Origin of the sequence: Vitiosangium sp. GDMCC 1.1324 (assembly GCF_003044305.1) — a bacterium.
In the GTDB taxonomy this organism is placed as follows: Bacteria; Myxococcota; Myxococcia; order Myxococcales; family Myxococcaceae; genus Archangium.
This window is the reverse complement of record NZ_PZOX01000018.1, coordinates 230,368-288,038: the sequence shown is the minus strand read 5'-3', so window position 1 is coordinate 288,038 and position 57,671 is coordinate 230,368. Positions and strand designations below refer to the sequence as shown.

Here is a 57,671-nt window from a genome sequence, read left to right as displayed (position 1 = left end):
CCTCGCCCGTGTAGCCCGCGTGCGCCGACAGCGTCACCGCGCAGTCCGCCACCGGCACCTGCCACGGACCCACCATCTGGTCCCTCGCCGTCAGGCCCGACACCGTCCGGTCTCCAATGGTGATGAGGAACCCCTTGTCCGCCACCGTCGGGTGCCCGAGCACCCGCCCCAGCATCTCCTTCACTGGTGCGTCCAGCTTCAGCTCACCGTGCGCCAGCCGGCGCGACTTCACGTCCCGGTGCATCCGCGGCGGCTTGCCGAACAGCACGTCCATCGGAATGTCGATAGGGGCGTTGCCGAACTGCCGATCCGTCAGCTTCAGCGCCTGCTCCTGAGTGGCCTCGCCCAGCACCGAGAACGGCGCCCGCTCGCGCTCGCACAGCGCCGTGAAGCGCGGCAGGTCCTCCGGCGCGATCGCCAGCACGTAGCGCTCCTGCGCCTCGTTGCACCAGATCTCCACCGGCGCCATGCCGGGCTCGGCGTTCGGCACCTCGCGCAGCTCGAAGCGGCCACCCAGCTCGTTGTCGTGGATGAGCTCCGGCACCGCGTTGGACAGGCCTCCCGCCCCCACGTCGTGGATGGAGCGAATGGGGTTGGCCTCTCCCAGCGCCCAGCAGCTGTCGATGACCTCCTGGCAGCGCCGCTCCATCTCCGCGTTGTCTCGCTGCACCGAGGCGAAATCGAGGTCCGCCGCGCTCGAGCCCTGCGTCATCGACGACGCCGCGCCACCGCCCAGGCCGATCAGCATCGCCGGGCCACCCAGCACGACGATCTTGTCCCCCGGCTTCAGCGTCCCCTTCTGCACGTGCTGCGCCCGGATGTTGCCGAGGCCTCCCGCGATCATGATGGGCTTGTGGTAGCCACGCACCTCGACGCCCTCGGACGTGGGCACCTGCATCTCGAAGCTGCGGAAGTAGCCGCACAGGTTGGGCCGGCCGAACTCGTTGTTGAAGGCGGCGCCACCCAGCGGGCCTTCGATCATGATGTCGAGCGCGGACACGATGCGCTCCGGCTTGCCGTAGGGCAGCTCCCAGGGCTGCTCGTAGCCAGGAATGCGCAGGTTCGACACGGAGAACCCGGTCAGGCCCGCCTTGGGCTTCGCGCCCCGGCCCGTGGCTCCCTCGTCACGAATCTCTCCGCCCGCGCCAGTGGAGGCTCCCGGGTGCGGCGAGATCGCGGTGGGATGGTTGTGCGTCTCCACCTTCATCAGGATGTGCGTGGGCTCGCGGTGGAAGCGGTACTCGCCGCTGGCCACGTCCGGGAAGAGACGCTCGGCCTCGAAGCCCTCCATCACCGCCGCGTTGTCCTTGTACGCCGACAGCACGCCTTCCTTGTTCGCCGCGTAGGTGTTCTTGATGGACTGGAAGAGCGACCGCTCCTGCTTCTCCCCATCGATGCTCCACGAGGCGTTGAAGATCTTGTGCCGGCAGTGCTCGCTGTTCGCCTGCGCGAACATCATCAGCTCGACATCGGTGGGGTTGCGCTTCAGCTCGGTGAAGCGCGCCACCAGGTAGTCGATCTCATCCTCGGCCAGGGCCAGGCCCAGCTCCCGGTTCGCGGTGACGAGCGCCGCCCGGCCTCCGCCCATCACATCCACCGTGGTGAGCGGCCTGGGCGTGTGACCCGCGAAGAGGATGGCGGCGTCTTCCTCTCTCCCCACGACCGCCTGGGTCATCCGGTCATGCAGCACCGGCTGCACGCGGGCGAGCTGCGCGGGGCTCAGGGCCTTGCCGGTCCCGTCGGCGACCCAATAGGCAGTACCGCGCTCGATGCGCCGCACGCCGCGCAGGCCACAGTTCTGGAAGATGTCCGTGGCCTTCGACGACCAGGGCGAGATGGTGCCGGGGCGCGGGATGACGAGCTGCAGGCTTCCCCGCGGCTCCGTCCGGTTCAGCCGCGGGCCATACCGCAGCAGGTCGTCCATCAGGGCCCGCTCGGACTCCGAGAGGGCGGTCGCGACGTCGACGAAGTGCACGAACTCCGCGTAGACGGAGGCCACGGTCGGCTCCAGCTCGCGGCAGCGAGCGAGCAACTTGGCCAGACGGAACTCGGAGAGGGCGGGGGCGCCACGCAGCGTGAGCATGGGATCTCTGGGAGAGGGGTCCGGAAATGCGCGGCCGTCTTATAACCACCGCCTCCTCCCTGCATCCGATAAGAGATCGTGACAGGCCGCCCCCTCGGACGGCGGGGCCTGTCTCCCGGGAAAACGAGGGAGGCCCTCCCCCGCCCCCTGGAGAGCCGGGTGGGCGGGAAAAGGCCTCCTGGGTGACGAAGCAAGGTGCGCTTCTGGCTCAGTGGCGCCGGATGTTCCCGCTGCCGGTGAGTCGCACATCGTTCACCTGGGCCGAACCCCACAGGTCCACGTTGCCGGAGCCGTCGATGCTCACCGACACGCGCTCGTTGACCGTGGCCTCCACCCCGCCAGAGCCCGTCACGTCCAGAGCCGCCTGGGCGCTGGTGAGTCCCCGGGCCTCGACACTGCCACTGGAGCTCGTCCGGACCACCAGCTTCGGCGTCGAGCCCGAGAGGTTCACGTCACCGGAGCCACTGCTGGACACCAGCACCTGCTTCGCGGAGCCGTCGTAGGTGATCGAACCGGAGCCCGAGAGGTCCAGGCCCACCTCCTCCAGCGCCTGCTCCTGCGAGGTGCAGAGCGTCATGCTGCCAGAGCCCGAGAGCATCGCGAGGAGGCGGCTCGCCGGCCCGCAGTAGCGCAGGTCTCCCGAGCCATCGAGCTCGAGGAGGAGCGAATTCGCCTGGGAGATGCCCTCGACGAGGAAGTCGCCGGAGCCGCTGTTCTTCGCGCCGAGGAAGCGCGGCAGCGTCGCCACCACCCGGCCCTCGCCCGAGTACGACAGGTTCTCGGTGTCGTCGATGATGAGCGCATCCCCGTCCACGCGGGTGGTGACGTAGCGGTGCAGGTTCTCGTCGAGCGTCAGGCTGAAGGAAGGGGCGTCGGCCTCGCGCACCACCACATCCAGGGAGGAGTGATTCTCCACCCGGCTGAAACCGGAGACCTCACGCGACTGGGTGACCTTGTGGCCGTCACCCCGCACCATGAACAAACCGCAAGCGGGCAGGAACAACAGCACAGCAACACCCACACCCAGGCTCTTCCACATGCTCTGACTCCCGGAAAGGACGCCTGCCCTCCCAGGCGGCGTCGTGCATCACGCCACCTGGAACACCGCCTCCGCGCGAAACCGTCACCCCCGGAGTGCATTTTTCCGCCGCGCTCCCGGCGGGCCCGGATGTGGTTGAATGCCGTCGCATGGCCGGACGCGGAACCAGGTCCGGCGGGGGAGTCTCGAGGAACAGCATGGTAAGAGTGAACACGACCCTGGCGTCCTTGTGCGTCCTGGTGATGGGCGCGGCCTGCACGGCCCCCACTCGGGAGGAGCCAGTACGTGAGGCGCCGAAGGCCACCCGCCGGGCGCTGGGCGAGGGCCCCGCCTCCCTGATGGCGGACGTGGGTGCGACGTCCGAGGGCGCGCTGGTGCGCTACCCCGAGTTCCCCACGGCGGCGGGGGCGGCGCTCCTGTTCTCGGCCAACGAGGACAGCACCGGACCCGAGTTGTGGAGACTCACGCCCTCCGGCCCCGCCCTGGTGGCCGACATCGCCCCGGGCACCATCGGCTCCTCGCCTTCCAACCTCTTCCACATGCGGGGGCTCACCTACTTCAGCGCCACGGATGGCCAGCATGGCGTGGAGCTATGGCGGACGGACGGCACCACCGCCGGCACCTTCCAGCTCGCGGACATCAACCCGGGCGCGGCCAGTTCCCAGCCCACGGCGTTCGCCGAGCTCAACGGGTGGGTCTACTTCAGCGCCAACGACGGCGAGCACGGGGCCGAGTTGTGGCGCACCGACGGCACCACGGAGGGCACGGTGCTCGTCCGGGACATCGCGTTGGGCAAGAGCAACAGCGATCCCGGCTCGTTCACCGAGCTCGGCGGCAAGCTCTACTTCATCGCCACCGCCGGGGGCACGCAGCAGCTCTGGCGCACCGATGGCACCCCCGTGGGCACTGTCCGTGTCGGCGCGAGCCTGATCATCAAGGCCTCTCCCGCCACGCGAGGGCTCGTGCGCGCGGGCCGTACGCTCTTCTTCGCCGCTGATGACGGTTCCACGGGAAGCGAGCTGTGGAAGACCGACGGCACCGAGGCCGGTACAGTCCGCGTCAAGGACATCCTCCCGGGAGCCTCGGGCTCCGCACCCGCGCAGCTCACCGCCTTCGGAGGCGCGGTGTACTTCGTCGCCACCGATGGTGTGACGGGGCGCGAGCTGTGGAAGACCGACGGCACCGATGCGGGCACCGGGCTCGTCCTGGACCTCCTCCCCGGAAACAACACCGTGGAGACGCCCGACTCCCTCGTCGCCGCGAGCACCCGCCTCTTTTTCATGACGCGGGATGCCAGCAACACCGAGAGCGCCCTCTACGCGACGGATGGCTCGGCGGCGGGCACGCTGCTCCTCAAGGACTTCAAGGCCGCGGGAGGCAAGGGCCCCCTGCAGATGAAGGCCAACGGCGGCACGCTCTACTTCACCGCGTACGAGCCGGGCTTCGGCAACGAGCTGTGGACGAGCGACGGCGGCGCGGCGGGCACCCGGCGCATCGGCAACAACATCTTCTCGGGCGATCGCCCCACGGATCCGGCGCCCCGCTCGCTCACGGTGCTGGGCGACACGGTCTACTTCGTGGCGAACGCGCCGGGGACTGGCCTCTCCGACGAGAACCCGCCGCTCCCCACGCTGTGGAAGACCCAGGGTGACGCGGCCAGCACGGTCCCCGTCGGAGCCGATCTGAACGCGACCCGGGGCTCGAACCCCGTGCCCTTCGCCTCCTGGAATGGCGCGCTGTACTTCACCACCTTCGAGCAGGACGAGGCGGCGAAGCTGTGGCGCAGCGATGGAACGGCGGCGGGCACGAAGCCCCTCGTGGACATCATTCCCAAGGATGACACCCTCTTCATCCTGGAGTCGGGACTGAGCGCCCTGACGCCCCTGAATGGAGCCCTCTACTTCGCGGCCCTGCCCTCTTTCGCGGAGGGCTTCCAGCTCTGGAAGACGGATGGCACGCCCGCCCCCACGGGCACCACCGCGGTGACCACCAAGGTCAAGCTGACCACCGCTGCCGGCACCCCCATCGAGCTCGCCGCCTACGGAGGATTCCTCTACTTCGCCGGCCAGGACACCGCCAACGGCACCGAGCTGTGGAAGACCGATGGCACCGACGCGGGCACCACCCTCGTGAAGGACATCGTCGCGGGCAGTGGAGCGTCTTCGACTCCCTCCCGATTCACGCCCATGGGAGGCGCCCTCTACTTCATGGCCCGGGACGCCTCCGGCGGCCGCGAGCTGTGGAAGACCGACGGCACCGGCGCGGGCACGGTTCGCGTCGCGGACATCCGCGACACTGGGAACAGGGGCGCTGTCCTGAACATCGCCGGCGTCATGGACGGGTTCCTCTACTTCGTGGCCAACGAGGCCAGCACCGGCATCGAGCTGTGGAAGACAGACGGCACGAGCACCACCCTCGTGAAGGACATCACCGCGGGTGCCCTGGACTCCGGGCCCTCCGTCTTCGCGGTGCTCGGCAGTACCCTCTACTTCAGCGCCGATGACGGCGTCTCCGGCCGGGAGCTGTGGAAGACCGATGGCACCGGCGCGGGCACCGTCCGCGTCAAGGACCTCCTCCCCGGCAACGGAAGCTCCAGGCCCCTCGCCCTCACGGCGCTCGGCGGCACGCTCTACTTCACCGCCGATGATGGCACCTCCGGCCGGGAGCTGTGGAAGTCCGATGGCACCGAGTCGGGCACCGTGCGCGTCAAGGACCTCCTCCCGGGCAACGGAAGCGGAGTCCTCGCCGAATCGCTCTTCGTGCTCACCCCCGAGAACCTGCTCCTCTTCGCCGCCAATGACGGCGTGAGCGGCACCGAGCTGTGGCGCTCGGACGGCACCGAGGCGGGCACCTTCGTGCTGCACGACATCGCCCCCTGGCAGCAGGGCTCGGACCCCGCGGGCTTCACTCTCGCCGGGGACTCCATCGCCTTCAGCGCGAGCGATGGGCGGCACGGGCGCGAGCCGTGGTGGATGCCGCGAGCCCTGCTCACCAATGGCACGGCCCCGAGCATCACCTGCCCGGCCAACCAGCTCGTCGAGGCCCAGCAGACGCTGGGCGCCCATGTCGACTTCCCGGAGGCCGAGGCCACCGATGACACCACGCTCCCGCCCGCCCTCTCCTATAGCCGGGTGCCGGGAAGCTTCTTCCCGTTCGGGCCCACCGAGGTCACCGCCACCGCTCGCGACGCGGCGGGCCTGGTGGCCACGTGCACCTTCACCGTGACGGTGCGGGACACCACGCCTCCGGAGCCAGTCTGCCCCGCGAGCGCCACGGTGGAGGCCACCAGCGAGGGCGGCGCGATCGTCACCTACTCTGCGCTGGCCACCGACGCGGTCACCCGCTCCCCCGTGATCACCGCGAGCCACGAGTCCGGCAGCCTCTTCCCCCAGGGCAACACCCAGGTGACGGTGACGGCCACCGACGAGCGGGGCAACAGCAACCAGTGCACCTTCACCGTGCGCGTGCAGGACACGACGGCCGCGGTGCTGACGTGCCCCGCGGACCCGATTGTCGAGGCCGAGAACGCTGGCGGCGCGACCGCCACGTGGCCGCCCGCCGAGGTCTCGGATGCGGTCTCCGCCCACCCGACCCTCACCTACGATCAGACGAGCGGGAGCCGCTTCCCGCTCGGGAGCACCCCCGTCACGGCCACGGCGAAGGATGCAGCCGGGAACGTCTCGAGCTGCACCTTCCACGTCATCGTCCGTGACACGAAGGCTCCCACGCTCAGGTGCCCGGCCCCCATCCAGGTCGAGGCCGTGGGGCCCTCGGGCGCCCCGGCGGAGTTCAAGGTGATCAACTACGTGGACACCGTCTCCGCCGTCACCGTGAGCACCAGCCACGCCTCCGGGGACACCTTCCCCGTTGGAGAGACGTCCGTGAAGGTGAAGGCCGCGGATGCCTCGGGCAACGAGGCCGAGTGCAGCTTCCCCATCACGGTGCGCGACACCCTGCCGCCGCTGCTCACGTGCCCGCCCGACGTGAACGTCGCGGAGGGACCCGTGGCGGTGACGCTGCCCCAGGCCTCCGTCACGGACCGGGTGACGACCTCGCCGAGCATCAGCATGTCCCCGGCGAGCGGCAGCATCTTCCAGGTCGGTGACACCTCCGTGGAGGTGACGGCGACGGACGCCGCCGGCAACACGGCCCGGTGCAACTTCAACGTGCACATCGCCAAGCAGGCCAGTGGCTGCGGCTGCTCCGCCCAATCGGCGAGCGCTGGTGCGGCCGCATGGATGGGCCTGCTGTCGCTCCTGGCGCTCGCCACCCGCCGCCGGCCCCGTTCTTCCCCTCGCTGTCCCTGAGAGGCATCTCGATGACCAAGCCCTCGTCGCCGTCCGAGCTGCACTTCCGAACCTGCAATCTCTGCGAGGCCATGTGCGGCCTGCGCATCGAGACCTCCGGTGGCCGCGTCACCTCCATCCGCGGCGACGAGGAGGATCCCTTCAGCAAGGGCCACATCTGCCCCAAGGCCGTCGCGCTCCAAGATCTCCATGAGGATCCGGATCGGCTCCGCCAACCCGTCCGGCGCACCGCCAACGGCTGGCAGCCCATCTCCTGGGAGGAAGCACTCGACGAGACCGCACGGCGGCTGCACGCCATCCAGAAGGAGCACGGCAAGGAATCGGTGGGCGCGTACGTGGGCAACCCCACCGTCCACGACCACGGCGCGCTGATCTTCCTGCCCATGCTCCTGCGGGCCCTGCGCACGAAGAACAAGTTCTCGGCGTCGTCGGTGGATCAGCTCCCCCACCAGCTCGTCGCGTACCTGATGTTCGGGCACCAGTTCCTCATCCCCATCCCGGACATCGACCACACGCGCTACATGCTCATCCTCGGGGCCAACCCGCTCGCCTCCAACGGCAGCCTGATGAGCGCGCCGGGCGTCCGGGGCCGGCTCAAGGCCATCCAGCAGCGCGGCGGCAGGGTGGTGGTGGTGGACCCCCGGAAGACGGAGACCGCCCGCGCCGCGGACGAGCACGTCTTCATCCGCCCCGGCACCGACGCGCTGTGGCTGTTCTCGCTCCTGCACGTCCTGCTCGAGGAGACGGGCCCGAAGCTGGGGCGGCTCGCGGAGTTCTCCGACGGCCTGGCCACCGTCCGGGAGGTGGCGCGCGACTTCACCCCCGAGCGCGCCGCGCTCCACACCGGCGTTCCCGCGGACACCACCCGGAGGATCGCCCGCGAGCTGTCCGCCTCGGAATCCGCCGTCTGCTACGGCCGACTGGGCGTCTCCACCCAGGCCTTCGGTGCGATGTGCCAGTGGCTCATCAACCTCATCAACCTGGTGACGGGGAACTTCGACCGCGAGGGCGGTGCCCTCTTCACGAAGCCGGCCTTCGACGTCGTGCAGGGGCCGCGTGCACTGGCCATGGGCCGCGGCAGCTTCGGGCGCTGGAGGAGCCGCGTGCGCGGGCTGCCCGAGTTTTCCGGAGATCTGCCAGTGGCCGCGCTCGGCGAGGAGATCCTCACCGAGGGCCCCGGCCGTATCCGCGCGATGCTCACCTCCGCGGGCAACCCGGTGGTGTCCACGCCCAACGGACGGCAGCTCGACAAGGCGCTCGAGTCACTCGACTTCATGGTGTCGATCGACCCGTACATCAACGAGACGACCCGGCACGCACACATCATCCTGCCGCCCAGCACGCACCTGGAGCGGAGCCATTACGACCTCGCCTTCCACGTGCTGGCGGTGCGCAACACCGCGAAGTACTCGCCGCCGCTCTTCCCGAAGCGCCCGGACTCGAAGCACGACTGGGAGATCTTCCTGGAGCTGAAGCACCGCCTGGAGAAACTGCGGGGAGCGCCGCGCGTCCAGGGCGAGCTGGAGTACCGCACGCTCAAGGCGCTCGGTCCCGATCGCCTGCTGGACGTGGCGCTGCGCGCGGGCCCGTATGGCCTGAAGCTCCGCCCGTTCCGCAAGGGGCTGAGCCTGGCGAGCCTCGAGGCCCAACCCCATGGCGTGGACCTGGGGCCGCTCCAGCCGAGCCTGCCCGGACGGCTGGCCACGCGAGACCGCCGCATCCAGCTCGCTCCCGAGTTGCTGGTGGCCGACGTCCAGCGCCTGCGCCAGACCTACCCGGCGGACGCGCCAGCCCCCGAGGAAGGGACACTGCTGCTCATTGGCCGGCGCCACCTGCGCGACAACAACTCCTGGCTCCACAACGTGCCGCGGCTCGTCAGCGGCAAACCCCGGTGCACGTTGATGGTGCACCCGGATGACGCCCGCCGGCTCGGTCTGCGGGAGGGAGGGGAAGCATTCATCACTTCGCGTGTGGGCGAGGTGAAAGCGCCCGTGACAGTGACGGATGAAGTGATGCAGGGCGTCGTGAGCCTGCCTCACGGCTACGGCCACGGGCGGGAAGGCGTCCGGCTCCGCGTGGCGGGGGAGCATGCAGGCGTGAGCATCAACGACCTGACCGATGATCGTTCACTGGATGCTATCAGTGGCAACGCCGCGTTCAGCGGGGTCCAGGTACGCATCAAACCGGTAGAATCGATTCGTACGGAAGAACAACTGGAGCAGTCCGCGACTGGATGAGACACCACCCATGATCACCCTCTATCAAACCCCTCAGGCCTGGGGCACGCCCAACCTCAGCCCGTTCTGCTTCAAGCTCGAGTCGTATCTGCGCATGGCCGGCCTGTCCTACGATGTGAAGCTGGCCTCGCTGGCCAAGGCGCCCAAGGGCAAGGTGCCCTACGTCGAGATCGACGGGAAGGTGATGGGCGACTCCCAGTTCATCATCGAGTACCTCAAGAACAAGCATGGGGATACGCTCGACTCGAAGCTGACGCCGGAGCAGATGGCGATCGGCCACACCATCCGGCGCATGCTGGAGGAGTGCACCTACTGGTACATCGTGTACATGCGCTGGGTGGACGAGGCGGGTTGGCGGGCCTACCTGCCTGTCGCCGAGACGATGGTCCCGGAGGTGGTGGGTGGACCCGTGCCGGTGGCGGCGCTGCGCCAGAAGATGCTGCAGATCCTCCACGACCAGGGGACGGGCCGCCACAGCATGGAGGAGGTCCAGAAGCTGGCCAAGGAGGACATCTCCTCGATTGCGACGCTGATGGGCACCAAGCAATTCCTGCTCGCGGATTCGCCGTCCTCGTTCGACGCGGTGGTGTACTCGTTCCTGGTGAGCATCATCGCCAACCCGGTGGACACGGAGCTCAAGCAGCACACGCTGTCGCAGGAGAACCTCGTGCGCTACTGCGCCCGGTTCAAGTCGCGCTTCTTCGCCAACTGGAAGCCTCCCGAGTTCAAGGCCGCCTGAACCACTCTTCCCATGAGGCCAGACCCGATGAGCTCGGAGACTTCTGTCGGTAGATCGGGTCAGGCGGATGTGGCCCCGGAGGAGCTGCCCGCGGAGGAGAGAGAGGTCGTCGCCTACTACGACGCCCTCGCGCCGACGTACGACGCGGACAGGTTCAGCGGCTCGTACGGAGCCTATCTGGACGGGCTGGAGCGCCGCGCATTGCGCCGGTGGCTCCAGGGCCCGAGGGTGCTCGACCTCGCCTGTGGAACGGGCCGCTTCCTGGACCTGGCGAGCGAGGGATTGGATCTCAGCGGGAAGATGGTCGAGCGCGCCCGGACGAAGTGGCCGGACAAGCGCATCCACCACGCTCCGGCCTGGAGCATCCCCGCCGACGACGGCAGCTATGACACCGTCTTCGCCCTGCACTTCTTCATGCACCTGCACCTGGGAGCCATCCGCCGGGTGCTGGACGAGTGCCGGCGAGTGCTGCGCCGCGGCGGGGTGATGGTGTTCGACTTCCCCAACGCGCTGCGCCGCCGGCTCGTGGGTTACAAGGCCTCCGGCTGGCACGCGGGCACCGAGCTGATGGCGAGCGACCTCCGGATGCTGGGCGGGGGGCACTGGCGCCTCGTCGCGTCGCGAGGCGTCGCACTGGCCCCCATCCACCGCCTGCCTCACGCGGCACGCCCGGCCTTCATGGCCGCGGAGGTGCTGCTCGGACGGACACTGCTCAAGCACCTCGCCTCGTACCAACTGGTGAAGCTTGAGAAGGTGGATTGACGCCATCCGCCCGCTCGTCCCGGTGCCCGCCCGCGTCTGGGTGGCCAGCACCCGGAGCACGCTGAGGGATCTGCGTACGGGAGTGCGGTGGAGGCTCGTCACCCGCTCGGAGCAGGACCGGCCCGAGACGCAAGCGTGGCCAGCGTATGTGACCGTCTCACAGCCGCTCGGCCATTCGGCGCATCTGAAGGGCAAGAAACACAATCTCGCCCTGGCCCTCCGCGAGCTGCGGGACGTCCACGTGGGACCGGAGGAGATCTTCTCGTTCTGGCACCTGGTGGGTCAGCCCTCGAAGCGTCGGGGCTTCGTGTACGGAAGGAACCTCGTGGGCGGCCAGCTCGAGGTGAGCATCGGGGGCGGGCTGTGCCAGCTCTCGGGACTGCTGTACCTGCTGGCCCTGCGCAGCGGGCTGCGAGTGCTGGAGCGACATGCGCACTCGGTGGACCTCTACACGGAGCAGACGCGCTTCGCACCGCTGGGCTCGGATGCCACGGTGGCCTACGGCTACAAGGACCTGCGCTTCCGCAACAGCCTCCCCCACCCCATCGTCCTGCGGTTCGAACTGGGAGAGGACAGACTCACCGGCTCGGTGTGCGCTCCCGTGCCGATGGAGCCCTGCACCGTCGAGTTCGCCATCGAAGAGGAAGCGGACTCACGTCAGGTGACGACATGGCTGCACCGCTCTGGAGACACCGCCCCGGACCGCATCGGGGTCTCCCGGTACGCGAAGCCATAGCCCCGCATCCAGAGCGCGCAAGCACTGGGATGCTGAATCAGCCCGGTGGTGCTGATTGTCCGTACTTCTTCCGCTTGATTTGCAGAATGCCATACAGGTTGTCTTCAGGACTGATATGCCAATCCTTTATCAGCCTGCCTTGCTCATCCCACCTCTTCTCCGCGACCCCAATCCCGAGCTCACCGCGCTCCTCTGAGATGAGACGACCCTGTTCGTCCCACTCGTGCAGATACCCGTGGAGACCACCTTGCCAGAGGTTCGCTTCCTTCCTGAGCTGACCTGAGGGATGCCACGCGCGCACCAATCCGTGCCTGACCCCGTTGAGATGAGGCACCTCGCTGCACAGTGTGCCGTCCGGGAAGAATTCGACTGCCACCCCCGTGAAAGGCTGGCCCCTCCAAACGATCAATTGCTCATGACCTATGTCGAGCTCCTCGAAGTCAACGCGGGGCAGGTCTGTCATGGCAGGATCTTGATTCCCGGGGGAAGAATCGCATCGCAATTCGGGCTTCTCGCTCATACAAGGTTCGCAGAGGATTCGCCGACGCGCAGGCCACCATCAGGCCGCACAGCATCAGTCCCATGCACCGCATCGGGGCCCTCCCTGAACCGGGGAACCTCAGGACACTCAGGGTAGGCAGAACGACATCGGTTCCACGGCGTGGCGCCCACCACGTTGCTCAGTGCTCAACAAGCGGAAAACGGTGGCGGGCTCCCTGCCCACCTGGGCACCAAGCCCACCAGGAGGTGGCGAGCGGCACCGTCCACGGGTAGCTTCGGGGGGCTTTGCACAAGGCCGTTCCACCACTCTTCGCGCTCCTCCTCGTCACCTGCGCCGCTCCGCGCCGGCCCGTGCCCGCCACGTCCCCGGAGCCCCTCCGCTCTGAGTCCACCGCGAGCGCCGCGCCCAGGAGCCCACCTCCCGCCGAGGTCCGCCCTGCTCCGCCCCCCGATCTGGACCTGCGCCCCGAGGACCTGCCCGCGCCGGGCAACCTCAAGCGCCTGGACTTCCGGGGTGGTGAGCCCCAGGTGCCCATCGGCCTGATGCAGGGCCGGCGCGAGGTGCGATTCTCTCCGAAGGGGCGGATGCGGCTGCGCTTCGGCGGGAACGCCGAGAAGATGCTGGAGGCTCCCGCGGGCTCCATGTGGACGGTGCGGGTGACGGACGGCACGCCCGCGGAGCTGTCCGTGAATCTCCAGCTCGCGGAGCTCCCCTTCGCGGACAAGGCGGGACTGGCCGAGGCCCAGGCGCAATGGCAGGCCCGGGGCGTGGCGGTGCGTGTGCACGTACTGGGAGTCCTCTACGGCATCGCCGGGAAGGTCATCGACAACCGGCGCTACCTGCTGCTGTTGGACGAGTCCCTCTCCCCGAAACAGGTCCCCGAGCGCCAGGCGGACCTGCTGCGCCAGTTCGGCGTCCGCACCACCCTCTTCGAGGAGGTCCGCACTCCCTCCCGCGCCATCCTCGAGGTGCGCGACGAGGCGGGCGCCGTGGTGGGGCTCGCCCAGGACGCCGTTTACGCCGAGACGCTGGAGGGCGTCGGCTTCGACGTGAAGCAGGTGGAGCACGACGTCGGCTACGACAACCACGGCTTCGAGGACCGGAGCATCCGGGGCACGCTCCAGCTCGCGGTGGACCGCTTCGGCACGCTGGCGGTGGTGAACGTGGTGAAGCTGGAGGATCTCCTCAAGGGGCTGGTGCCCTCGGAGATCTACGCCCGGGCCCACCCGGAGGCGCTGAAGGCCCAGGCGGTGACGGCGCGCGGCGAGGTGCTCGCGAAGGTGGGCATCAAGCACCTGGCGGATCCCTTCCTGCTGTGCTCGGAGCAGCACTGCGCGGTGTACAAGGGGCGCTCGGGCGAGGCGGCCAGCACCACCGCGGCGGTGGAGGCCACGCGCGGCGAGGCGCTCTTCGCTCCGGACGGGCGGCTGGTGGACTCGGTGTACAGCGCGGTGTGCGGAGGCCACACGGAGGACAACGACGTCGTCTGGGGAGGCCCGCCCAACCCGAGCCTGCGCGGCAAACCGGACGTGCTCGGCCCCACGGAAGGGCTGCCCGGCCCCGAGTCGCTGGCCGAGTACCTGCGCGCGGAGCTGCCCACCGCCTGCCGGCTCTCCAGCTTCGCTCAGCCGAGCAAGTACCGCTGGGAGAAGCGCTTCAGCGTGGAGCAGGTGAACGCGCTCACCGCGCACCTGGGGGTGGGCCCGGTGCACGCGCTGAGCCTCGGGGAGCGGGGCGTGTCCGGCCGGGCGCGCACCCTCACCGTGGCGGGCGAGCGGGGAGTCACCCAGGTGCGGGGCGAGCTGAACATCCGCCGCCTCTTCGGGATGCTCAACAGCGCCATGGCCCTGGTGGAGGAGGAGCGGGATGCCGAGGGCCGCCTCACCGGCTGGCGCTTCCGCGGCGGCGGCTGGGGGCACGGGGTGGGCATGTGCCAGACGGGCGCCATCGGCCGGGCCGAGGCCGGCCAGCGCTACCAGGACATCCTTCGTTTCTACTTCAACGGTGCCGAGGTCGCTCCCATCTATTGAGTGACTAGACTCCGGAGGGGAGTACACTTTCCTCTCCCTCTGGAGAGGGCCGGAGGGCGGGTATCCAACCTCCGCGTTGTCGCCCAGGAAACGTCTCGGGAGTACGGGGCGGGCTCCGGGGTTATCATCAGCACGCGTGTCGACGGGTCCTTCGGTTCCAGAGCAGGCACACAAGCGCCGACGCAGGCGGGATCACCCCGCACGCTATCTCCTTGCCCTCGTGCTGGCCCTCGTGGCGCACGGAGTCTTCGTCGGCGTACTGGCCTTGATGGCCTTCATCCAGCTCAACCTGCCGCCCGAGCCCAAGCCTCCCAAGCCGGCGAGTGCCGTGGCCCTCCGGCCCCTGAGTGCCCAGGACTGGGCGAAGAACCGCGGGCAGGTGCCGCCCAACCCCAACGCCCCTCCGCTCAGCCAGCCGCTGAAGAAGAAGGAGGAGAAGAAGCCGGAGAAGCACCCGGACGGGCAGGTGGTGGACGTGGCCCCGGGCAACCAGAAGGAGGCCCCGGACGCGAAGTACCTCGCCGAGCACGACAACAAGGTCGACAAGGAGACGCGTGCGAAGGAGACGACGCCCTTCTACCGCAAAGCCATGCCCCAGACGACGGGACGCAAGTCGCGCGACGGCTCGGGGTCGAGCGAGGAAGAGGCCGGGCACATCGCGGGCAACAACGGCCGGGGCGCGGATGACCGGCCCCTGCAGGAGGGCGGCAAGAAGCCCGCCTTCGAGCTGCCCGACGCCCGGCACAAGCAGGAGATCGCCCTGAAGCAGGACCCCAACGCGTCGGGCCCTGGCATGGAAGTGGCCAACCGCAACGAGAGCGACGAGGTCATCGGCAACGCGAAGCGGCTGCGCATCCAGTCGGGCTCTGGCTCGGGCGAGGAGGGCTCCGAGGGCCGCCTGGGCTCGCCGGGCATGGCGAAGCTGATGCCCTCGCAGTCGGTGATGAATCAGATCATCGGCGCGGCGCCCAATGATCACCTCAAGGACGTGGAGGAGGGCGAGGGCACCTACCTCAACACCCGCGAGTGGAAGTACGCCAGCTTCTTCAACCGGGTGAAGCAGAGCGTGGGGACGCAGTGGAATCCGAACTCGGCGCTGATGCGCAGGGATCCCACGGGCAACATCTACTCGGGGAGGGACCGCTACACCCTGCTCAAGGTCACCCTGGATGAACAGGGGAAGGTGGCGGACATCGCCATCGAGAAGAGCTCCGGGCTGGACTTCCTGGACATGGAAGCCGTCGAGTCCTTCAAGCGGGCCCAGCCCTTCCCCAACCCGCCGGCGGGCCTGCTGGAGGACGACTCCAAGGTGCACTTCAGCTTCGGCTTCTTCATGGACATGGGCGGCGGCCCCCGGATGCACCTCTTCCGTCAGCCCAACTGAGGCCCTACGCGCGGGGTGCTCGCGAACCGGCCGCGCAGGCATTAGGGTGCGCCGCGTGGACGCCTCCCCGCTCGAGCGCAACCGGAAGGTACGCACCGTTCTCGCCGCCATCCTCGTGGCCAACTGGGCCGTGGCCCTGGCCAAGCTCGCCTTCGGGTGGATGAGCAACTCAGCCGCGGTGACGGCGGATGGCGCGCACTCCTTCATCGACGGGGGCTCCAACGTGCTCGGGCTGGTGGCCATGTCGGTGGCCTCCCGGCCCGCGGACGAGGACCACCCCTACGGCCACGGCAAGTTCGAGGCGCTGGCCTCGCTGGGCATCGGGGCGATGATCGGCATCGCCATGCTGGAGCTGGGGCGCATGGCGTTCGACTCGCTGCTGCACGACCGCCACCCCGACGTGACTCCGCTCATGTTCGGAGTGATGGTGGGCACGCTGCTCGTCAACCTGGCCGTCACTCGCTTCGAGCGCCTGCAGGGAGAGAAGCTCAAGAGCCCGCTGCTCCTGGCGGACGCGCGGCACACGCTGTCGGACGTGGGCGTCACGCTGGCGGTGCTGGTGTCGATCGGGCTGGTGCACCTGGGCTACCCGAAGGCGGACGGCATCGTCACGCTGGCGGTGATGGGAGTGGTGGCCCGGGTGGCATGGGGCATCGTCAAGCAGGCGGTGGGCATCCTCTCGGACACGGCGCGGTTGGATCCGCAGAGGGTGGCGCACCACACCCTCCAGGTGCCGGGCGTGCTCTCGTGCCGGGACGTGCGCAGCCGGGGCATGGAGGGCACGGTGTACGTGGACCTGAAGATCGAGGTGGATCCGCAGCTCACCACGGCACGGGCCCACGAGCTGGCCGATGCCGTGGAGACCCAGCTGCAGAAGGAGTTCCCCGAGGTGGTGGACGTGGTGGTGCACGTCGAGCCGGCGCGGAGCCCCTCCTCCCTGCCCGGCATATCCACCCGGTGAGCCCCGGACGGCCACGGCCCCGCCCGCCCGCTCGCTTCGCGGGCATCCGCATCCAGCCGGTCACAAAGCGCCGCTCCGGACCCTGTCCAGATGAATGCCAGGAATGGAAGGGGACATGACCACCGAACTCGCCATCTACGTCACGGCCTTCGCGATCATCACCGCGGGCCTGCTGCTCTCGGGCAAGAGGGAGCTGCGCAACGCCGCGGCACAAAAGCGCAAGAACGCCGCCGAGATCGACGCGCTCGTCCGCCCCGTGTTGCTCTTCACCACCACGACGCCCGTGGCGCACTGCTGAATCCCCTCCCCCGCGCGCTCACATCCCGGGGGATACGAACCACTCCCAGGCCTCCTCGTCCACCGGGAAGGGGCTCCACCTGCGCCAGGCGAGCACCTCGGCGCGCCAGGACTCGACGCCCCCTCGCACGGGCCAGGCACGCGTCACGGCGGCACGCCTGGACCCCGCGAACTCGCGCAGCAGCGTCCGGTTGGCGCCGTCGATTCCCTCGGGCGTCTTCCGGTTGCCCAGTTGCGCCTCCGCCGCGAGCCACATGCCCTCGCGCCGGAAGGGCTCCACCGGAACCTGCGTCTCGACGACGGGCCAGAGTCCCAACAAGGGCGGAGAGAGCCCCTCGAGCAGGGCCGCATGCAGACGGTCGTGCCCGTCCAGCACCAACCACTTCCCGATGAGCTCCACGTAGAGCAGCAGCGCCGGAGGCAGCGTCCCCTCGCGAGCCAGCTTGCGCCAGCGCTTCACGCGGCCATCGTCCTCGGGCGAGGGGGCACGCAGCGGCAGCACCGCCCCGCTGTGCACCTCCACTCCCGCGGGGACACCGCCCGAGGCCCAGTCCTCCGTCCCGAACCGCTCGATCCGCAGGATGCGCTCGAGCGAATGGGGAGGATCGGGAAGGCTGCCGAGCTGGGTGCTCGGAATGCAGGGATAGGGGGCGGACTCACGCAGGGACACCCGCCGGAGGGGCCGCAGGCACCAGCGTCCCGAGTGGAGCACCGGATGCGGGGAGTCCACGAGCACTCCCGCCACATGCCGTGTCCAGGTCTCCCACCAGCGGGGAGAGCCGGGGTCGTGCGGAACGCCGCGAACCTCGGCCGCCGAGAGCGGCGGGAGGCCCCAGGGAGCACTGACGGTGCCCCAGAGCATGCCGCACCCATCCCACCAGTCATCGATGCGCGCCCAGAGCAGCGGCTGTCCTCCACTGTTCACGCGCAGCCGGTAGCGCGGCGCGACCTCCACGTGCAGGGAGGGCCGCTGGAGCCACGGGCCCGCGCTCGGCACGTCGAGCAGCAGGCCCGGGCCCGCCGAAGGCAGACGCCAGTCCGTGTCATCGGGGGTGAAGACCACGCCAGGCCCCATGCCGTCCTCCATACAGGACATCACAGTCGGATTGTCAGCGCCTGTCGACCCCGCTGGCCCTCCAGGCAGGAGAGCGATGACAACCATGTCCGGAACTCCGGGGCGAGGCGAGGCCCGAATGTCGGGCCTCCCAGTGACGCTCTGCCCCGCCCACGGAATCCCGGGTTGTGGCGGGGGCACGGGTGGGCCAGTCTCCTGCCCCTCCCGGAGGTGCTGATTGCCCGCGTCATCCACCCGCGCGCCCGTCGCCGCGTTGCTCGTCCTGCTGTCCGCTTGTGCCACCTCTCGCCCCGCCGCGCAGGCGGACGTCGCCACGCTGTCTCCCGCGCAGCGCTCCCTGCGCCGCTTCGTCGATGCGCACTTCGAGGAGCAGTTCCGCCGCTTCCCCCTGGCCGCCACGTCCCGGGGGTTGCACACCTACGATGACCAGATGGCTGGCTTCACCGCCGAGGAGCAGCTGGCCTGGGCCGCCTTCCTGAAGCAGGAGCTCACCACCCTGCCCCAACAGGTGGACCGCTCGGCGCTGCCTCCGCTCGACCGGGCCGACTACGACATCCTCGAGTCCAACCTGAAGGCCCGCATCCTGGACATCGAGGAGGTGCGCGGCTGGGAGCGCAACCCCAACACGTACCTGAACCTCGCCTCCAGCTCCGTCTACCTGCTCATCAACCGCGACTTCGCGCCGCTCGAGCAGCGGATGCGCTCGGCGGTGGCGCGCATGGCCCGGCTGCCCGAGGTGTTCGCCACGGGCAAGGCCACACTGAAGAACACGCCTCGGCTGTGGACGGAGATCGCCCTGCAGCAGGCGGCCGGCACGCGCTCGCTCTTCGCGGACACCCTGCCCCAGGCCTTCGCGCCGGTGAAGGACGCGGCCCTGCGCGAGTCCTTCCAGAAGGAGCAGGCCCGGGTGCTCGCGGCCCTGGAGGACTACGTGCGCTTCCTGCGCGAGGACCTGCTGCCGCGCTCCAACGGGGACTTCGCCATTGGCGAGTCCATCTACCGCCGGAAGCTCCAGTACGAGGAGGGAGTCACCGAGGACATCGACAGCCTGCTGGCCTGGGGACGCACGGAGCTGAAGCGCACGCAGGACGAGTTCCGCGCGGTGGCGCGGCGGCTCGACGCCACGAAGGCGCCCATGGACGTGTACAGAGAGCTCGGGAAGGAGCACCCCACGCCGGCGGAGCTGGTCCCCACCGCGAGGGCGACGCTGGAGACCATTCGCCAGTACCTGGTGGACGAGCACATCATCACCCTCCCGAGCGAGGTGCGGGCCCAGGTGGCGGAGACGCCGAGCTTCAACCGGGCACTTTCCTTCGCGAGCATGAGCACGCCGGGCCCCTACGAGACGAGCGCCACGGAGGCCTACTACTACGTGACGCCGCCGGACCCGGCGTGGAACGCCGAGCAGACCGAGCAGCACATGAGCTTCTACAACCGCCACGCGCTGGAGCTCGTCTCCATCCACGAGGCCTACCCGGGCCACTACGTGCAGTTCCTGTGGACGAACCGGGTGGACTCGAAGGTGCGCAAGCTGATGGGCAGTGGCTCGTTCAGCGAGGGCTGGGGCCTGTACACCGAGCAGATGATGCTGGAGGCCGGCTACGGCGGCACGGGGCCGAAGGCGGACAAGCTGAAGCTGAACCAGCTGGCGCTCTACCTGCAGCGGCTGGCGCGCTACCAGGTGGGTCTGTCGCTGCACACGCGGGGCATGACGTACGAGCAGGCGGTGCGCTTCTTCGAGGAGGAAGCGTACATGACGCACACCAACGCCGAGCGCGAGGCGCGCCGCGGCACGAGCGATCCCACCTACCTGGTGTACGCGCTGGGCAAGAAGATGCTCCTGGAGCTGCGCGAGGAGGCGAAGGCGCGCTGGGGCAAGGACTTCACCCTGCAGCGCTTCCACGACGCCGTCGTGTCCTACGGCTACCCGCCCGTGCCCGTGGTGCGCCGGCTGATGTTCGGCGAGGACTGAGACGAGCGCCCTCGAAGGAGGGAGCGGCCGCGGGCATCAGGTGGAGTCGGGCGGGGAGAAGGCGAGCGGCTCGCTGCTGAGCGAGGTAATCCACGGGGAGTGCCGCCAGGTCCAGGCCTGGGAGGCGAGATCGACCTCCGGGTCCACCATGGGCTGACGCGGGCGGCCGTTCAACGACGCCCGCGCATCGGCGTAGATCTCGACTCCGGGGCGTCCCTCCTGCTCGTACCGGCGCGCGAGCTCGTGGGCGAACTGGAGGACCAGGTCCGGCCGGGTCGTCATCTTCTGGTACTGCCGTTCGGTGAGCAGCGGCCGGGGGTCGATCTTCCAGCGCTCGCCCGTGCGCGGATCCCGCCCGTAGAAGCGCACCATCCCGGACTTGTTGCGCAGCTTCATGTGCCAGGAGAAGTTGTGGCCCTCCTCGGTCCAATTCACCTCGCCCGGGTAGAGCCAGTGGCGCAGGGGCACGAGGACCTGGAACGCGAGCCAGAGCCCGAAGAACACGAGCCCGGCCCGAGCCCAGGCCGGGTTCACGGGGAGCTCCTTGGCCTTGGGGGGCTCGTTGACCTTGGGGGACGCCTTGGCCTTGGGGGACGCCTTGGCCTTGGGGGACGCCTTGGAGGCCTTGGCCTTGGCCACGGGCTCGCGCCAGGGCCACAACCACTCGAGCCACCGCCGCACCGTCCGGGGCTCGAAGAACACCGGCGTGACGGCGAGCATCAGCCACGGGAAGATGCCGATCTGGAAGAGCCGTGCGTTGGTGAGGTGGAAGCACACCGCGGCGGCGATCGCCCAGGGGCGTGAACGCCGCCAGAGCAGCCCGGGCACCACGAGCAGATCGAAGGCGGCACCACTGAGCGCGAACATCCGGGACGCCCACTCGAGCTGCGCGAGCGGCGCGGTGAATTCCCGCTGACTCAGGAACATGGCGCCCGGCACACCGCTGAGCCAGTCCGATTCGAGCTTGGCGATGCCGCCGAAGAAATAGACGAGCCCAATCTGCCCGCGGACGAGCCAGAGCATCCAGGCCGGCACGGTGCCACGCGGGCGAGCCCACCCCAGCCGCGTATCGAGCGCGAACGCCTCGCCCCCGGGGAGCCAGATGAGCAGGAAGGCCAGGAGGCAGACCAGATACATGTGGTTGAGGTAATGCGTCTGGTCCAGCAGGAAGACGTACGTCACCCCGAGCCAGAACAGCGGCGCGGCGGCCCGGTAGCAGAAGCCCACCGCGATCATCGCGCCCAGCACGCCGAGCGCCGCGAAGTGGACGTACATCCCATGGCCAGGCCAGGGATTGATCCAATCGAAGCCGTAGTAGCTGAAGAAGAAGGTCGGCTCGATGTAGTAGCCCTCGATCCATCCGCGGGAGAAATAACGGTAGACCTCGACCATCATCGTCACGCCGAAGACGAGTCGGAACCAGGCCAGTGGCGCGGCATCGGTAGGGGCAAGCAGCCGGTCTCGCAGCGAGCGCATGGGTGCAGAGCAAACCATGCCAGTACCCGTCCTGACAGCAGGAGACTCAGCGGGCAGGCAAGCGACGCACAGTTGTCGCGGCGCCCGACACGAAGCACCGTGGGAGGAGACAACGGCTCGTGCCAGAGGGGGTCACGTTGGCGGGCATCAACTCGTCCATGGGTCACCCCTCCCAGGTGACACTCAAGACGGCCTTCACCGTGTGCTTCGCCGTGCTCGCCGTGGCGACCCTGGCGGTGCTGCTCGTGAAGGCCGAGGTAGCACTCATCCTCACGGGCATCGCCGCGCTCCTCGCGGTCGCCCTGAATCACCTGGTGGCCCTGCTGGTCGAGGCCGGGCTCAAGCGAGGCGTGGCCATCGCGCTGGTGCTCAGCATGGTCGTGCTCGCCCTGACGATCGTGGGCAGCCTGGTGATTCCCGCCGCCGTCGCCCAGGCGCAGGAGCTGATCGCCCAGATTCCCAGCCTCATCGAGGAGTTTCGCGCCTCGAGGTTCTTCCAGCGACTCGAGGTGCACTTCCACATCATCGAGCAGTTGGAGCAGCAGGCCCAGGACACGACCAGCCTGGCCTCGGGCGCACTGCCTCCGCTGTTGCGAGCCGTCACCGGGGTGTTCAGCCTGCTCGGAGCGGGGGTCACGGTCGCATTCCTGGTGGTGTTCATGCTGGCCTTCGGCCCGGGGCTGGTGGAGCGGCTGCTCTCCCAGTCCCTCCCCGAGCACCGCACACGCTACGAGCGCGTGCTGAGCAAGGTGTACACCGCGACCGGGGGCTACCTGGCCGGGCTCACCCTCATCTGCTCGATCAACGCCACCCTCACCACCACCTTCCTGGCCATCATCGGGATGCCCTTCTTCCTGCCCCTGGGCATCGCGAGCGGATTCTCCAGCATGGTGCCGTACGCGGGGCCCATCGTGGCCGGATCCACCATCAGCCTGCTGACGCTCGCCACGGCCGGGCCATGGAAGGCACTGGCGGCGGTCATCTACTTCATCTTGTACGGACAGCTCGAGGGCAACGTGCTGGCACCCCTGGTCTTCCGGCGCACGGTGCACGTCAACCCGCTGCTCACCCTGTTCGCGGTGGTCTTCTTCGCGGAGCTGGCCGGGATCATCGGTGCGGTGCTGGCGGTACCGTTGATGGCGACCGGGCAGATCATCCTGCGCGAAGTGCTGCTCGTCCGCCGGGAGAAGCTCGGCGCCCGCGTGCCACCGCCCTGAGGAACGCACCAAAGCGAGGGGCCCGGAACCGCCTGGCGGCTCCGAGCCCCTCTTCACTCCCAACCCAACCGTGGGGTCACTTGCAGCTCTGGCTCCCCGCGGTGGTGCCGGCGGGGCACCCCTGACCGACGCAGTACTTCACACCGCTGTCCACCGCGTTGCGGCCGGACTGATCATGGGGCACGTGGATACGGCAGCTGCTCTCCGTGGAGACGCCCGCGTCGTTCTTGACGGCATAGTAGACCGTGTAGACGCGGCCGTTCCCGTTGCCCTCGCGCTCGGCGCGGACCTGTACGAACGACTTGCCCACGATGACGGACATGTCCTCGCAGGTGCGGCCGTCACCGTTGCCGTTGTCGTCCTCCACCTCGTCCGAGGTGACACGCAGGACGTGACCATAGACATCCAACGGAAGCGGATTGCCGCATGCGTCCTTCGCGGGAGCGGCGCACTCGGACAGCGAGATGGTGGCGTACTTGTGATTGGGCGGCCACAGCACCATGCCCTTGTCCGCACCAGGAATGGGCGCGGCTGCCTGGCACTGACCGTCACCGCCGTCATCGTCTTCGTCGTCGCAGTAACCGCCGCCGCCACCACCGCCGCCATGGCCGTGGCCATCGTCGTCGTCGTCATGGCCGCCACCGCAGCCACCGCCGCCATGGCCGTGACCATCGTCGTCGTCGTCGTGGCCGCCACCGCTGCCACCACCATGGCCGTGATCATCGTCATCGTCATGGCCGTTGCCGCCACCGCTACCGCCACCATGGCTGTGATCATGGTTGCAGCTACCGGTGTGGTTGTGGTCGTGACCGCAGCCACTGCCACTGGTGAAGCCGTTGCCGCCACCATGGCTGTGGTCGTGGTTGCAGCTACCGGTGTGGTTGTGGTTGTGACCGCACCCACCGCTGCTGCCGCCGCCGCTACCGCCACCATGGCTGTGGTCGTGGTTGCAGCTACCGCTGTGGTTGTGGTCGTGACCGCACCCACCGCCGCTGCCACCACCGCCGTGGTGATCATCGTCGTCGTCGTTGTCACCGCCGCCACCGCCACCGTGGTGGTCATCGTCGTCGTCGTTGTCACCACCACCACCGCCGCCGCCACCGTCGCCGCGACGGCCCTTCACGGTGACGAGGAACTCGCACAGGGTCGTGTTGCCAAAGGCGTCCGATGCCGAGCAGGTGACGACCGTGTCACCCTGCGGGAACTCGGAGCCGGAAGCGTGCGAGCACGTGACAGGCACCGGGCCGCAGTTGTCGGTGGCCGAGGTCTCGAACGTGGCCTTGTAGCTCCCCGAGGTGCACACATTCACCACGACCGGCGAGGTCGGGCAGTTGAGCACCGGCGGCGTCGTGTCGCCACGCACCGTGACGGTGAAGCCGCACGAGGCCGTGTTGCCAGAACCATCCGTGGCACGGCAGGAGACGGAGGTATCGCCCACCGGGAAGGTGGAACCGGAGGCGTACGTGCAGGTGAGGGGCGCCGGGCCGCAGTAATCGGTGGCTGTGGCCTCGAAGGTCGAGGGAGCACCGGACGGCGAGCACGTCTCGACCACCCGCGAGGCCGGGCAGTTCACGGCCGGCTTCGTCGTATCCACCACGGTGACATTGCCCACGCACGAATCGCTCGCGGCACCATCCGCGGCCGTCAGCGTGACAGGGTGGGTACCCAGACCGAACGGCGTGTTGGGCACCTGGGAGATGGACAGCGGAGACGGCCCGTTGTCCGGGTCGTAGCTGCCGTTGTTCACGTCGGCACTGCCCTGGCAGGCAGCATCGGCGTTCACCGTGACGTCGCGGCACAGGGCCACCGGCGGCTTGTTCGTCGGCGTCACCGAGCACGACAGGTTGGCCGTCGTAGACGCGCCGTTGTTGTCCTCGCGGCACTCGGTGATGGAGCCCGAGCCCGTACCGTCATCGTCCACCATGGCGAACACCTCGGCGGTACCAGTGGCCGAGGACGTGGTCACGAGGGTGGCGATGGCCGTGCCCCCCGCGGGCAGCGCGTCGGTGACCGTCGCCACGCCGAGCAGCGTGCCGCCCGAGGCCGGATTGCCCTTGTAGAAGGCCACCTTCACTCCAGCGGCCACCGCGGCCTCACCCTGGTTGCGCACGCGCGCACCGAGCACCAGCGAACCGTAACCGTCGCACGACACCGTCACGTCCGAGGCCACCAGGTCCGCCGCCGCATAGGGGCTGGGGCCCTCTCCAAAGTAGTTGGCCACGTTGGAGCGGAAGTTGTTGAGCTTCGGGTTGAGCCAGTTGGTCGCAGGGTGCGCCGGGATGGTGCCGTCGTTGTTCACGTTCGTGATGGCATACGCGTGCTGGTTCCAGATCTTCCGCGTCCCAGCCCAGCCCTCTTTCTTGTCGTGCCACACCCTCACTCCGTTGAAGCCCGGAGCCGAGTGATTGTTCTCCACGGTCACGATCTCCGCGGCACCGTCACCATCCACGTCCGCGACGATGGGGAACTCGTGCGCGGTGCCCGAGCTGTGCGCCGTCTCCCAGCGCAGCGCGCCGGTGACGCCGTCGAAGATGCGCAGCTTGAGCTCATCGGTGTAGATGACCTCGGGCCTGCCATCGTCCTCGAAGTCGAAGGTGGTGGAGGTCGTCTTGCCGGAGCTGTACTCCTGGATGGGGAAGCTCCACTTCACCGAGCCGTCGGCCCTGTAGACGGTGTAGTTCCAATCACCCGCCAGGCCGATCTCCAGCTGCCCATCACCATCGAAGTCCGCGATGTTGGGCGCGCCGCCGTGACCGGGCTTCGTGGGGAAGGGCTTCCCGGGGTCGGTGTAGTTCACGTCCCGGGTCCACAGCAGCTGGCAGTTGTCGTCGAGCAGGCTCACCTTGCCGGCGTTGTCATTGAGCCCCTGCCCCACCACCACGATCTCGCCCGCCGCGTCACCGTCGAAGTTGCCCACCGCCGCGAAGCCGTGGGGAATCTCCGTGTTGGCACACTTGAGCGTGCCATCGGCCTTGTACACCGAGCGGCCGTTGATGACCTCCAGCCTGCCGTCCTGATCGATGTCCGCCGCGAATGACACAGGGCCGGTGAACAGCGCTCCGCCCATTCCATCCGAGCCCACCCACTTCAGCGCGCCCGTGTTGCTGTAGACGCGGTTGCCGTCGAGGATCTCCACGGCTCCGTCGCCATCCAGGTCCGCGATCGTGGGGCCACCCCACTCGTTGTAGTCATACGCGTCCGGAGCCGAGCGGAACTTGAAGGCGCCATCGTTCTCGAAACAGATGATTCCGCGCCCGTTCTCGGGGATGGCACAGATCTCCACCGCGCCATCTCCGTCGATGTCACCGGCGGCGATGCTCGCGGCGGGCTTCACCCGGTAGGCCTCGTCTTCCACCGTCCACAACTCGTGCCCGTCATTGCCGCTGATGGCTCGCAGCACGCCGTTGCTGTTGCCGTCACCACCGTTCTGGTAGGTCGAGTTGTAGTAGTCGCCGTCGAAGGTGCTGAACACGATGTCCGGGATGCCGTCCCGGTTCACGTCCACCACCACCGGCTGCATCATCACCTGCTTGTGCGCGGGAAGAATCTCACTGCCCGTCCACTCCCACTGCAGTTCTGGCTCGAAATTGCCCTTGAAGGGCGGCTTCACCTCGCAACGCTCGGACAGATTGGCCGTGCCGCGAGTGCTATTGGATGGCGCCTTCGACTCCCCAGTGCTGCAAGCTCCCCCCGTAGCCAGCACCACCAGCGCAACGAAGAGTCGCCCACGCCCCTGGCCCCGCGACTGCATGAGCCCCTGCGTGCTGCGTTTGACCTTCATTACCCCTCTCCTTCCGCTTTCGGTCATGACCCCGGTTCACTGCTACTCAAACAGCACTTTGCAATGTACCGGTTGCGTTGGATCCCGGATATCCCAAATGTGCAGTGAAGGCAGATGTGTGCAATCTGATTGCTGACACTCGATGCTAGTGATTGAGGATTTATGCATCCCGGGTGTAGCGATTGAGCTGTCCTGTCTCCGTATGTGAGAGGGAATCCCAGAAAGGACGACGTATCCGGAGCGAATGTCTGGCCTGGGAGCAATGCCTTTCGAAATCCAAGCCGGGCGTAAAAAAGCGAAGGGCCCGGAACCGTCCATCGGTTCCGGGCCCCTGCCTTCTTCGGATTCAGCCTAGCGCGGGCTCACTGGCACAGCGGGCTGCCCTCGGTGGTGCCCGGGGGGCACCCCTGGCCGACGCAGTACTTCACACCACTGTCCACCGCGACACGACCGGACTGGTCGTGGGGCACGTGGACGCGGCAGCTGCTCTCGGTGGAGACCCCGGCGGCGTTCGTGACGGCGTAGTAGATGGTGTAGAGGCGGCCGTCGCCACCGCCCTCGCGCTCGGCGCGGACGTCCACGGACGAGCTGCCCACGGAGACGACCATGTCATCGCAGGTGCGGCCGTCACCGTTGCCGTTGTCGTCCTCCACCTCGTCCGAGGTGACGCGCAGCACGTGGCCGTAGGTCTCCAGGGGCAGCGGGTTGCCGCACGAGTCCTTCGCGGGCTCGGCGCAGTCGGCCAGCGAGATGGTGACGTACTTGTGGTTGGGCGGCCACAGCTCCATCCCCTTGTCCGCACCGGGCGTGGGGGGCGCGGAGGGATTGCCGCCGCTCACCTGCACGGTGAAGCTGCACGAGGCCTTATTGCCAAAGGCGTCCGCCGCCGAGCAGGTGACGGTCGTGTCACCCGCCGGGAAGGACGAGCCGGAGGCATGCGAGCAGGTGACGGGCACCGGGCCGCAGTTATCCGTGGCCGTGGCCGAGAAGGTGGCCGTGGAGTTCCCCGTGGTGCACGAGTTGACCACCACCGGGGCAGTCGGGCAGCTGAGCACGGGCGGCGTGGTGTCGCCGCGCACCGTGACGGTGAAGCCGCACGAGGCCGTGTTGCCAGAACCATCCGTGGCGGCACAGGCAACCGGCGTCTCGCCCACCGGGAAGGTGGAGCCGGAGGCACGCGAGCAGGTGACGGCCGCCGGGCCGCAGTTGTCGGTGGCCGTGGCCTCGAAGGTGGCCGTGGCACCGGACGGCGAGCACGTCTCGAAGACCTGCGAGGCCGGGCAGCTCACGGCCGGCTTCGAGTTGTCCACCACGGTGACGGTGCCCACGCACGAGTCGCTCGCCTCACCATCCGAGACCGTCAGCGTCGCGAGGTGGGTGCCCAGATTGAACGATGAGGGCGCCTGGGAGATGTACAGCGGAGACGGCCCATTGTCCGGGTCGTAGCTGCCGTTGTTCACGTCGGCACTGGCCAGGCAGTAGACGTCAGCGTTCACCGTGACGTCGCGGCACAGGGCCACCGGCGGCTGATTGGCCGGCGTCTCCGAGCACGACAGGTTGGCCGTCGTGGACGCGCCGTTGTTGTCCTCGCGGCACTCGGTGATGGAACCCGCGCCCGTGCCGCCATCATCCACCACGGCGAACACCTCGGCGGTGCCGGTGGCCGAAGACGTGGTCACGAGGGTGGCAATGGCCGAGCCCCCCGCAGGCAGCGCGTCGGTGACCGTCGCCACGCCGAGCAGCGTGCCGCCCGAGGCCGGGTTGCCCTTGTAGAAGGCCACCTTCACTCCAGCGGCCACCGCGGCCTCACCCTGATTGCGCACGCTCGCGCCGAGCACCAGCGAGCCGTAACCGTCACACGACACCGTCACGTCCGAGGCCACCAGGTCCGCCGCCGCATAGGGGCTGGGGCCCTCTCCAAAGTAGTTGGCCACGTTGGAGCGGAAGTTGTTGAGCTTCGGGTTGAGCCAGTTGGTCGCAGGGTGCGCCGGGATGGTGCCGTCGTTGTTCACGTTCGTGATGGCATACGCGTGCTGGTTCCAGATCTTCCGCGTTCCAGCCCACCCCTCCTTCTTGTCGTGCCACACCCTCACCCCGTTGAAGCCCGGAGCCGCGTGGTTGTTCTCCACCGTCACGATCTCCGCGGCACCGTCACCATCCACGTCCGCGACGATGGGGAACTCGTGCGTGGTACCCGAGCTGTGCTTCGTCTCCCAGCGCAGTGCACCGGTGACACCGTCGAAGATGCGCAACTTGAGCTCATCGGCGTAGATGACCTCGGGCCTGCCATCGCCATCGAGGTCGAAGGTGGTGGAGGTCGTCTTGCCGGAGCTGTACTCCTGGATGGGGAAGCTCCACTTCACCGAGCCGTCGGCTCCGTAGACGGTGTAGTTCCACTCGCCGGCCAGGCCGATCTCCAGCTGCCCGTCGCCATCGAAGTCCGCGATGTTGGGCGCGCCGCCGTGGCCCGGCTTGGTCGGGAAGGGCTGTCCAGGGTTGGTGTAGTAGACGTCGCGGCTCCACAGCAGCTGGCAGTTGTCGTCGAGCAGGCTCACCTTGCCGGCGTTCTCATTGAGCCCCTGCCCCACCACCACGATCTCTCCCGCCGCATCACCGTCGAAGTTGCCCACCGCCGCGAAGCCATGGGGAATCGTCGTGTTGGCGCACTTGAGCGTGCCATCGGCCCTGTACACCGAGCGGCCGTTGATGACCTCCAGCTTGCCGTCCTGGTCGATGTCCGCCGCGAACGACACCGGGCCGGTGAACAGCGCTCCGCCCATTCCATCCGAGCCCACCCACTTCAGCGCGCCCGTGTTGCTGTAGACCCGGTTGCCGTCGAGGATCTCCACGGTGCCGTCGCCGTCCAGGTCCGCCAACGAGGGACCGCCCCACTCGTTGTAGTCATACGCGTCCGGAGCCGAGCGGAACTTGAAGGCGCCATCGTTCTCGAAACAGATGATGCCCCGCCCGTTCTCGGGGATGGCACAGATCTCCACCGCGCCGTCTCCGTCGATGTCACCGGCGGCGATGCTCGCGGCGGGCTTCACCCGGTAGGATGGATTCTCCACCGTCCACAGCTCGTGTCCGTCATTGCCGCTGATGGCCCGCAGCACGCCGTTGCTGTTGCCGTCGTACCCGTTCTGGTAGGCCGTGTTGTAGAAGTCGCCGTCGAAGGAGCTGAACACGATGTCCGGGATACCGTCCCGGTTCACGTCCACCACCACCGGCTGCATCATCACCTGCTTGTGCGTGGGAAGAACCGGACTACCCGTCCACTCCCACTGCAGCTCTGGCTCGAAGTTGCCCGTAAACGGCGGCTTCACCTCACAGCGCTCGGAGAGGTTTCCCGTATCCCGAGCGCTGGAACGCTCCTGTGAGTCCGTGCTGTTGCAAGCCCCTCCCAAAGCCAGCGTCACCAGCGCAACGAAGAGCCGCCCGCGCCCCTGAGACCTCCACTCCGCGAGCCCTTGGATGTTGCGTTTGAGTTTCATGTCGCTCTCTCCTTGCATTGTCTGCAATGACCCACCCGGTGAAATTACGGCCACACCGTATGGTCCACTGTACCGTTTTCCGTGAATCCAAAGATACCCCAAAAAACAGCTTCAGCGGATGTATGCAGTGAAATTGCATTCGCGAATGTGGATTGGATCTCAGATGAGTCGCTTTTGGGGGTGGCGGCTCAGCCGAACTGTCATTAGATGTGTGAGGGAAACCCAGAAATAACGACCGCGAGCGCCAGGCATCGGCCAAAGCGCCCGGGGATTCCAACCGTTGCGCTGTGCCTGGAATCGCCGCGCCACGAGAAGAGCGGGTCCCAGAAAACAAAAGGCCCCGGGTTCCGGAGAACCCGAGGCCCTTGTCTGGGAAGAGGCTCGCGAGGATGCGAGGACTACGCCGCCTTCGACGGCTCCGGCGACATGTAGTCCTCGATCGGCGGGCACGAGCACACCAGCTTGCGATCACCCAGCACGTTGTTCAGCCGGCCCACGGACGGCCAGAACTTGTGCTCCGCCACCCACGCCGCCGGGAACGCGGCCTTCTCGCGAGAGTACGGCCGGTTCCACTCCGGCGCCGTCATCACCCGGGCCGTGTGCGGCGCGTTCTTCAGGACGTTGTTGTCCTTGGGCGCCTTGTCTTCCTCGATCTCGCGGATCTCCCCACGGATGGAGATCAGCGCGTCGCACAGCCGATCCAGCTCCGCCTTGGACTCGCTCTCCGTCGGCTCGATCATCAGCGTGCCCGCCACCGGGAACGACACCGTCGGCGCGTGGAAGCCGTAGTCCATCAACCGCTTGGCCACGTCCTCCACCTCGACACCCGCCGTCTTCTTCAGGTGCCGCAGGTCCACGATGCACTCGTGCGCCACCCGGCCCCGCTTGCCGCGGTAGAGCACCGGGTAGTGCGGCTGCAGCCGCTCGGCGATGTAGTTGGCGTTCAGGATGGCCGTCTTCGTGGCCTTCGTCAGGCCCTCCGCGCCCATCATCGCGATGTACATCCACGAGATGACCAGGATGCTGGCGCTGCCCCACGGGGCCGCGGAGATGGCTCCGATGCCCTCCTTGCCGCCGGTGGAGATGACCGGGTGGCCCGGCAGGAACTTCGCCAGGTGGCTGGCCACGCAGATGGGGCCCATGCCCGGGCCGCCACCACCGTGCGGGATGCAGAACGTCTTGTGCAGGTTGATGTGGCAGACGTCCGCGCCGATCTCCGCCGGCTTCGTCAGCCCCACCTGGGCGTTGAGGTTCGCCCCATCCATGTACACCTGCCCGCCGCGCTCGTGCACCACGGAGCAGATCTCCTTGATGTCCTCCTCGAACACGCCGTGCGTGGACGGGTAGGTCACCATCAGGGCGGCCAGCTTCTCCTTGTGCTGCTCCGCCCGGGCGCGCAGGTCGGCCACGTCGATGTTGCCGTTCTCGTCGCACTTGACGACGACCACCTTGTAGCCCGCCATCACCGCCGAGGCCGGGTTGGTGCCGTGCGCCGACGACGGAATGAGGCACACGTCGCGGTGACCCTGGCCACGGTGCTCCTGGTAGGCGCGGATGACGAGCAGGCCCGCCAGCTCGCCCTGGCTGCCCGCGTTGGGCTGCAGCGACACGCCCGCGAAGCCCGTCACGCTCGCCAGCATCTGCTCGAGCTGCTCGAAGAGCACGCGGTAGCCCGCCGCCTGGGAGCTGGGCGCGAACGGGTGCAGCTTGCCGAACTGCGGCCACGTCACGGGGATCATCTCCGCGGTGGCGTTGAGCTTCATGGTGCACGACCCGAGCGGAATCATCGAGTGCGTGAGCGACAAGTCACGCGACTCGAGGCGGCGGATGTACCGCAGCATCTCCGTCTCGGAGTGGTAGCTGTTGAAGACCGCGTGCGTGAGGTACGGGCTGGTGCGGCGCAGGCCCTCGGCGACGGTGCTCTTGAGGTCCTTGCCCAACTCCTCCAGCGTGAAGCCCAGGGGCTTGCTGCCGGCGAACACGGCGAGGATGGCCTCCACGTCGGAGGGACGCGTCGTCTCGTCGAGGCTCAGCCCGATGGCCCGCTCGTCGATGCGGCGGAAGTTCATCCCCTTGGCCTCGGCGGCCGAGAGAATTCCCCGGATGTGCGGCGGCGCGGTCTCCACGCGGAGCGTGTCGAACACGTTCTCGTAGTTGGCGCCGTAGCCCAGCTTCGTCAGGCCGCGCGCCAGCAGCACCGTCAGCCCGTGCACGCGCTCGGCGATGGCCTTCAGGCCGCGGGGCCCGTGGTACACCGCGTACATGCCGGCCATGATGGCCAGCAGCACCTGCGCGGTGCAGATGTTGCTCGTGGCCTTCTCGCGGCGGATGTGCTGCTCGCGCGTCTGCAGCGCCATGCGCAGGGCGCGGTGGCCCTGGGCATCCTCGGACACGCCGATGATGCGGCCCGGCATGACGCGCGTGTAGGCGTTCTTCGTGGCGAAGAAGGCCGCGTGCGGACCGCCGTAGCCCATGGGCACGCCGAAGCGCTGCGCACTGCCCACCGCCACGTCCGCGCCAAACTCGCCCGGCGGGGTGAGCATCGTCAGCGCCAGCAGATCCGTCGCCACGATGAAGAGGCCACCGGCCGCGTGCACCTTCTCGCCGAAGGCGCGGTAGTCGTGCACCAGGCCGTCGGTGGCGGGGTACTGCACCAGCGCGCCGAAGTACTTCTTCGCGCTCAGGTCCACCGTGCGGTGGTCGCCCACCACCACCTCCACGCCCATCGGCTGGGCGCGGGTGCGCACCACGTCGAGCGTCTGCGGGTGGCACGTCTCCGACACGAAGAAGGCGCCTCCGCTGCCGTCTCCCTTGGTGTGCAGCGCCAGGGCCATGGCCTCGGCCGCCGCCGTGCCCTCGTCGAGCAGGGAGGCGTTGGCCACCTCCAGGCCCGTGAGGTCCATCACCATCGTCTGGAAGTTGAGCAGCGCCTCCAGACGGCCCTGGGCGATCTCCGCCTGGTAGGGCGTGTACTGGGTGTACCAGCCCGGATTTTGAAGGATGTTGCGCAGGACGACGTGCGGGGTGTGGGTGTCGTAGTAGCCCATCCCGATGAAGGACCGGAACAGCTGGTTCTTCGCCGCGATCGCCTCCAGCGTCGTGAGCGCGTCGTGCTCGGACCAGGGGCCCGCCAGCTTCAGCGGCTCCTTCGAGCGGATGGCAGCGGGGACCGTCTGGTCGATGAGCTCGTCGACCGAGCCCAACCCCAGGGTCTTCAGCATCCCCTGCAGTTCCTTCTCATCCGGCCCGATGTGCCGGTCAGCGAACGACTCCTGATATTTCCAGTTCAAGGACATGGTTGTGAGCACTCGCAGTGCGGGTGTGACGAAAGGCGGTAAGTAACAATCGGGCCGCGCTCATTCAGCCCGGGTGCGAGTCACTCCGAGTCCTTCACGTAATCCTGGTACTGAGAGGCAGACAGGAGCTCGTTCAGCTCCTTGCTGTTCGAGAGCTCGATCTCGATGAGCCACCCGTCCCCGTAGGGGTCGGCGTTGATGTCCTCGGGGCTGGAGTTCAGCTCCTCATTCACCTTCACCACCTTGCCCGAGACCGGAGAGAAGGCTTCAGACACGGCCTTCACGGACTCGATGGAGCCGAAGGGCGCGGAGGCCTCGAATTTGTCTCCCACCTTGGGAAGCTCCACGTACACCACATCTCCGAGCGTCCTCTGGGCGTGGTCGGTGATGCCCACCACCGCGCGGTTGCCCTCCACGCGGACCCACTCGTGCTCCTTCGTGTACTTGAGATTCTCGGGAGTGTTGCTAGCCATGTCCGTACTCCTCGTGTTCGGGGGTACTTCGGAAAAGGGGAATGGGTCAGGACTTCTTCCAGAAAGGGGTCTTCACGACGACAGCGGGCACCGCGCGTCCACGGATCTCCACCTCGAAGGTCGAACCCTCGGCCGCCAGCTCGGCGGGCACGTAGCCGATGCCAATGGACTTCTTCAACGAGGGGCCCATCGTACCACTCGTCACCTCGCCCACCCGCTGACCGTCCTTGAGGATGGGGTAACCGTGGCGGGGGATACCGGGGCCGGTCAGCTCGAAGCCCACCAGCTTGCGCTTCACGCCCTCGGCCTTCTGCTTCGCCAGCGCCTCACGGCCGATGAAGCCCCCCGCCTTGTCCAGCTTGCAGATCCACGCCAGCCCCGCCTCCAGCGCGGTGTGCTGGTCGTCGATCTCGTTGCCATAGAGGGCGTACTTCATCTCCGTGCGCAGGCTGTCGCGAGCGCCCAGGCCGCAGGGCTTCACCCCGTCCTGCTGGCCCTCCTTCAGGAGCGCGTCCCAGAGCTTCTCCGCCTCGCCGGAGGCGCAGTACAGCTCGAAGCCGTCCTCACCCGTGTAGCCCGTGCGCGAGATGATGCACTGCACACCTGCGACCTGGCCCTCGGAGAAGCGGTAGGTGCCGATCTTCGACACGTCCACCGAAGTGAGCCGCTGCACCAGGCCCACCGCCTTGGGGCCCTGCACGGCGATCTGCGCGTAGTCGTCGCTGCGGTCCACGGGCTTCACGCCCTCGGCGCGCGACTTCATCCAGGCGAAGTCCTTGTCCTTGTTGGACGCGTTGACGACGATGAGGATCCGCTCGGACGAGAAGCGGTAGGCCACCACGTCATCCACGAAGCCGCCCTGGTCATTGAGCAGCCCGGCGTAGACGGCCTGGCCATCCGCGCTCTTGGAGAGATCATTGGTGATGAGCTTGTTGGCGGTCTCGAGGGCACCAGGACCGGTGAACTCGATCTCCCCCATGTGGGACACGTCGAACAGACCCACGGCATTGCGCACCGCCTCGTGCTCGGCGATGACGGAGCTGTACTGCACCGGCATGTCCCAGCCGGCGAAATCCACCATCCTGCCGCCAAGCCTGCGATGGGCCTCGTTGAGCGGCGTGCGCCGGGTCATGTTCTTCTCTCCTGTAGAGGGGTGAAAAAAACGGCGCGGACTATAGCCGTGCACCTTCTTCAATCAAGGTTCTCGGGGAACCTCTTGAGACGTTCTAGACTGAACGAACCATGAAGATTCGAAATCGCTTGAATCCGTCCAATCCGTGCTTCTCCTTCGAGTTCTTCCCGCCGAAGACCGAGGAGGGAACCGCCAACCTCTTGAAGACGCTGGAGGACCTGGCGCCGCTGGAGCCGGGCTTCGTGTCCGTCACCTACGGCGCGGGAGGGAGCACGCGGGACAAGACGCTGGAGCTCGTCACCCGCATCAAGCGCGAGACGGGCATCGAGGCCATGGCCCACCTCACCTGCGTGGGACACACGCGTGACGAGCTGCGCGAGGTGCTGCGGCGGCTGGCGGACGCGAAGCTCGACAACGTGCTGGTGCTGCGCGGCGACCCGCCCCAGGGGCAGAAGACCTATGAGCCCGTGGCCGGGGGTTTCCGTCATGCCTCCGAGTTGGTGCGCTTCATCCGGGACGAGGATTTCAACTTCTGCCTGGGCGGGGCGTGCTATCCGGAGGGCCACGTGGAGACGGCCTCCCGCGACGACGACCTGCGTCATCTGAAGGAGAAGGTGGACGCGGGCCTGGACTTCCTCATCACCCAGCTCTTCTTCGACAACGCCTTCTACTTCGACTTCGTGGAGCGGGCGCGCCGCGCCGGCATCAACATCCCCATCGTCCCGGGAATCATGCCCATCACCAACTACGAGCAGGTCCAGCGCTTCACCCGCCTGTGCGGAGCCACGGTGCCCATGCGCCTGGGGCTCCAACTGGAGCGTGTGAAGGATCAGCCCGAGGCCCTGGTGCAGCTGGGCGTGGCGCACGCCACGGTGCAGTGCATGGAGCTGCTGTCGCGCGGTGTCCCCGGCATCCATTTCTACACGCTCAACAAGTCCCCGGCGACGCGGATGATCGTGAGCGCCCTGAGAGCCCGTACGACATGAGTGGACCTGGACTGAATGTCCCGCGAAGCGATCCGCGCTGGCCAGCCCTGCGCCGGTTGCGCCCGCCGGCATTCATGCTGATGAACGTGGCCATCATCAACATCGCCTACGCCCTGGCGATGGCCGCCGTGCTGGGCGGCTATCTGCCCGTACCCCAAGAGTTCGCCAACGCCGTGCGAGGGGAGACGTCGTGGGCGGCCCCGCTGAAGATCGTCGGAGCGCTCGTCACCGCGTCGCTGACCCTTTGGGGGGCGTGGAGCGCCTTCAACCTGCGCAGATGGACACTGGTGGTGGTGGGAGCGGCCACCGCCGTCCTCACGCCGACCCCCGTCTGTTTCGTGGGCTTCCCCTTCGCCGTGTGGATGCTGTGGGTGCTCAGCATGCCCGAGGTGCGCCAGCACTTCTCCTGAACCCCGGCTCCGGCTCCCCGCCACCCTGGGTTTCACGGGAAAAGAGGCCAGGCCCGACCCAGTGAGATCCGTTCCGCCTGGAATCCCGGGGGAGGAGATCGGAGAGCCCACTCTTTCGCTCGCGGGCCCGCGGTCCTATTCTCCGCGCGTATTCGCACACAAGGGGAGCGGGCCTTGCAGCACCATTACGCCGACATCAACGGACTCCGCATGCACTACGTCACGCATGGTGCAGGCGATCCCATCGTCTTCCTCCACGGATTCCCCGAATACTGGGGCGCCTGGAAGAAGGAGCTCAACGACCTGGGGAAGGATCACCACGTCATTGCACCCGACCTGCGCGGCTACAACCTGACCTCGAAGCCGGAGAAGGTCGAGGACTACCACATCAAGCATCTGGTGGAGGATGTGCGCTCGCTGGTGGAGCACCTGGGCCTGAAGAAGACGGCCGTCGTCTGCCAGGACTGGGGCGCGCTGGTGGGCTGGAGCTTCCTGCTGCGCCACCCGGAGCTCGTCTCCCGGTTCGTCACCATCAACATCACCCACCCCGCCCTGTTCGACCGGGAGCTGCGAGAGAACCCCCGCCAGCAGCTCGCCGCCCAGTACATGCTCGTCTTCAACTCCCCGCAGGCCGAGCCGCAGCTCATGGGCGATGACTTCGCATGGGCGAAGCAGGCCGTCATCAACGACGCCCGGGCCCACGGCGCCATCCTGTCGGATGAGGATGTGGCCGAGTGGATCTCCGCGTGGAAGCAGCCGGGCTCCATCACCTCCGGACTCAACTACTACCGGGCGGCGAAGATGGCTCCTCCCGACGGAGAGGGACACCCGGGCGGCAGCAACCTGCTGGATGGCCTGAAGCCCGATCAGTACCTGGTGCGCGTGCCCGTGCTCTTCATCCATGGCGAGCAGGACACCTACCTGCTGGCGGATGGGCAACGAGGCCTGAAGGAGCTCGTGCCCCAACTCACCATCCGGCGCATCCCCGATGCGACCCATTGGGTGGCCCTCGAGAAGCCCCGCGAAGTCAGCCAGTTCATCCGCGAATTCATGCGCGGCTAGGAAGTACCCAGATGCAACCGAAGTGCCCTTGCAAAATCGGAGAGCCCGTGGCTTAGGGAGGCGGGCTTTCCGGCCCCGAAGAGGAGCACCCGGTTGTGTTGAGGCAGGAGGACCGTCGCGATCTGGGCTGGCTCGGCCTGTTGGTGGCCGTGTACGGTCTGGCGTGCGCGCCGGTGCTCCACGCGGTCTACGGCCACGGTGGAGCGGACCCGCTCTCCTCGGCGCCCTCGGCCCGGGGCTGGATCACCCACCAGCGGGCTGAGTCCCACGAGCCCCCTCCTCCCGAGCTCCCCACTCCTCACGACGAGAGCAAGCCGCACTCGCACGGGCCCGCGGGCAGATCCGGCCACGAGCACGGGACGACGCCGGCCGGCCACACGCACGGAGTTGGCAGCGTCGAGCACCTCCAGGCAGTGGCACTGCCCGCGCTCGCCCTGCCCCGCCTGCTGGTCCTCTGGTTCGAGGCAGGCACCCGGCACCTGGGACAGGCGCTCCCACGCAAGGGTGAGCCGCTCCGTCAGACCGCGATGCCGCAGGGCCCGTAGGAGACACCGACGTCCCAGTTCCGTCGGTCTCCTTCGTCTCCCTCTCGTCTCGAGGTCGTTCCCCCATGCTGTCTTCTCGCGCGGCCCCTCTGGCCGCGATCGCCGCATTTGTGTCCGCTGTTCCCGCCTTCGCGCAGTCCTCCGACGTCAGCGCCCCCACCCCACCCCCGAGCACCCCTTCCGCGGAGAACGTCCAGAGCACGCCCGCCGATCCGGGCCCGGCGTCCACGGACGCGCCCGTGCTCTCCGCCCCTCCCGAGCCCTCCGCCCCTCCCGAGCCCGAGGTCTCCGCTCCCCCGCCGCCAGCGGAGCCCCCCTCCATGCAGACGACGGTGACGGCGCGGCGCCCCTTCACCGCAGCCTCTTCGTCCACGGTGCGGGACCGGGACTTCATGTTGCGTCCCCACCCCCGCCCGGCGGACATCCTCCAGGTGGTGCCGGGCCTCTACACCGTGCAGCACGCGGGCGGCGGCAAGGCCAACCAGTACTTCCTGCGCGGCTTCGACGCGGACCACGGCACGGACGTGGCGCTCTTCGTGGACGGCGTGCCCGTCAACATGGTGAGCCACGCGCACGGCCAGGGCTACGCGGACCTCAACTGGGTCATCCCCGAGCTCATCGAGCGCGTGGAGGTTCGCAAGGGCCCGTACTTCGCCCAGGACGGTGACTTCGCCACCGCCGGCGCGGTGAACCTGGTGACGCGCCGCAACTTCGAGTCGAGTCAGCTCACGCTGGGAGGCGGCTCGTTCAGCACCTGGCGCGGCATGTTCATCGCCGCTCCGGACGTGGACGGCTGGAGCCCCGTGGTGGCCGGACAGGTGTACGGCACCAACGGCCCATTCCTCAACCCGGAGAAGCTGCAGCGCTACAGCCTCTTCACGAAGGTGACGCGCAACCTCTCGGAGCGCTCCACACTCTCGCTTGCGATCACCTCGTACGGCAGCGGCTGGAACGCGAGCGGACAGATTCCCCTGCGCGAGGTGAATGCCCACCGGCTGGACACCTTCGGCACCGTGGATGACGCCGAGGGCGGTAACTCGCAGCGCCACAGCGTCTACGCCACCTGGCGCACCCTCACCCGCAACGACGGCGAGGTGAACGTCATGGCGTACGCCCTGCAGTACCGGCTCAACCTCTACTCCGACTTCACCTTCTTCAGCCGGGATCCGGTGAACGGGGACATGATCGAGCAGAACGACAAGCGCACGGTGCTCGGCTTCAACGCCAGCTACCGCTTCCGGCACCAGTGGGGCGGCATCGGCTTCGAGACCACGCTCGGCACGCAGCTGCGCAGTGACAGCATCGACAACGGCCTGAGCTACGACAAGGCGCGCAAGCGGCTGCAGACCGTGGTGGACGCCAGCGTCCTCGAGAGCAGCATCGGGGTGTACGCCCAGGAGGACATCACCTTCACGCCCTGGCTGCGGGCGGTGCTCGGCCTGCGCGCGGACTCGTTCGGCTTCAACGTGGACGACCATCTGGAGGACATGGCCGCGCCCGACACGAAGACCTCCGGGGTGGAGCAGACCACGCGCATCTCCCCCAAGGCCAGCCTCGTCCTCAGCCCGCTCCCCGACACCGAGCTGTACGTGAACTTCGGCCATGGCTTCCACTCCAACGACGCGCGGGGCGTGGTGCGTCTGCCCGAGCCGGTGACGCCGCTCACGCGGGCCCGAGGCTATGAGGTCGGCGCCCGCACGCGGCTGTTCGACCGGCTGGACCTGGCGGGCTCGGTGTTCCGGCTCGACCTGGACAGCGAGCTCGTCTGGGTGGGCGACGAGGGCTCCACCGAGGCTCGTGGCCCCACCCGCCGTCAGGGCCTGGAGGCCGAGGCCCGGCTCAAGGTGCTCCCGTGGCTCTTCGCCGACGCGGACGTCACCGTCTCGCGCGCCACCTACGTGCAGAACGCCGGCAACGGAGACGCAGTGGCACTCGCCCCCACGCTCATCCTGGCCGGCGGCGTGTCCGCGCGTCACCCGAGCGGCCTCTACGGCCGGCTCGGCGTGCTGCACCTGGGAGACCGCCCGGCCACCGAGGACAGCTACTTCATCGCCCAGGGCTTCACCCGCGTGGACGCCACGCTGGGCTACCGGGGCTCCTTCTACGAGCTGAACGTGGGCGTGCAGAACGTGCTCAACACCTCGTGGCGCGAGGCCCAGTTCGCCAACGTCTCCCGGCTGCCGTCCGAGGCTGGCCCGGAGAGCTGCCCGGCGGGCACCCGGCCCGTGGGTGAGGCCGGCGCCTTCGAGGGCTGTGAGGACCTCCACTTCACCCCAGGAGCGCCCCTCAACGCCCAGGCCAGCGTGAGCTTCTTCTTCTAGAAGCCCCCCCATGGGGCTGGCGCTCAAGAGGCAGGCGGCCTCATGTCCGGAGCCGCCACCTTCCCTCCGCGGATCCATCTTCGCCTTGCGGCTGTTCACTCCCGTTGCCCAGCCGCCAAGGAGAACCATGTATCGCGATCGGATCCGTCTGAAGTCCCTCTGGGGGAAGGTGGTGAGCCCCGAGGAGGCCGCCCTTCACATCAAGGACGGGATGACCGTTGGTATGAGCGGCTTCACCCGTGCCGGCGACGCCAAGGCCGTCCCCCTGGCGCTGGCCGAGCGAGCCGCCCACGAGCGCCTGAAGATCACCCTGATGACCGGCGCGTCGCTGGGCAACGACGTGGACAAGATCCTCACCGAGGCCGGGGTGCTGGCGCGCCGCCTGCCATTCCAGTCGGACCCGGTGCTGCGCGCCGCCATCAACCGCGGCGAGGTGATGTTCGTCGACCAGCACCTGTCCGAGACGGTGGAGCTGCTGCGCTCGCGGCAGATGGGGCCCGTGGACATGGCCGTCATCGAGGCCGTGGCCATCACCGAGGACGGCGGCCTCATCCCCACCACCTCGGTGGGCAACTCGGCCACCTTCGCCATCCTCGCCGAGCGGGTCATCGTGGAGATCAACCTCACCCAGCCGCTCGAGCTGGAAGGCCTGCACGACATCTACATCCCCACCCGCCGGCCCTTCCGCGAGCCCATCCCCGTGGTGACGCCGGAGAGCCGTACGGGCCTGCCCTACATTCCCATCGACCCGGCGAAGATCGCCGCCATCGTCGTCACCCGCAAACAGGACAGCTCGTCCACCATCCTGCCGCCGGACGAGGAGACGCGCGCCATCGCGAGCCACCTCGCCGACTTCCTGCTCCGCGAGGTGAAGCTCGGCCGGATGGGCAACAGCCTCCAGCCCCTCCAGGCGGGCATCGGGACCATCGCCAACGCCGTGATGCACGGCTTCATCGACAGCCCCTTCCACCACCTGAAGATGTACAGCGAGGTGCTGCAGGACAGCACCTTCGACCTGTTCGACGCGGGCAAGATGGAGTTCGCCTCGGGCTCGTCCATCACCCTGAGCGCGAAGAAGTACGCCGAGGTGTTCCCGAAGCTCGCCCACTACAAGGGCCGCCTGGTGCTGCGTCCGCAGGAGATCAGCAACCACCCGGAGGTCATCCGCCGGCTGGGACTCATCGCCATCAACACCGCGCTGGAGTGCGACCTCTACGGCAACGTCAACTCCACGCACGTCAACGGCACGCAGATGATGAACGGCATTGGCGGCTCGGGTGACTTCGCGCGCAACGCGCACCTGGCCATCTTCGTGACCAAGTCGCTGGCCAAGGGCGGCAACATCTCCAGCGTGGTGCCCATGGTGACGCACGTGGACCACAACGAGCACGACGTGGACGTGCTGGTGACGGAGACGGGCCTCGCGGACCTGCGCGGGCTGGCTCCTCGCGAACGGGCGGAGACTATCATCCGCAACTGCGTGCACCCGAGCTACCGCGAACTGGCCCAGGAGTACTACCGCTCGGCCCTCAAGCGCGGCGGGCACACGCCCCACCTGCTGGAGGAGGCCTTCTCCTGGCACACGCGCTACCAGCAGACCGGAAGCATGTTGCCGCGCAAGCAATAGCTCCCCGTGGACCGGCGCGAGCTGCCCGGTGCTACGCCACCGTCCAGGACTTCGCGCCGGGCACACCGCGCTCCACACGCGAATCCAGCCAGCTCACGAAGCTCCCGGCCCGCCCCTGATCGTCCCAACTGGCCAGGATCTCCCGGCGGAGCTGTCCCTGGACGTCGTCAGCCCAACTGGAAGTGCCGCATGGCCGCAGCCTAGCCCGCATGGCTCGCGAGGAGCTCCTTCACCATCGGTTCCACCAGCTCACGGCCTCGCAGAGCGCGCCGCCAGCGCTCCGGAATGGACAGGAGGCCATCGCGAATCCCCGCGATGCCACCCGCCACCGCCGCCGTCGTGTCCGTGTCGTGCCCGAGCGCAATCGCCGCCTTCACCACGTGCTCGTAGGACCCCGCCGCGACGCAATCGCGCGCCGAGCGCAGGCAGTCCACCACGTACCCGCTCCCCCTCCCCTTGTCCGGCGAGTCAGGCCGCACCGCCCACTCGAGCTCCGTGCGCTGCTCCGTTCCCTCGGGGTACAGCGCACGGAAGGTGGCCACCGCATCCGCCCACGCCTCCGCCGAGCCCTCCAGCGTCCGTCGCGCCCAGAGGCAATACAGTGCGCAGCACACCTGCGCCCGCATGTGCCCGTGCGTCACCCTCGACTGCAGCATCGCGTCCCGAGCCAGCGCCGCGTCATCTCCCCGATGCCAGAGCGCCAGCGGCAACACCCGCATCAACGAGCCGTTTCCGTTGTCGTGCTCACCTCTCGGGCCCGCCTCGAGCGCCGGAGCCCCCGCCCGGAACTCCGCCAGCGCCGTCCGCGTCTGGACGCCCACGTCGAACACCTCGTAACCCACGGCCATGTACCCGAGCTCGTACCAGTTCACGAGCCGCCGCCCGAGGTCCTCGATGTCCAGGTGGTTCCGGTACTGCAACGAGGCCAGCAGGCACAGCGCGTGCGCTCCGTCGTCCGACCATGTGCCCGGAGGCACTCCGTCGTGCGCCCGGCTGAAGCCGGGAGGGGGCTCGAAGTCGATCAGCGCGGGTTCCGGAATCTGTTCCGGCGGGTGGAACTCGTAGGGGACTCCGAGTGCGTCTCCGATGAGCAAGCCATAGAGACCTCCCTCGATTCGTTCCTGGCGTGTCGGCATTCGTGGACCCTCCCCCCCAGACGTTACCCCGCATGCCCGGCCGGGATCCTGCGCCGCCTCGGGAGGCCTGTTATGCAGGAGCCCACGCCTCCCGCCCCAGGACATCCGTGAGCACCTTCCCTTCGACGAGCCCCCTCCCTTCGACTCCCCGCCGCATCCTCTTCCTGCTGGCCAGCGCCCGTGAGAACGGCAACGCGGAGCAACTCGCCCGCCGCACCGCCGAGGTGCTCTCGCCCGACACGCTGGTGGACTGGGTGCGGCTGGACGCGTATGCGCACGAGTCCTTCCGCGACCTGCGCCACACCCCCGAGGGCTACCCCGAGCCGAGTCCTGCGATGCGCGCCCTGGCCGAGCTCACGCTCGCCGCGGATGAGCTCGTCTTCGTGGCGCCCGTGTACTGGTACAGCATTCCCGCCAGCGCCAAGCTCTACCTGGACCACTGGTCGTGGTGGATGCGCCTCCCGAAGCTCCGCTTCAAGGAGCGCATGCGCGGCAAGGTGCTGTCCCTCATCACCAGCCACGCCAGCGACGACGCGGACGGTGTCGAGCAACCCAGCATCTCCACGCTGCGCATGAGCGCGGACTACCTCCACATGCACTGGCGTGGGGCGCTCGTCGGCCACGGCGACAAGCCCGGAGAGGTGCTCACGGACTCGCCCGTGCTCGAGTCCGCCCGCAGCTTCCTCCTGCGCCCGGTGGGCAAGCCCACCACGCAGGTGGCGTGACCCGAGCTCACTTCGAGCCGTGCTTCATCACCCAGTCGAGTGCCAGGCGCACCCGGGTGGAGAGCAGCCGGCGCGAGGGGTACACCGCGAACACGTCGCGTGGCTCGAGCGTGCGCCCCGTCACGGTGAGCCGCACCAGCGCCTTGCCCTGCTGCTCGATGGCCTCCTCGGAGGCGCGGACCACGCCCAACCCCTGCACCGCCGCGGCGATGGCCACCTGGGGGTCGTTCACACAGAGGCGCTCGAGTGGCCGCAGCTCCTCGATGGAACCGTCCCGCCGGAGGAAGCGCCAGGTTCCTCCGGGCTGATGGAGGATGGCGGGCACGGAGCCGAAAGAATCGCGCTCGAGCCGGGTGCGGCCCTTCAGCTCCTGTTTCACGAAGCCTGGTGACGCGGCGAGCGCGAAGGGAACCGACCACATCCGCCTCGCCACCAGCTCCCCGTCGTGAACGGGGCCCGCGCGGAAGGCCAGATCGAAGCCCTCCTCGACCAGGTCCACCACCGCGTTGGTGAGCTTCAGCTCCACGGTGAGGCGAGGATGGCGGGCGGCGAAGGAGAACAGCGCCGGCGCGATGCGCTGCGCGCCTGTCTGCACGGGCGCCGTCACCCGGAGTCTGCCCGAGGGCTCGTCCTCGCGGTCGACGGTCTTGTCGAGCACCGACGTCAGCTCGTCGAGCAGCGGCCCGGCGCGCTCGAGCAGCCGCGCGCCCTCATGGGTGAGGCCCACGCGCCGCGAGTTGCGCTGAAGCAGCCGAGTCCCCAGCGTCTCCTCCAACTGCGCCACCCTGCGGCTCACCGTGCTGGTGGGAACCCCCGTGCGCCGCGCCGCCTCCACGAAGCTCAGATGCTGTGCGACGGCCACGAAGATCCGCACGTCATCCACCGACATCATCCCATTCATGGGATGAAGCTTGCCACGGCATCCCATAGTCACCAACGCGAGGTCCGCGCTACCTATGGGCCATGAACCTTGAAAAACAGCATGTCGTCGTGATGGGTGGCTCATCCGGCATTGGGCTCGGGGTGGCCAGGGCCTGTCTGGAGAGTGGAGCCTCGCTGACCCTGGTGGGCCGTTCACCCCAGAAGCTCGCCGATGCCGCCGCCGGACTCGGGGCGGCGCACCGCGTGCGCACCTTCGCCGCCGATGTGACAGACGAAGCCCAGGTGCGACGGCTCTTCGAGGAGCATCCGCCCGCGCACCACGTGGTGCTCACGGCGGTGCACGGCCATTATCAACCCATCCGCCAGATGGAGCTCTCCGAGGCGCGCCTCACCATCGACTCCAAGCTGGTGGCGGCGCTCCACGTCGCCAAGCACGCGCGGCTCGAACCCAACGGCTCGCTCGTCTTCACCACGGGAATCGCGGCGGATCGTCCAGGGCCCGGCGGGTCGGTCATCGCCGCGGTGAACGGCGCCCTCGTGTCGCTCGTGCGGGCCCTGGCCCTCGAGCTCGCACCGGTGCGGGTGAACGCGGTGTCCCCGGGTTGGATCGACACTCCCATCTGGGACACCCTCGCCGGCAACGCCAAGCAGCAGCGCTTCGAGCAGCACGCGCGCCGGCTCCCGGTCGGGCGCGTGGGAGTCCCCGCCGACATCGCCCACGCCGTCCTCTTCCTGATGGGAAACGGCTACACCACCGGTGAGGTGCTGAACGTCGACGGCGGACACCGGCTCGTCTGACGCTCCGTGAGCGCGGGTGGGCTCAGGACCCGGGTCTCGTTCGTGGCCCGGGTGGCCCACCTCCGCGCGGGACGCCAGCTCAGGAGGTGGCCTTCGCCGCCTCGAGCGTGTTGCGCATCAACATGGCGATCGTCATCGGCCCCACGCCTCCCGGCACCGGCGTGATGAACGAGGCCCGCTCCTTCGCCGCCGCGAACTCCACGTCCCCCTTCAGCTTCCCGTCCGGCATCCGGTTCATGCCCACGTCAATCACCACCGCCCCGGGCTTGATCCACTCGCCCTTGATGAGCTCGGGCACGCCCACCGCCGCCACCACGATGTCCGCGTTGGCCACCTCGGCCGCCAGGTTGCTCTTGCGGTGGCACACCGTCACCGTCGCATCCGCCGCCAGCAGCATCAGCGCCATGGGCTTCCCCACGATGTTGCTGCGCCCCACCACCACCGCCCGCTTCCCCGACGGGTTGCACCCCACCTCTTCCAGCAGCCGCATCACCCCGAACGGCGTGCACGGCCTCGGTCCCGGCTTGCCCAGCGACAGCTTGCCCGCGTTCACCGGGTGGAAGCCGTCCACGTCCTTCTCCGGCTTCACCGCCGAGATGATCCGCTCCGCGTCGATGTGCTTCGGCAGCGGCAACTGCACCAGGATTCCGTGCACCGCTGGATCCTTGTTCAGCTTGTCCACCAGCGACAGCAACTCGTCCTGGGTAATCTTCTCGTCCGGGTGCACCTCCCAGGAGTTGAAGCCCACCTCCTCGGCCGCCTTCTTCTTGCCGGTGACGTAGATCTTCGAGGCGGGATCCTCTCCCACCCGGACCACCGTCAGTCCCGGCACCAGGCCGCGCTCGGCCTTGAGCTTCTCCGTTTCCGCCTTCACCTCCGCCCTCACCCGCGCCGCCACCGCTTTTCCGTCGATCAACTGGGCCATAGCGCGGCGGACTCTATGCGAAACTCCCTCCAGGCAAGGGAGTGAAGCGTCCGTGACACCTGGAAAAGTTCTCGGAGCGATGCTTGGACTGGCCGTCGGTCTACTGATCGGCGGTCCCCTGGCCATCGTCCTGCTCGTCATCGCCGGGCTCGCGGTCGGCCATCAGGTCGACGAGCTCCATGTTCTCCCCTCCGACACGGCCGGCAACGGCAAGGGAGAGCCCGCCCCCCGCTCCTCCGTGGAGCTCGCCGCCCAGGACCACTTCGCCCGCCACCTGTGCGCCCTCTTCATCGAGGTGGCCCGCGCCGATGGGGACGTGGTGCGCGACGAGGTGCGCGTGGTGCGCGAGTACTTCGCCGACCGGCTCAAGTACGGCCCCGAGGCGCTCGGGCTCGTGCGCCGCTACCTCAAGGAGCACCTCGCCCGCCCCCCGTCACTCGAGGACTCCGCCGCCGCCTGCCGCGACGAGCTCTCCACCTCCGAGCGTCTGCTGCTGCTCGAGGCGCTCTATGGCCTCGCGCTCGTCGACGGCCACCTCCACCGCGCCGAGCAGGAGACCCTGCGCCGCGTTGCCCAGGGGCTCGGCCTGTCCGAGGAGGACCTTCGCTCCGTCACCGCCCGCCACTTCGGCGATGGCGAGGTGCATTATGCCCGGCTCGGTCTCACCCCGGATGCCAGCGACGCGGACGTGAAGAGCGCCTTCCGCAAGCTCGCCGCCACGCATCACCCGGATCGCGTCGCCAACCTCGGCCCGGGAGCAGTCGAGCAGGCGTCCCGCCGCTTCCAGGAGATCCGGGAGTCGTACGAGGAGATCCGCCGCCTGCGAGGGCTGTGAAGCGCTAGGCTGTCTCCCGATGCCAGACCATTCCACCATCCAGGTGCGGTTCGTCGATGCGGCGACGGGCCAGTCCATCGGCGAGGCGCAGCTGCCCGTCGAGAACCTCCCCCAGAGCTTCGAGGCGGCGACCACGCTGCGCATCGGAGAGAAGTCCTACGAGGTCGTCTCCGCCAGCCCCATGACCGCCCGGGAGTTCCGCGCGACCGGAACCCTGCGGATCACCATGCGGGAGGTGAAGATCGAGACGATGGATACCCAGAAAATCCTCTACTCGTTGCCCACCATCGCCGAGGAGCTTCCCGCCATCGAGGAGGGCTCGACGAAGCTGGGCAAGGAGGTGCTCGAGCTGCACGAGGACGACTGGCGGCAGGTCGAGCTCGTGGCGCTCACACTCGAGTCCTCCATCGAGACGGACTTGAGGGCCATCGCGCAGATCCATCAGAAGCACCGCGAGGGTCCCGGCTTCAATGCGCTCCACATCCGCGAGGCGGTGCCCGCCCCGATGGAGGGCACCTGGCTCACCCTGCTCGAGCTGAGGAGCACCCTGGGTGAGAGTGCGTCGTGGTTCGAGGGACTCGCGTTCCGGGGCGTGGCGGGGCTGGTCGCGGGGGGCTTCGCCGTGAAGCTGCCCTCCGGGCTCACGCTGTACGGCACGCAGAAGGGAGGCCGGATCGACGTGCTGGCCCTCCAGCGCCCGGCGAGCGGCGCGAACCTCGAAGGGGATGCGCGCATGCTGGCGGCGCTCGCCTCCAGGACGCAGCTGTGCCTCATCGACTGGTGCCGCGTGGACCAGTTCCCGCCCACCGCCGAGCACTTCCGGGAGTGGCTGTCCGGCAAGTCCTGAGCGGCGGCGGAGGACGCCATGAGGCTCAGCCTCGCTGCTCCTCGCCCCAGAGGAAGGCGAGCTCCAGCGCGAATGCCTCAAAGGGCTCGGCGCACACGTGGGCCATGCCAGCGTGCGTGATGAGCAGCGTGTAACGCGCCCCCTCCAGCCGGAACACCTCCAGCGTGCGAGCCTCCGGATCGAGCAGCCACACGTGCCGCACGCCCTCTCGTGCGTACACCGGCAGCTTCGCGGCCCGGTCCAGCGCCGCCGTGGAGGACGAGAGCACCTCGCACACCCAGTCCGGTGCGAGCGAGAAGGCCACGGTGCGCGGAGGCCGCGGCATCCGCTCGCGGCGCCACCCGCCGAGATCCGGAACCAGCACATCCTCGCCCAGGTGCAGTTCCGGCTCGTCGAGAAGGATCCACCCTCCGGGGCCGCCCCGTCCCCGATCGAACGGCCCCATCAACTCGCCGCCCAGACGGGAAGCCGCGACCGTATGAGGCGCCGCCGGCCGAGGGCTGACATGCAGCTCTCCGGCGATGATCTCCCCCACCACGTTCTCGGGGAGCGCCTGCAGATCCGCGTAGCTGGCTGGTCTCCGTCCCATTGATTCCCCATGTTCCTCGACGCCCGTCACCATTTCCATGGGAGCGGGCATAACACCCGGGTCTGACGTCTCAGGGCAACTCCCAGGGCCTGTCCTCAAAGGTTGCATCCGCGGGGCACGGGACGCAACCGCGAAACCGGGTTGAACCCCGGCCCACTCTGTCGCATTACAACGTCATATGAGCGACCGCGGCTCCCCCAAGAAGAAGAGCGAGGCCTTCAACAATCCCTTCAAGGCGGCCATCACGGAGCTCAAGAAGAAGCAGGCCGAGCCCCCCAAGAAGCCCCAGGCCCCTCCCCCGCCCCCCAAGCCGTCCAAGTCCAAGCGCGGCCAGGAGGAGGACGACATGTCCCTCTTCCTCTCCGCCATGGACGGCGTCGAGCAGATCACCAACCGCGGCGAGCCGCCCCCGCCCAACCCCCGCCTGCCGGAGATCATCGACGAGAACGCCGAGGCCCTCGCCGAGCTCGCCGAGCTCGTGGCCGGCCAGGGCGAGTTCGACGTCTCCGATTCCACCGAGTACATCGAGGGCGCCGCCCCCGGCATCGATGCGCGGCTGCTGCGCTCGCTGCGCCGCGGTGATTTCTCCATCCAGGGCCGCCTCGACCTCCACGGCATGACCCAGGCCGAGGCCCGGGACGCCGTGGACCGCTTCATCACCGACAGCCGCCGCACCAGCAAACGCTGCGTGCTCATCATCCACGGGCGGGGGTTGAACTCGAAGGATCAGATCCCCGTCCTCAAGGAGAGCCTCCGGGGGTGGCTGAGCCAGAAGCGCGTCGGCAAGACGGTGCTCGCGTTCGCTACCGCACGTCCCCAGGACGGTGGTGCGGGCGCCGTCTACGTGCTGCTTCGCCGGTAGCTGGACGCACGGGCGGCTCTGTGCATACATACCGCCATGGCACGCGAACTCATCGATCTGCACATCCACGTGGGCGGCGCCGTCGCGCCCCACGTCCTCTGGTCCCTGGCCCACCAGCAGGGATTCAAGCTCCCCGTCAAGAACTACTTCGACTTCGTCGAGCTCATCACCTCGCGTCCCGGCAAGGTGGGTAGTCTCGAGGACTACCTGAAGATCCTCCACACCTGGACGGAGAAGATCCAGAGCTCGCCGATGGCCATCGAGCGCTCCGTCTACGAGATCATCGGCAAGGAGTACCGCAGCAGCCGCGTCACGCAGATCGAGCTGCGCTTCAACCCCATGAAGCGCAACCTCAACTCGGAGCTCGACCTGGACCACATCATCCACGCGGCGCTGCGCGGCATGGATCAGGCGGTGCTCGAATATGGCGTGAAGGCCGGCCTCATCTTCTGTCTGGCCCGCGAGTTCGACCACCGGCTCAACAGCATCATCGTGGACAAGGCCATCAAGTACCGCCACCGCGGCGTGTACGGCATCGACCTGGCCGGCACGGAGAAGAACGCGCTGGAGCTCGAGCCCACCATGGTGCCGCAGTACGAGGAGCTCTTCGCCCGCGCTCGCAAGGGCGGCCTCAAGTGCACCGTGCACACCGGTGAGACCCGGGGCACCGGCGCCGAGGGCGTCATGGCCGTGGTGGAGCGGCTCAAGCCCCACCGCATCGGCCACGGCATCCGCGCCGCCTACGACGAAGCCGCCATGAAGCTGCTGCGCGAGCGCGAGGTGGTGCTCGAGCTGTGCCCCACCTCCAACCTCCACACCCGCGCCGTGGAGGGGCTCGACGAGCTCAAGCACATCATGCAGACCTTCTGGGACCGCGGCGTGAAGTTCACCCTCAACACCGACGGCCCCTACCTGCTGGAGACGGACATGCGCCGCGAGGTGGAGCTCGTGGAGAAGAACGGCCTCCTCACTACCGAGCAGGTGGACCAGACGCTCGCCTGGGCGCGTCAGTCCTCCTTCATCCCCTCGTGAGCTCCATGTACCGGCTGGCCCGCGCCCTGCTCTTCCTCCTCTCCGCCGAGCGCGCCCACCGGCTGGGAATGACCCTGCTGCGCTGGTTCGGACACCTCTCCGGAGTCTGCCGGAGCCTGCGCGCGCGGGTGTTGTCGTCGGTGACTTATGACGCCTCGGTGAAGGTGGCGGGCCTGGAGCTCGCCCACCCGGTGGCGCTGGCCGCGGGACTCGACAAGGAGGCCGAGGCCGTGGATGGGCTGCTGGCGCTCGGCTTCGCCGCGGTGGAGGTGGGCACGCTCACCCCCAGGCCCCAGCCTGGCAACCCGCTGCCGCGTCTCTTCCGCATCCCCGAGCACCGCGCGCTCATCAACCGGATGGGCTTCAACAACCACGGCGCCGCCAACGCCGCCGGGCACCTCCGGGCGCGCACCTGGCACCCCGCGCCGGTGGGGGTGAACATCGGCAAGAACAAGGACACGCCGCTGGAGCAGGCGGTGGACGACTACGTGGCGTGTGTGGACACGCTGGCCTCGCTCGGGGACTACGTGGTGGTCAACGCGAGCTCTCCCAACACCCCGGGTCTGCGCAAGCTGCAGGAGCCCGAGGCCCTCACCGCGCTGCTCCGGGCGGTGAAGGCGCGGCTCGACCAGGTGGCGCTAGGCAAGCCGCTCTTCCTGAAGATCGCCCCGGATCTCACACCCGAGGCGGTGGACGAGGTGGTGGACGTGGCGCGCGCCTGCGGGCTGGCCGGGCTCATCGCCACCAACACGACCATTGCCCGTCCCTTCGAGCACCCGGTGGCGAAGGAGGCCGGTGGCCTGTCCGGAGCGCCCGTGCGCGAGCCGGCCAATGCCGTCATCCGCCGTGCCTATGCGCGCAGCGGAGGTACGCTGCCCATCATCGGCGTGGGGGGCGTCTTCACCGCGGAGGACGTGTACGAGAAGCTGCGTGCCGGGGCCTCGGTGGTGCAGGTCTACACCGGCTTCATCTACGAGGGGCCCGGCATGGTGCGCCGGCTGCTCGAGGGACTGGGCCCGCTGCTGGCCCGGGACGGCTTCCGCTCGGTGCGCGAGGCCATCGGCGCGGACCATCGCGGCGTCCCCGCGGCTCCGGTCACCGGGCCCGAGCGTGAGGCCCCTCGCCCCCAGGCGTGAGCGGCTCGCTCGAATAAAACAAGGCGCTCGCCGGCTCCTTGGAGTGCAACCGGCGAGCGCCTCTCATCCCATCGTGGAAGCACGGTGGGTGGAATGTATTCTACTTCACATCCTCATCAGCTTGGATACTGAGAGAACCGCTCACGGTGCTCACGTCCACGTCGTGCGCGCCGTTGCCGTACCTGCGCTGGGTGGAGCCCAGGCTCACGTCACGTCCGTTGAAGCTGCCCCCCACCGAGGAGAAGTCCACGTTGGCGCCCGCCCCGCGCGGCAGCTTCAGCTTCACGTCGCCGGACACGGTGCTCACCTCGGTGTCCTTGAGCGCCTCGGGCACCAGCTCCACGTCGCCGCTCACCGCGGACACCTCCAGGTCACCCCGCGAGCCCTTCACCGAGATGTCGCCGCTCACCACGGAGACTTCCTGATCTCCCGCCACGCCGGACACCTTCACCGGTGCATCCACCGAGGCCAGCTCGAGCGAGGAGTCGCGCGGCACCTTCACCACGAAGTGCGTGGGCGCCGGATCCTCGCAGTGGTTGTGTGACTTCCCGCAGGAGCCACAGCACATCTGCACCGTCACCTCGTCCCCGTCCTGCTCCACCTTGATGGAGGTGCGGGCACGCTCGGCCTCGCTGCCCTCCTGCGTCACCTCCACCGACACCGTCTTGCCTTCCGAGGCCTCGACCCGGATGGAGCCCTTGACGTTGGAGACGCTCACCTTGGGAGCACCATCCGTCTCGAACTTCCAGGACTGCGGGGAGGGCGTGGCGGCCAGGATCAGGAACAGGGCGAGATTCACGGAGGATTCCTCGTGGGAGAGAGAGCGTTGTCCCCCTCCCCTACGAGCCTCCGGAAAAACGATTTCACCCGCCTCGCGCCACGCGCCGGTACAGCACGTCATGCCGGCGCACCAGCCGCTCCAGGGACAGCTCGCGCTCCACGAAGGCGCGCGCCTCCGCCCCCATCCGCCGGCCCCGCTCGGGGTTCGCCAGGAGCTTGCGGAAGGCCTCGCACATGGTCTCGGGCCGCAGGGGTGGCACCACCAGGCCCCGCTCCCCGTCCGCCACCAGCTCCGGATTGCCGCCCACCGACGTCACCACCATGGGCAGTCCCGCGGCCATGCCTTCCATCACCGCGTTGGACATGCCCTCCGCGGTGGAGCACAGCACCCCGAGGTCCGCCCGCGCATAGACGGCGGGGACATCCGCCCGGTGCCCCAGGAAGTGGACGGTGTCCGTCAGCCCCAGTGCTCCCGCCAACCGCTCCAGCTCCGGCCTCCGCGGGCCATCCCCCACCAGGAAGGCGTGCAGCACATGCCCCTTGAGGCGCACCATCGCTAGCGCCCGCAGCAGATCCTCCTGCCGCTTCACCGGGTGGTTCATGTTCGCCACGTGCACCACCACCGGCGCGCCCCGCGTGTCCGGCAGCGGCGCCTTCAGTCCCTCGCGCACCCGCGCGTCGAAGCGCGCCAGGTCCAGGCCGTTGGGAATGACGGATACCCGCTCCGCTGGCAGGCCCTCCTCCCGGACCAGCATCCGGCGGATGGCCTCGGCGTTGCCCACCACGTGGTCCGCCATCCGGGTGAGGCTCCGGAGCACCGCGCGCTGCATCTTCCCGTGCCAGTGGGCCAGGTCCAGCCGCCCGACAATCACCTTCGTCCCCGCCAGCTTCGCCGCGGGCACCACCACCATCGTCGAATAGAAGTCGTGCGCGTGCACCAGCTCCACCCGCTCGCGCCGCAGCCAGTGCGCCAGCCGCACCACCTGCATCGCCGAGTTGGGCCGCGCCAGCGAGCCGTTCAGGGGGAACACCTCCGGCGAGAAGCCGAGCCTCAGCACCGAGCCCATCAGCGGCCCCGCGTCCTGGAGCACCGCCACCTGGACACGGTAGCTGGGCGGTAGCCCTCGGAGCAGCTCCACCACCTGCACCTCGGTGCCGCCGATGTGGAACGACTTGGTGAACTGCACCAGGCGGAGGGGCTCCTCCGCCATCCGCGACTCCTCACGCCGCATTGTTGGACCCCTCCAAGCCCGCCACCAGTCGCCCCTTCACCTCGGGAACGCTCGCCGATTCCCGCGCCTCGTGCGCCCGGGCGATGCGTTGTGCGCACGCCGCCAGGCCGAACAGCACGTACAGGTGCGCGGACAGGATGTAGCCGGAGAACAAGTCACAAATGAGGTAGCCCGTCATGGAGGCCGCCAGGCCTCGCGCCATCCACCCCAACCACGGGTCGCGCGAGGCCGCGAAGGCCCCGCCCGTCGCGCTCCCGGCGAACACCAGGAAGAAGAGCAGGCCCACCCAGCCCAGCTCCCCGATGACGTCCAGGAAGATGTTGTGCGCCACGTAGGCACGCGTGGCCTCGGGCGGCGCGTAGAGCGGCCAGGCGTGGCGGAAGGCCCCCGCGCCCACGCCCAGCAGTGGCTTGTCCAGGCTGATGCGCGACGTCACCTGCCACGCGTACACACGGCCCATGGCCGAGGCGTCCTCGTGGAAGGTGGCCACCGTCTCGTTGCGCTGCCAGAAGCTCTGGGGCGCGAACACCACCAGCCCCAGCGCGAGCGCCGTGCCCAGCAGCACCGAGCGCAGCTTGCGCTGCTCGCGCAGGGCCCACAGCGCCATGGCCACCGACAGGCCAATGAAGCCACCGCGCGAGTAGGTGAAGACGATGGCCACCACCGCCATCACCACCGCCACGGCGCAAGCCCCTCGCCACAGCCAGCCGCTCTCCTTGCGCGCCACGAAGGCCACCGCCAGCGGGACCACCAGCGCCAGGTTCATGGCCGAACGATTCGGGTCCGCGTACACCTCCACCCAGTGCGCCCGGTACCCCTCCACCAATGTCTCGGGGGTGCCAGTGAGGTACGTGTTGATGACGCCGTAGGACGTCACCAGCGAGGCCACCACCATGGCTCCGCACACCGCCGCCAGCCGCTTGGGCGTGGTGACCACGTTCACCAGCGTCAGGTAGATGGCCGTCAGCTTGAGCAGCTCGATGGCCGTGAAGCGCGACACCTCCGGGTTCACCGACCAGGTCATCGAGGCCAGGGACAGCCCCGAGAAGCACAGCAGCGCCACCCCTCTCACGCCATCGAAGTAGAGCGGCTCCGCGCGTCCCATGCGCCGCAGCACCATCAGCCCCGCGGCCAGGCCCGACGTCAGCAGCGCCAGCCGCAGGGGTGCCACCGCGGGTATCCACGCCTGCGGCACCATGTACATCAGCGCCGCGAAGGCGGTCAGCGCATAGAACGCCACCACATCACGGCGTTCCACCTTGTCGCCTACCCCCATCCAGACCCTCCTCCCCACTCCCCGGCTCCCCATGCGCGGACCGGGCCGCCCCTTTCTTTAGCAGGCGATATGCCACGCGCCCCGGAGGGCAAAGACCCGTGGATCCAGGAGCTTGGCGGGGGGGGACGTCGAATGGCGGGACGAGGGGCCGGAAAGAATTACGGTTCTGTGCCCTCCATGGGCAACAGGACGGAGGCGATGGGGTCCATCCTGCCCTCTTGGAGGAAGGAGGGAGCAAGCTCCTCCAGCAGGCGGGCGAGCGTCACCGACACCAGGCGGCGCAGCTCAGGCCGGGCCGGCTCGGGCACCCCCGGCTCCAGCACCGACGCCGCGCGCTCCACCACGTCCGGACGCAGGCGAGGGGCCTCCGGAGTGCCCTCGAAGAGCAGTGTCCCCAGCTCGTCCCTCCGCGCCGAGGGCACCGCTCGGGGATCCACCTTGCCCTCCAGCAGGGCCATGGCCACGAGGGCCGCGAAGAGGCGCTCCATGCCCAGCACGCGCGGCTCCACGCCGAAACGGGCCAACAGCTCGTGCGCCCGCTCGGGTGTGCCGCCGAGCAACGCGCCCAGCAGCGCCACCTGCGCCTCCGCCCGCGACAGCACCTGCTCGCTGGCGGCCAGCTCGCGCCGGGAGCGGAAGGGCACCGGCTCGGCTCCGGGCACCTTCAATGCGCGGCGCGGACGCTTGCGGCGCAGCGCCTCGACGGCGGCGGTCTCCTCCGGGAAGAGGAGCGGTGTGCCCTCCACCTGGGCCAGCGGCTGCTTCATCAGCCGCTCCGCGCGGAACTTGAGCGCCAGCGTCAGCGAGAAGCCCACCTGGAAGACGCGCCGCAGCTCCGTGTCCCGCACCACCTGCGCGGCTCGCGAGGGGTCTCCCCCCGTCAGGTGCTCCAGCCCCAGCAGCAGGTAGTCCCGGGTGATCTCTCCCACGCGCCGGATGGCGTCCAGGTCTCCCGGGTCCTCCACCTCCGCCACCAGCGTGGCGTTGGCCAGGTAGCGCAGCTCGGCCTCCAGGTTGTCCCTCTCCACCTCGTCCAGGTCGCGGAAGACGGCCTCCAGGTAGTTCGGCTGCTCCCGGGCGGCCGCGAGCGCCGCGCTCACGGCCGGTGCCGGCGCGGGTCCGGTGTCCACCCGGCTGAAGAGCCGCGCGGCCTCCTCCAGCGGCGGGAAGCCCAGGTCCTGCAACCGCGCCGTGCGGAAGCGGTACGCCGTCTCCTCCATCTCGCCGGGCACCTCCCAGCGCGTGGCCTCGAGGAAGCGCACCGCCTCGAAGGGGTTGTCGGCGATGAGATCATTGAGGATGGAGCGCAGGGCGGCCAGCTCCGGGCCCTCCACGCCCTTGAACTCCACCAGGTAGCGCCCCTCGGGCGTCTCCAGCGTCACGCCCTCCACGTGGACGTCCGGGTTCTCCTCCAGGTCGTGGATGAGGGTGAACTCGCGCAACAGGTACTCGAGCACCTCGGCGTCCATCTTGCGCAGCTTCAGCAGGAAGTCCTCGGACGCGTCCCCCCGAGCGGCGCGCAGCCAGGTGAGCACCTCATGCGGGGAGATCTGGTCCTTCTTCCATCCGCCCAGGTCCACGAAGATGCGGAACTGCTCGGGCGAGGCGAGCTGGACGAGCTCGGTCGCATCCGCCAGGCCCACCTCCATGACGGTGAAGTAGAGATCCTCCGCGGGGAGCGAGCGCACCAGGGCCCGCGCATCACGCGATTCGACGAGCGCATCCATCCGCTTCCGGGCGGGCAGCGACGCGAGCTGCCGGCGCACGGTGTTCAGCGCGTGCTGGGTGTCACTGCCATTGCCCCGGGTTCCGTTTCCTTTGCCGTTCGACACGGCCGGGTGCCTACCACAGCGCCTCCCGGGCAGGGAGGAGAACGCGGGCCCCCTACTTCACGGTGTTCAGAAGCGCGTTCCACACCTCGTCCACGCCCAGCTTGTCCGTGGCGGAGAACGCCAGGACGGCCTCGCGCGGCAGGGAGAGCTGCTCGGCCAGCTCGGTCAGGCGGGGCTTGCGGCGCGCCTTGGGCAGCCGGTCGATCTTCGTGGCCACCACCAGGATGGGCCTCTTGGCCTCCTGCAGGTAGTCGAGCGTCTGGAAGTCATCGGAGGTGGGTCCCACCTCGGCGTCGACGATGCTCACCACCACCTTCAAGTCCCGGCGCTTCTCCAGGTAGGTGGTGATCATCGTCTGCCACTCGGAGCGCTCGGTCTTGCTCACCTTGGCGAAGCCGTAGCCGGGCAGGTCCGCGAAGCGCACGGTGTGGCGCTTGCCCTCGCGCTCCACGTCCACGTCGAAGAAGTTGAGCGTGCGGGTACGACCCGGGGTGTTGGACACGCGCACCAGCTTCTTGCGGCCGGTCAGCGCGTTGATCATGGACGACTTGCCCACGTTGGAACGGCCCACGAAGGCCACCTCGGGGGCGAGGCTCGTGGGGTAGCCCTTGGGCTCCACCGCCGTGGTGATGAAGCGGGCGTCGAGAATCTTGATCACGCTATTTCTTCTTCGCGGGCTCGGGCGAGGAGCTCTCGGCGCGAGGCGACTTACCGGTGCGCTCGGCGGACCAGTGGTCGATGGCCTTGAGCGACTCGACGAAATTGAAGGGTTTGAGGGACGGGGACGAGGCGTCGTGGCAGTTGCGGCACTGCTTCTCCGAGGGGTCCACCAGGCCCACCAGC

Annotated in this window: 45 protein-coding genes (2 of these 45 only partly in view); 24 read left to right on the top strand and 21 right to left on the bottom strand. The window is 68.5% G+C overall.

Annotated elements, in window-relative coordinates:
• A protein-coding gene (gene purL / locus DAT35_RS40550; RefSeq protein WP_108074656.1) for a phosphoribosylformylglycinamidine synthase crosses the window boundary here: on the bottom strand, positions 1–2,083 show its 5' portion. 1,814 nt of this gene lie to the left of the window's left edge; 2,083 of the gene's 3,897 nt are visible here — the first part of the coding sequence; it begins with the start codon at positions 2,081–2,083; the stop codon falls past the left edge of the window.
• A gap of 208 nt (positions 2,084–2,291) precedes the next feature.
• Positions 2,292–3,122, bottom strand: a complete 831-nt coding sequence (locus DAT35_RS40545; protein ID WP_108074655.1) for a GIN domain-containing protein — start codon at positions 3,120–3,122, stop codon at positions 2,292–2,294.
• Positions 3,123–3,328: 206 nt separating this feature from the next.
• Here DAT35_RS40545 and DAT35_RS40540 point away from each other — a divergent pair, with 206 nt between their 5' ends.
• The 5 genes from DAT35_RS40540 to DAT35_RS40520 are packed head-to-tail and all read left to right on the top strand — an operon-like array spanning position 3,329 to position 11,903.
• Entirely contained in the window at positions 3,329–7,429 is a 4,101-nt protein-coding gene (locus DAT35_RS40540; protein WP_158502102.1) for an ELWxxDGT repeat protein, read from the top strand.
• 11 nt (positions 7,430–7,440) lie between these two features.
• A complete protein-coding gene (locus DAT35_RS40535; protein ID WP_108074653.1) occupies positions 7,441–9,666 on the top strand; it encodes a molybdopterin oxidoreductase family protein in 2,226 nt (741 codons plus the stop codon).
• A gap of 10 nt (positions 9,667–9,676) precedes the next feature.
• On the top strand, positions 9,677–10,405 hold the full coding sequence (locus DAT35_RS40530) for a glutathione S-transferase family protein (protein ID WP_108074652.1): 729 nt from the start codon (positions 9,677–9,679) through the stop codon (positions 10,403–10,405).
• 27 nt (positions 10,406–10,432) lie between these two features.
• Positions 10,433–11,167 (top strand): bifunctional 2-polyprenyl-6-hydroxyphenol methylase/3-demethylubiquinol 3-O-methyltransferase UbiG, encoded by a 735-nt coding sequence (locus tag DAT35_RS40525; RefSeq protein WP_158502101.1) that lies wholly within the window; start codon positions 10,433–10,435, stop codon positions 11,165–11,167.
• A complete protein-coding gene (locus DAT35_RS40520; protein ID WP_199243139.1) occupies positions 11,151–11,903 on the top strand; it encodes a VanW family protein in 753 nt (250 codons plus the stop codon). Before DAT35_RS40525 ends, DAT35_RS40520 begins: the two co-directional genes overlap by 17 nt.
• A gap of 37 nt (positions 11,904–11,940) precedes the next feature.
• On the opposite strand, the gene DAT35_RS40515 is transcribed toward DAT35_RS40520, so the two are convergent.
• Complete coding sequence (locus DAT35_RS40515; protein ID WP_108074649.1) at positions 11,941–12,366, bottom strand: toxin-antitoxin system YwqK family antitoxin; 426 nt, start codon at positions 12,364–12,366, stop codon at positions 11,941–11,943.
• A gap of 323 nt (positions 12,367–12,689) precedes the next feature.
• On the opposite strand from DAT35_RS40515, the gene DAT35_RS40510 reads away from it, so the two are divergent.
• From DAT35_RS40510 to DAT35_RS40495, 4 genes are all read left to right on the top strand, one after another.
• A complete protein-coding gene (locus tag DAT35_RS40510; protein WP_108074648.1) occupies positions 12,690–14,435 on the top strand; it encodes a SpoIID/LytB domain-containing protein in 1,746 nt (581 codons plus the stop codon).
• Positions 14,436–14,571: 136 nt separating this feature from the next.
• A complete protein-coding gene (locus tag DAT35_RS40505; RefSeq protein WP_369946313.1) occupies positions 14,572–15,819 on the top strand; it encodes an energy transducer TonB in 1,248 nt (415 codons plus the stop codon).
• A gap of 46 nt (positions 15,820–15,865) precedes the next feature.
• Positions 15,866–16,780, top strand: a complete 915-nt coding sequence (locus DAT35_RS40500; protein WP_108074646.1) for a cation diffusion facilitator family transporter — start codon at positions 15,866–15,868, stop codon at positions 16,778–16,780.
• A gap of 115 nt (positions 16,781–16,895) precedes the next feature.
• Complete coding sequence (locus DAT35_RS40495) at positions 16,896–17,078, top strand: hypothetical protein (protein WP_108074645.1); 183 nt, start codon at positions 16,896–16,898, stop codon at positions 17,076–17,078.
• Positions 17,079–17,096: 18 nt separating this feature from the next.
• Here the strand turns inward: DAT35_RS40495 and DAT35_RS40490 are convergent, their stop codons facing one another.
• Entirely contained in the window at positions 17,097–18,152 is a 1,056-nt protein-coding gene (locus DAT35_RS40490; RefSeq protein ID WP_108074644.1) for a hypothetical protein, read from the bottom strand.
• Positions 18,153–18,369: 217 nt separating this feature from the next.
• Here DAT35_RS40490 and DAT35_RS40485 point away from each other — a divergent pair, with 217 nt between their 5' ends.
• Positions 18,370–20,124, top strand: a complete 1,755-nt coding sequence (locus tag DAT35_RS40485; RefSeq protein WP_108074643.1) for a DUF885 domain-containing protein — start codon at positions 18,370–18,372, stop codon at positions 20,122–20,124.
• Between the two features lie 36 nt (positions 20,125–20,160).
• Here the strand turns inward: DAT35_RS40485 and DAT35_RS40480 are convergent, their stop codons facing one another.
• Positions 20,161–21,600 carry an HTTM domain-containing protein gene (locus tag DAT35_RS40480; protein ID WP_158502100.1) on the bottom strand — a complete coding sequence of 480 codons (1,440 nt, stop codon included), beginning with the start codon at positions 21,598–21,600 and terminating at the stop codon, positions 20,161–20,163.
• 119 nt (positions 21,601–21,719) lie between these two features.
• Here DAT35_RS40480 and DAT35_RS40475 point away from each other — a divergent pair, with 119 nt between their 5' ends.
• Positions 21,720–22,817, top strand: a complete 1,098-nt coding sequence (locus tag DAT35_RS40475; protein ID WP_233262004.1) for an AI-2E family transporter — start codon at positions 21,720–21,722, stop codon at positions 22,815–22,817.
• 76 nt (positions 22,818–22,893) lie between these two features.
• Here DAT35_RS40475 and DAT35_RS62195 read toward each other — a convergent pair whose 3' ends face one another.
• From DAT35_RS62195 to gcvT, 5 genes are all read right to left on the bottom strand, one after another.
• Complete coding sequence (locus DAT35_RS62195; protein WP_304466079.1) at positions 22,894–26,598, bottom strand: FG-GAP-like repeat-containing protein; 3,705 nt, start codon at positions 26,596–26,598, stop codon at positions 22,894–22,896.
• A gap of 362 nt (positions 26,599–26,960) precedes the next feature.
• Positions 26,961–30,089, bottom strand: a complete 3,129-nt coding sequence (locus DAT35_RS40460) for an FG-GAP-like repeat-containing protein (RefSeq protein ID WP_108074641.1) — start codon at positions 30,087–30,089, stop codon at positions 26,961–26,963.
• A 398-nt stretch (positions 30,090–30,487) separates the two neighbouring features.
• Complete coding sequence (gene gcvP / locus DAT35_RS40455; RefSeq protein ID WP_108074640.1) at positions 30,488–33,385, bottom strand: aminomethyl-transferring glycine dehydrogenase; 2,898 nt, start codon at positions 33,383–33,385, stop codon at positions 30,488–30,490.
• Between the two features lie 80 nt (positions 33,386–33,465).
• A complete protein-coding gene (gene gcvH / locus DAT35_RS40450) occupies positions 33,466–33,858 on the bottom strand; it encodes a glycine cleavage system protein GcvH (RefSeq protein ID WP_108074639.1) in 393 nt (130 codons plus the stop codon).
• 46 nt (positions 33,859–33,904) lie between these two features.
• Positions 33,905–34,990, bottom strand: coding sequence for a glycine cleavage system aminomethyltransferase GcvT (gcvT, locus tag DAT35_RS40445; RefSeq protein ID WP_108074638.1), 1,086 nt, complete (start codon positions 34,988–34,990; stop codon positions 33,905–33,907).
• A gap of 110 nt (positions 34,991–35,100) precedes the next feature.
• On the opposite strand from gcvT, the gene metF reads away from it, so the two are divergent.
• From metF to DAT35_RS40415, 6 genes are all read left to right on the top strand, one after another.
• Positions 35,101–35,976 carry a methylenetetrahydrofolate reductase [NAD(P)H] gene (metF, locus tag DAT35_RS40440; RefSeq protein ID WP_108074637.1) on the top strand — a complete coding sequence of 292 codons (876 nt, stop codon included), beginning with the start codon at positions 35,101–35,103 and terminating at the stop codon, positions 35,974–35,976.
• Positions 35,973–36,386, top strand: a complete 414-nt coding sequence (locus tag DAT35_RS40435) for a hypothetical protein (RefSeq protein ID WP_146210090.1) — start codon at positions 35,973–35,975, stop codon at positions 36,384–36,386. Before metF ends, DAT35_RS40435 begins: the two co-directional genes overlap by 4 nt.
• 174 nt (positions 36,387–36,560) lie before the next feature.
• Positions 36,561–37,448: an alpha/beta fold hydrolase gene (locus tag DAT35_RS40430; RefSeq protein ID WP_108074635.1), complete on the top strand. Its 888-nt coding sequence runs from the start codon at positions 36,561–36,563 to the stop codon at positions 37,446–37,448.
• Positions 37,449–37,543: 95 nt separating this feature from the next.
• Positions 37,544–37,993: a hypothetical protein gene (locus DAT35_RS40425; RefSeq protein WP_108074634.1), complete on the top strand. Its 450-nt coding sequence runs from the start codon at positions 37,544–37,546 to the stop codon at positions 37,991–37,993.
• Between the two features lie 65 nt (positions 37,994–38,058).
• Entirely contained in the window at positions 38,059–40,314 is a 2,256-nt protein-coding gene (locus DAT35_RS40420; RefSeq protein ID WP_108074633.1) for a TonB-dependent receptor, read from the top strand.
• 127 nt (positions 40,315–40,441) lie between these two features.
• Positions 40,442–41,941: an acetyl-CoA hydrolase/transferase family protein gene (locus DAT35_RS40415; protein ID WP_108074632.1), complete on the top strand. Its 1,500-nt coding sequence runs from the start codon at positions 40,442–40,444 to the stop codon at positions 41,939–41,941.
• A gap of 31 nt (positions 41,942–41,972) precedes the next feature.
• Here the strand turns inward: DAT35_RS40415 and DAT35_RS40410 are convergent, their stop codons facing one another.
• Both DAT35_RS40410 and DAT35_RS40405 read right to left on the bottom strand, forming a co-directional pair.
• Positions 41,973–42,152, bottom strand: coding sequence for a hypothetical protein (locus tag DAT35_RS40410; RefSeq protein WP_108074631.1), 180 nt, complete (start codon positions 42,150–42,152; stop codon positions 41,973–41,975).
• Complete coding sequence (locus DAT35_RS40405) at positions 42,142–43,077, bottom strand: ADP-ribosylglycohydrolase family protein (protein ID WP_108074630.1); 936 nt, start codon at positions 43,075–43,077, stop codon at positions 42,142–42,144. The genes DAT35_RS40410 and DAT35_RS40405 overlap by 11 nt, the downstream gene beginning before the upstream one ends.
• Before the next feature lie 107 nt (positions 43,078–43,184).
• Here DAT35_RS40405 and DAT35_RS40400 point away from each other — a divergent pair, with 107 nt between their 5' ends.
• Entirely contained in the window at positions 43,185–43,802 is a 618-nt protein-coding gene (locus DAT35_RS40400) for a flavodoxin family protein (RefSeq protein ID WP_199243138.1), read from the top strand.
• A 7-nt stretch (positions 43,803–43,809) separates the two neighbouring features.
• Here the strand turns inward: DAT35_RS40400 and DAT35_RS40395 are convergent, their stop codons facing one another.
• Complete coding sequence (locus tag DAT35_RS40395) at positions 43,810–44,703, bottom strand: LysR family transcriptional regulator (RefSeq protein WP_108074628.1); 894 nt, start codon at positions 44,701–44,703, stop codon at positions 43,810–43,812.
• A gap of 62 nt (positions 44,704–44,765) precedes the next feature.
• Here DAT35_RS40395 and DAT35_RS40390 point away from each other — a divergent pair, with 62 nt between their 5' ends.
• Entirely contained in the window at positions 44,766–45,482 is a 717-nt protein-coding gene (locus DAT35_RS40390; RefSeq protein WP_108074627.1) for an SDR family oxidoreductase, read from the top strand.
• Positions 45,483–45,561: 79 nt separating this feature from the next.
• Here DAT35_RS40390 and folD read toward each other — a convergent pair whose 3' ends face one another.
• Positions 45,562–46,407 (bottom strand): bifunctional methylenetetrahydrofolate dehydrogenase/methenyltetrahydrofolate cyclohydrolase FolD, encoded by an 846-nt coding sequence (gene folD / locus DAT35_RS40385; RefSeq protein WP_108074626.1) that lies wholly within the window; start codon positions 46,405–46,407, stop codon positions 45,562–45,564.
• A gap of 79 nt (positions 46,408–46,486) precedes the next feature.
• Between folD and DAT35_RS40380 the strand changes: the two genes are divergently transcribed.
• Both DAT35_RS40380 and DAT35_RS40375 read left to right on the top strand, forming a co-directional pair.
• Positions 46,487–47,242 (top strand): TerB family tellurite resistance protein, encoded by a 756-nt coding sequence (locus DAT35_RS40380; RefSeq protein ID WP_369946312.1) that lies wholly within the window; start codon positions 46,487–46,489, stop codon positions 47,240–47,242.
• A gap of 19 nt (positions 47,243–47,261) precedes the next feature.
• Positions 47,262–48,089, top strand: coding sequence for a hypothetical protein (locus tag DAT35_RS40375; RefSeq protein WP_108074624.1), 828 nt, complete (start codon positions 47,262–47,264; stop codon positions 48,087–48,089).
• A 25-nt stretch (positions 48,090–48,114) separates the two neighbouring features.
• On the opposite strand, the gene DAT35_RS40370 is transcribed toward DAT35_RS40375, so the two are convergent.
• Complete coding sequence (locus DAT35_RS40370) at positions 48,115–48,678, bottom strand: Uma2 family endonuclease (protein WP_108074623.1); 564 nt, start codon at positions 48,676–48,678, stop codon at positions 48,115–48,117.
• A gap of 178 nt (positions 48,679–48,856) precedes the next feature.
• Here DAT35_RS40370 and DAT35_RS40365 point away from each other — a divergent pair, with 178 nt between their 5' ends.
• The 3 genes from DAT35_RS40365 to DAT35_RS40355 are packed head-to-tail and all read left to right on the top strand — an operon-like array spanning position 48,857 to position 51,708.
• Positions 48,857–49,540 carry a Smr/MutS family protein gene (locus DAT35_RS40365; RefSeq protein WP_108074622.1) on the top strand — a complete coding sequence of 228 codons (684 nt, stop codon included), beginning with the start codon at positions 48,857–48,859 and terminating at the stop codon, positions 49,538–49,540.
• A gap of 36 nt (positions 49,541–49,576) precedes the next feature.
• Complete coding sequence (gene add, locus DAT35_RS40360; RefSeq protein WP_108074621.1) at positions 49,577–50,572, top strand: adenosine deaminase; 996 nt, start codon at positions 49,577–49,579, stop codon at positions 50,570–50,572.
• A gap of 5 nt (positions 50,573–50,577) precedes the next feature.
• Complete coding sequence (locus DAT35_RS40355) at positions 50,578–51,708, top strand: quinone-dependent dihydroorotate dehydrogenase (protein ID WP_108074620.1); 1,131 nt, start codon at positions 50,578–50,580, stop codon at positions 51,706–51,708.
• Positions 51,709–51,808: 100 nt separating this feature from the next.
• On the opposite strand, the gene DAT35_RS40350 is transcribed toward DAT35_RS40355, so the two are convergent.
• From DAT35_RS40350 to DAT35_RS40325, 6 genes are all read right to left on the bottom strand, one after another.
• On the bottom strand, positions 51,809–52,507 hold the full coding sequence (locus DAT35_RS40350) for a DUF4097 family beta strand repeat-containing protein (protein ID WP_233262003.1): 699 nt from the start codon (positions 52,505–52,507) through the stop codon (positions 51,809–51,811).
• 64 nt (positions 52,508–52,571) lie between these two features.
• The gene (locus DAT35_RS40345) at positions 52,572–53,720 is read right to left on the bottom strand and encodes a glycosyltransferase (RefSeq protein WP_108074619.1); all 1,149 of its coding nucleotides are present in this window, start codon (positions 53,718–53,720) and stop codon (positions 52,572–52,574) included.
• Complete coding sequence (locus DAT35_RS40340) at positions 53,710–54,996, bottom strand: O-antigen ligase (protein ID WP_108074618.1); 1,287 nt, start codon at positions 54,994–54,996, stop codon at positions 53,710–53,712. The genes DAT35_RS40345 and DAT35_RS40340 overlap by 11 nt, the downstream gene beginning before the upstream one ends.
• Positions 54,997–55,154: 158 nt before the next feature.
• Positions 55,155–56,828, bottom strand: a complete 1,674-nt coding sequence (locus DAT35_RS40335) for a DUF6178 family protein (RefSeq protein WP_199243137.1) — start codon at positions 56,826–56,828, stop codon at positions 55,155–55,157.
• A gap of 52 nt (positions 56,829–56,880) precedes the next feature.
• Entirely contained in the window at positions 56,881–57,486 is a 606-nt protein-coding gene (yihA, locus tag DAT35_RS40330; RefSeq protein WP_108074616.1) for a ribosome biogenesis GTP-binding protein YihA/YsxC, read from the bottom strand.
• A 1-nt stretch (position 57,487) separates the two neighbouring features.
• On the bottom strand, positions 57,488–57,671 hold the 3' portion of the coding sequence (locus tag DAT35_RS40325) for a multiheme c-type cytochrome (RefSeq protein ID WP_108074615.1). The gene runs 317 nt beyond the window's last position; 184 of the gene's 501 nt are visible here — the last part of the coding sequence; the start codon falls outside the window, past its right edge; it ends in the stop codon at positions 57,488–57,490.

Coding starts and splice junctions, on each gene's coding strand:
- add (WP_108074621.1), top strand. CDS start 49,577: ATGGCACGCGAACTCATCGATCTGCACATCCACGTGGGCGGCGCCGTC.
- gcvT (WP_108074638.1), bottom strand. CDS start 34,990: ATGACCCGGCGCACGCCGCTCAACGAGGCCCATCGCAGGCTTGGCGGC.
- metF (WP_108074637.1), top strand. CDS start 35,101: ATGAAGATTCGAAATCGCTTGAATCCGTCCAATCCGTGCTTCTCCTTC.
- DAT35_RS40435 (WP_146210090.1), top strand. CDS start 35,973: ATGAGTGGACCTGGACTGAATGTCCCGCGAAGCGATCCGCGCTGGCCA.
- DAT35_RS40515 (WP_108074649.1), bottom strand. CDS start 12,366: ATGACAGACCTGCCCCGCGTTGACTTCGAGGAGCTCGACATAGGTCAT.
- DAT35_RS40490 (WP_108074644.1), bottom strand. CDS start 18,152: ATGGGGCCTGGCGTGGTCTTCACCCCCGATGACACGGACTGGCGTCTG.
- DAT35_RS40545 (WP_108074655.1), bottom strand. CDS start 3,122: ATGTGGAAGAGCCTGGGTGTGGGTGTTGCTGTGCTGTTGTTCCTGCCC.
- DAT35_RS40405 (WP_108074630.1), bottom strand. CDS start 43,077: ATGCCGACACGCCAGGAACGAATCGAGGGAGGTCTCTATGGCTTGCTC.
- DAT35_RS40365 (WP_108074622.1), top strand. CDS start 48,857: ATGAGCGACCGCGGCTCCCCCAAGAAGAAGAGCGAGGCCTTCAACAAT.
- DAT35_RS40410 (WP_108074631.1), bottom strand. CDS start 42,152: ATGCGGGCTAGGCTGCGGCCATGCGGCACTTCCAGTTGGGCTGACGAC.
- DAT35_RS40420 (WP_108074633.1), top strand. CDS start 38,059: ATGCTGTCTTCTCGCGCGGCCCCTCTGGCCGCGATCGCCGCATTTGTG.
- folD (WP_108074626.1), bottom strand. CDS start 46,407: ATGGCCCAGTTGATCGACGGAAAAGCGGTGGCGGCGCGGGTGAGGGCG.
- gcvP (WP_108074640.1), bottom strand. CDS start 33,385: ATGTCCTTGAACTGGAAATATCAGGAGTCGTTCGCTGACCGGCACATC.
- DAT35_RS40535 (WP_108074653.1), top strand. CDS start 7,441: ATGACCAAGCCCTCGTCGCCGTCCGAGCTGCACTTCCGAACCTGCAAT.
- DAT35_RS40390 (WP_108074627.1), top strand. CDS start 44,766: ATGAACCTTGAAAAACAGCATGTCGTCGTGATGGGTGGCTCATCCGGC.
- DAT35_RS40375 (WP_108074624.1), top strand. CDS start 47,262: ATGCCAGACCATTCCACCATCCAGGTGCGGTTCGTCGATGCGGCGACG.
- DAT35_RS40415 (WP_108074632.1), top strand. CDS start 40,442: ATGTATCGCGATCGGATCCGTCTGAAGTCCCTCTGGGGGAAGGTGGTG.
- DAT35_RS40380 (WP_369946312.1), top strand. CDS start 46,487: ATGCTTGGACTGGCCGTCGGTCTACTGATCGGCGGTCCCCTGGCCATC.
- DAT35_RS40355 (WP_108074620.1), top strand. CDS start 50,578: ATGTACCGGCTGGCCCGCGCCCTGCTCTTCCTCCTCTCCGCCGAGCGC.
- DAT35_RS40525 (WP_158502101.1), top strand. CDS start 10,433: ATGAGCTCGGAGACTTCTGTCGGTAGATCGGGTCAGGCGGATGTGGCC.
- DAT35_RS40480 (WP_158502100.1), bottom strand. CDS start 21,600: ATGCGCTCGCTGCGAGACCGGCTGCTTGCCCCTACCGATGCCGCGCCA.
- DAT35_RS40530 (WP_108074652.1), top strand. CDS start 9,677: ATGATCACCCTCTATCAAACCCCTCAGGCCTGGGGCACGCCCAACCTC.
- DAT35_RS40495 (WP_108074645.1), top strand. CDS start 16,896: ATGACCACCGAACTCGCCATCTACGTCACGGCCTTCGCGATCATCACC.
- DAT35_RS40395 (WP_108074628.1), bottom strand. CDS start 44,703: ATGAATGGGATGATGTCGGTGGATGACGTGCGGATCTTCGTGGCCGTC.
- DAT35_RS40340 (WP_108074618.1), bottom strand. CDS start 54,996: ATGGGGGTAGGCGACAAGGTGGAACGCCGTGATGTGGTGGCGTTCTAT.
- DAT35_RS40370 (WP_108074623.1), bottom strand. CDS start 48,678: ATGGGACGGAGACCAGCCAGCTACGCGGATCTGCAGGCGCTCCCCGAG.
- DAT35_RS40345 (WP_108074619.1), bottom strand. CDS start 53,720: ATGCGGCGTGAGGAGTCGCGGATGGCGGAGGAGCCCCTCCGCCTGGTG.
- DAT35_RS62195 (WP_304466079.1), bottom strand. CDS start 26,598: ATGAAGGTCAAACGCAGCACGCAGGGGCTCATGCAGTCGCGGGGCCAG.
- gcvH (WP_108074639.1), bottom strand. CDS start 33,858: ATGGCTAGCAACACTCCCGAGAATCTCAAGTACACGAAGGAGCACGAG.
- DAT35_RS40460 (WP_108074641.1), bottom strand. CDS start 30,089: ATGAAACTCAAACGCAACATCCAAGGGCTCGCGGAGTGGAGGTCTCAG.